The 56,829-nt window shown below is 66.8% G+C and carries 55 protein-coding genes and 1 tRNA gene (1 of these 56 only partly in view); 24 read left to right on the forward strand and 32 right to left on the reverse strand.

Annotated elements, in window-relative coordinates; genetic code table 11:
- Positions 1-233 (reverse strand): carboxypeptidase-like regulatory domain-containing protein (locus tag VF167_04835; protein HEX6924728.1); only part of this gene is annotated, 233 nt, incomplete at its 3' end.
- Positions 234-427: 194 nt separating this feature from the next.
- A complete protein-coding gene (tyrS, locus tag VF167_04840) occupies positions 428-1,663 on the reverse strand; it encodes a tyrosine--tRNA ligase (protein HEX6924729.1) in 1,236 nt (411 codons plus the stop codon).
- A gap of 81 nt (positions 1,664-1,744) precedes the next feature.
- Here tyrS and VF167_04845 point away from each other — a divergent pair, with 81 nt between their 5' ends.
- Complete coding sequence (locus VF167_04845; protein ID HEX6924730.1) at positions 1,745-1,960, forward strand: DUF3343 domain-containing protein; 216 nt, start codon at positions 1,745-1,747, stop codon at positions 1,958-1,960.
- A gap of 16 nt (positions 1,961-1,976) precedes the next feature.
- Here the strand turns inward: VF167_04845 and VF167_04850 are convergent, their stop codons facing one another.
- Positions 1,977-3,506: a trehalose-6-phosphate synthase gene (locus VF167_04850; protein HEX6924731.1), complete on the reverse strand. Its 1,530-nt coding sequence runs from the start codon at positions 3,504-3,506 to the stop codon at positions 1,977-1,979.
- A gap of 487 nt (positions 3,507-3,993) precedes the next feature.
- Between VF167_04850 and VF167_04855 the strand changes: the two genes are divergently transcribed.
- From VF167_04855 to thiE, 7 genes are all read left to right on the forward strand, one after another.
- Positions 3,994-4,392: a response regulator gene (locus tag VF167_04855; protein ID HEX6924732.1), complete on the forward strand. Its 399-nt coding sequence runs from the start codon at positions 3,994-3,996 to the stop codon at positions 4,390-4,392.
- Entirely contained in the window at positions 4,389-5,378 is a 990-nt protein-coding gene (locus VF167_04860) for a diguanylate cyclase (protein HEX6924733.1), read from the forward strand. Before VF167_04855 ends, VF167_04860 begins: the two co-directional genes overlap by 4 nt.
- The gene (gene ligA / locus VF167_04865; GenBank protein HEX6924734.1) at positions 5,375-7,447 is read left to right on the forward strand and encodes an NAD-dependent DNA ligase LigA; all 2,073 of its coding nucleotides are present in this window, start codon (positions 5,375-5,377) and stop codon (positions 7,445-7,447) included. Before VF167_04860 ends, ligA begins: the two co-directional genes overlap by 4 nt.
- A 19-nt stretch (positions 7,448-7,466) precedes the next feature.
- Positions 7,467-8,006, forward strand: coding sequence for a 4-vinyl reductase (locus VF167_04870; GenBank protein ID HEX6924735.1), 540 nt, complete (start codon positions 7,467-7,469; stop codon positions 8,004-8,006).
- A 206-nt stretch (positions 8,007-8,212) separates the two neighbouring features.
- Positions 8,213-8,656, forward strand: coding sequence for a Holliday junction resolvase RuvX (ruvX, locus tag VF167_04875; GenBank protein HEX6924736.1), 444 nt, complete (start codon positions 8,213-8,215; stop codon positions 8,654-8,656).
- A complete protein-coding gene (gene mltG / locus VF167_04880; protein HEX6924737.1) occupies positions 8,646-9,659 on the forward strand; it encodes an endolytic transglycosylase MltG in 1,014 nt (337 codons plus the stop codon). Before ruvX ends, mltG begins: the two co-directional genes overlap by 11 nt.
- Complete coding sequence (gene thiE, locus VF167_04885; protein ID HEX6924738.1) at positions 9,656-10,318, forward strand: thiamine phosphate synthase; 663 nt, start codon at positions 9,656-9,658, stop codon at positions 10,316-10,318. Before mltG ends, thiE begins: the two co-directional genes overlap by 4 nt.
- Here the strand turns inward: thiE and VF167_04890 are convergent.
- The 11 genes from VF167_04890 to VF167_04940 form a co-directional block, all read right to left on the reverse strand.
- Positions 10,315-11,139 carry a PHP domain-containing protein gene (locus tag VF167_04890; GenBank protein HEX6924739.1) on the reverse strand — a complete coding sequence of 275 codons (825 nt, stop codon included), beginning with the start codon at positions 11,137-11,139 and terminating at the stop codon, positions 10,315-10,317. The two genes, thiE and VF167_04890, sit on opposite strands and share 4 nt — an antisense overlap.
- Positions 11,140-11,239: 100 nt before the next feature.
- A complete protein-coding gene (gene atpC / locus VF167_04895; protein ID HEX6924740.1) occupies positions 11,240-11,527 on the reverse strand; it encodes an ATP synthase F1 subunit epsilon in 288 nt (95 codons plus the stop codon).
- Positions 11,527-13,011 (reverse strand): F0F1 ATP synthase subunit beta, encoded by a 1,485-nt coding sequence (gene atpD / locus VF167_04900; protein ID HEX6924741.1) that lies wholly within the window; start codon positions 13,009-13,011, stop codon positions 11,527-11,529. The genes atpC and atpD overlap by 1 nt, the downstream gene beginning before the upstream one ends.
- 141 nt (positions 13,012-13,152) lie before the next feature.
- On the reverse strand, positions 13,153-14,016 hold the full coding sequence (gene atpG / locus VF167_04905) for an ATP synthase F1 subunit gamma (protein ID HEX6924742.1): 864 nt from the start codon (positions 14,014-14,016) through the stop codon (positions 13,153-13,155).
- Positions 14,017-14,056: 40 nt separating this feature from the next.
- On the reverse strand, positions 14,057-15,754 hold the full coding sequence (gene atpA / locus VF167_04910) for a F0F1 ATP synthase subunit alpha (protein HEX6924743.1): 1,698 nt from the start codon (positions 15,752-15,754) through the stop codon (positions 14,057-14,059).
- A gap of 130 nt (positions 15,755-15,884) precedes the next feature.
- Positions 15,885-16,439, reverse strand: coding sequence for an ATP synthase F1 subunit delta (gene atpH / locus VF167_04915; protein ID HEX6924744.1), 555 nt, complete (start codon positions 16,437-16,439; stop codon positions 15,885-15,887).
- A 3-nt stretch (positions 16,440-16,442) separates the two neighbouring features.
- Positions 16,443-17,033 carry a F0F1 ATP synthase subunit B gene (gene atpF / locus VF167_04920; protein HEX6924745.1) on the reverse strand — a complete coding sequence of 197 codons (591 nt, stop codon included), beginning with the start codon at positions 17,031-17,033 and terminating at the stop codon, positions 16,443-16,445.
- 70 nt (positions 17,034-17,103) lie between these two features.
- Entirely contained in the window at positions 17,104-17,373 is a 270-nt protein-coding gene (locus tag VF167_04925; GenBank protein HEX6924746.1) for an ATP synthase F0 subunit C, read from the reverse strand.
- Between the two features lie 323 nt (positions 17,374-17,696).
- Positions 17,697-18,641, reverse strand: coding sequence for a F0F1 ATP synthase subunit A (atpB, locus tag VF167_04930; protein ID HEX6924747.1), 945 nt, complete (start codon positions 18,639-18,641; stop codon positions 17,697-17,699).
- On the reverse strand, positions 18,642-19,007 hold the full coding sequence (locus VF167_04935) for a hypothetical protein (protein HEX6924748.1): 366 nt from the start codon (positions 19,005-19,007) through the stop codon (positions 18,642-18,644). It abuts the gene before it with no gap.
- Positions 19,004-19,273, reverse strand: a complete 270-nt coding sequence (locus VF167_04940; GenBank protein ID HEX6924749.1) for an AtpZ/AtpI family protein — start codon at positions 19,271-19,273, stop codon at positions 19,004-19,006. The genes VF167_04935 and VF167_04940 overlap by 4 nt, the downstream gene beginning before the upstream one ends.
- Before the next feature lie 165 nt (positions 19,274-19,438).
- Between VF167_04940 and VF167_04945 the strand changes: the two genes are divergently transcribed.
- From VF167_04945 to thiO, 5 genes are all read left to right on the forward strand, one after another.
- On the forward strand, positions 19,439-19,870 hold the full coding sequence (locus VF167_04945; protein ID HEX6924750.1) for a BsuPI-related putative proteinase inhibitor: 432 nt from the start codon (positions 19,439-19,441) through the stop codon (positions 19,868-19,870).
- A 106-nt stretch (positions 19,871-19,976) separates the two neighbouring features.
- A complete protein-coding gene (locus VF167_04950; GenBank protein HEX6924751.1) occupies positions 19,977-21,260 on the forward strand; it encodes a hemolysin family protein in 1,284 nt (427 codons plus the stop codon).
- 141 nt (positions 21,261-21,401) lie between these two features.
- A complete protein-coding gene (locus tag VF167_04955) occupies positions 21,402-21,944 on the forward strand; it encodes a gamma carbonic anhydrase family protein (protein HEX6924752.1) in 543 nt (180 codons plus the stop codon).
- Positions 21,931-23,046 carry a M20/M25/M40 family metallo-hydrolase gene (locus VF167_04960; protein ID HEX6924753.1) on the forward strand — a complete coding sequence of 372 codons (1,116 nt, stop codon included), beginning with the start codon at positions 21,931-21,933 and terminating at the stop codon, positions 23,044-23,046. Before VF167_04955 ends, VF167_04960 begins: the two co-directional genes overlap by 14 nt.
- Positions 23,046-24,155: a glycine oxidase ThiO gene (thiO, locus tag VF167_04965; GenBank protein HEX6924754.1), complete on the forward strand. Its 1,110-nt coding sequence runs from the start codon at positions 23,046-23,048 to the stop codon at positions 24,153-24,155. Before VF167_04960 ends, thiO begins: the two co-directional genes overlap by 1 nt.
- A gap of 29 nt (positions 24,156-24,184) precedes the next feature.
- On the opposite strand, the gene VF167_04970 is transcribed toward thiO, so the two are convergent.
- A complete protein-coding gene (locus tag VF167_04970; GenBank protein ID HEX6924755.1) occupies positions 24,185-24,955 on the reverse strand; it encodes a prepilin peptidase in 771 nt (256 codons plus the stop codon).
- Positions 24,956-24,960: 5 nt separating this feature from the next.
- A complete protein-coding gene (locus VF167_04975; protein HEX6924756.1) occupies positions 24,961-25,743 on the reverse strand; it encodes an RNA methyltransferase in 783 nt (260 codons plus the stop codon).
- 57 nt (positions 25,744-25,800) lie between these two features.
- Here VF167_04975 and VF167_04980 point away from each other — a divergent pair, with 57 nt between their 5' ends.
- The 3 genes from VF167_04980 to thiD are packed head-to-tail and all read left to right on the forward strand — an operon-like array spanning position 25,801 to position 28,293.
- Positions 25,801-26,613 carry a M48 family metallopeptidase gene (locus VF167_04980; GenBank protein HEX6924757.1) on the forward strand — a complete coding sequence of 271 codons (813 nt, stop codon included), beginning with the start codon at positions 25,801-25,803 and terminating at the stop codon, positions 26,611-26,613.
- 26 nt (positions 26,614-26,639) lie between these two features.
- Positions 26,640-27,476: a M48 family metallopeptidase gene (locus VF167_04985; protein ID HEX6924758.1), complete on the forward strand. Its 837-nt coding sequence runs from the start codon at positions 26,640-26,642 to the stop codon at positions 27,474-27,476.
- Between the two features lie 4 nt (positions 27,477-27,480).
- Entirely contained in the window at positions 27,481-28,293 is an 813-nt protein-coding gene (thiD, locus tag VF167_04990) for a bifunctional hydroxymethylpyrimidine kinase/phosphomethylpyrimidine kinase (GenBank protein ID HEX6924759.1), read from the forward strand.
- Positions 28,294-28,315: 22 nt separating this feature from the next.
- On the opposite strand, the gene VF167_04995 is transcribed toward thiD, so the two are convergent.
- Positions 28,316-29,140: a purine-nucleoside phosphorylase gene (locus tag VF167_04995; GenBank protein ID HEX6924760.1), complete on the reverse strand. Its 825-nt coding sequence runs from the start codon at positions 29,138-29,140 to the stop codon at positions 28,316-28,318.
- Positions 29,141-29,307: 167 nt separating this feature from the next.
- On the opposite strand from VF167_04995, the gene dnaK reads away from it, so the two are divergent.
- The 7 genes from dnaK to yihA all read left to right on the forward strand — a co-directional run bounded on the left by dnaK (position 29,308) and on the right by yihA (position 37,309).
- Positions 29,308-31,263, forward strand: a complete 1,956-nt coding sequence (dnaK, locus tag VF167_05000) for a molecular chaperone DnaK (GenBank protein ID HEX6924761.1) — start codon at positions 29,308-29,310, stop codon at positions 31,261-31,263.
- A 172-nt stretch (positions 31,264-31,435) separates the two neighbouring features.
- Positions 31,436-32,983, forward strand: a complete 1,548-nt coding sequence (locus tag VF167_05005) for a trypsin-like peptidase domain-containing protein (GenBank protein ID HEX6924762.1) — start codon at positions 31,436-31,438, stop codon at positions 32,981-32,983.
- Positions 32,984-33,111: 128 nt separating this feature from the next.
- Positions 33,112-33,193 (forward strand) — tRNA-Leu (locus VF167_05010).
- Positions 33,194-33,235: 42 nt separating this feature from the next.
- Positions 33,236-34,522, forward strand: a complete 1,287-nt coding sequence (tig, locus tag VF167_05015) for a trigger factor (protein HEX6924763.1) — start codon at positions 33,236-33,238, stop codon at positions 34,520-34,522.
- A gap of 39 nt (positions 34,523-34,561) precedes the next feature.
- Entirely contained in the window at positions 34,562-35,194 is a 633-nt protein-coding gene (locus VF167_05020; GenBank protein HEX6924764.1) for an ATP-dependent Clp protease proteolytic subunit, read from the forward strand.
- Between the two features lie 59 nt (positions 35,195-35,253).
- Positions 35,254-36,498, forward strand: a complete 1,245-nt coding sequence (clpX, locus tag VF167_05025) for an ATP-dependent Clp protease ATP-binding subunit ClpX (GenBank protein HEX6924765.1) — start codon at positions 35,254-35,256, stop codon at positions 36,496-36,498.
- A 205-nt stretch (positions 36,499-36,703) separates the two neighbouring features.
- Positions 36,704-37,309, forward strand: coding sequence for a ribosome biogenesis GTP-binding protein YihA/YsxC (yihA, locus tag VF167_05030; GenBank protein HEX6924766.1), 606 nt, complete (start codon positions 36,704-36,706; stop codon positions 37,307-37,309).
- 46 nt (positions 37,310-37,355) lie between these two features.
- Here the strand turns inward: yihA and VF167_05035 are convergent, their stop codons facing one another.
- From VF167_05035 to argF, 3 genes are all read right to left on the reverse strand, one after another.
- Positions 37,356-38,909, reverse strand: a complete 1,554-nt coding sequence (locus VF167_05035) for a sigma-54 dependent transcriptional regulator (GenBank protein HEX6924767.1) — start codon at positions 38,907-38,909, stop codon at positions 37,356-37,358.
- Between the two features lie 31 nt (positions 38,910-38,940).
- Positions 38,941-40,041 (reverse strand): glycine cleavage system aminomethyltransferase GcvT, encoded by a 1,101-nt coding sequence (gene gcvT / locus VF167_05040; protein HEX6924768.1) that lies wholly within the window; start codon positions 40,039-40,041, stop codon positions 38,941-38,943.
- 213 nt (positions 40,042-40,254) lie between these two features.
- On the reverse strand, positions 40,255-41,190 hold the full coding sequence (gene argF, locus VF167_05045) for an ornithine carbamoyltransferase (GenBank protein ID HEX6924769.1): 936 nt from the start codon (positions 41,188-41,190) through the stop codon (positions 40,255-40,257).
- Between the two features lie 246 nt (positions 41,191-41,436).
- Between argF and VF167_05050 the strand changes: the two genes are divergently transcribed.
- Complete coding sequence (locus VF167_05050) at positions 41,437-43,386, forward strand: Ig-like domain-containing protein (GenBank protein HEX6924770.1); 1,950 nt, start codon at positions 41,437-41,439, stop codon at positions 43,384-43,386.
- Between the two features lie 87 nt (positions 43,387-43,473).
- Here the strand turns inward: VF167_05050 and VF167_05055 are convergent, their stop codons facing one another.
- From VF167_05055 to VF167_05110, 12 genes are all read right to left on the reverse strand, one after another.
- Positions 43,474-44,181, reverse strand: a complete 708-nt coding sequence (locus VF167_05055; GenBank protein ID HEX6924771.1) for a hypothetical protein — start codon at positions 44,179-44,181, stop codon at positions 43,474-43,476.
- Between the two features lie 64 nt (positions 44,182-44,245).
- On the reverse strand, positions 44,246-45,604 hold the full coding sequence (locus tag VF167_05060; GenBank protein ID HEX6924772.1) for an NAD(P)/FAD-dependent oxidoreductase: 1,359 nt from the start codon (positions 45,602-45,604) through the stop codon (positions 44,246-44,248).
- A gap of 117 nt (positions 45,605-45,721) precedes the next feature.
- Positions 45,722-45,907, reverse strand: a complete 186-nt coding sequence (locus VF167_05065; protein ID HEX6924773.1) for a hypothetical protein — start codon at positions 45,905-45,907, stop codon at positions 45,722-45,724.
- A 178-nt stretch (positions 45,908-46,085) separates the two neighbouring features.
- Positions 46,086-46,424, reverse strand: coding sequence for a hypothetical protein (locus VF167_05070; GenBank protein HEX6924774.1), 339 nt, complete (start codon positions 46,422-46,424; stop codon positions 46,086-46,088).
- Between the two features lie 261 nt (positions 46,425-46,685).
- Positions 46,686-48,053, reverse strand: a complete 1,368-nt coding sequence (locus tag VF167_05075) for a sigma-54 dependent transcriptional regulator (protein ID HEX6924775.1) — start codon at positions 48,051-48,053, stop codon at positions 46,686-46,688.
- Positions 48,050-49,795 (reverse strand): ATP-binding protein, encoded by a 1,746-nt coding sequence (locus tag VF167_05080; protein ID HEX6924776.1) that lies wholly within the window; start codon positions 49,793-49,795, stop codon positions 48,050-48,052. The genes VF167_05075 and VF167_05080 overlap by 4 nt, the downstream gene beginning before the upstream one ends.
- Positions 49,796-49,876: 81 nt before the next feature.
- The gene (locus tag VF167_05085; protein ID HEX6924777.1) at positions 49,877-51,553 is read right to left on the reverse strand and encodes an iron ABC transporter permease; all 1,677 of its coding nucleotides are present in this window, start codon (positions 51,551-51,553) and stop codon (positions 49,877-49,879) included.
- Positions 51,550-52,617: an ABC transporter ATP-binding protein gene (locus tag VF167_05090; GenBank protein HEX6924778.1), complete on the reverse strand. Its 1,068-nt coding sequence runs from the start codon at positions 52,615-52,617 to the stop codon at positions 51,550-51,552. The genes VF167_05085 and VF167_05090 overlap by 4 nt, the downstream gene beginning before the upstream one ends.
- Positions 52,617-53,741: an extracellular solute-binding protein gene (locus tag VF167_05095; GenBank protein HEX6924779.1), complete on the reverse strand. Its 1,125-nt coding sequence runs from the start codon at positions 53,739-53,741 to the stop codon at positions 52,617-52,619. The genes VF167_05090 and VF167_05095 overlap by 1 nt, the downstream gene beginning before the upstream one ends.
- A complete protein-coding gene (locus tag VF167_05100; GenBank protein HEX6924780.1) occupies positions 53,738-56,356 on the reverse strand; it encodes a PIG-L family deacetylase in 2,619 nt (872 codons plus the stop codon). Before VF167_05100 ends, VF167_05095 begins: the two co-directional genes overlap by 4 nt.
- 50 nt (positions 56,357-56,406) lie before the next feature.
- Positions 56,407-56,751: a 4a-hydroxytetrahydrobiopterin dehydratase gene (locus VF167_05105; protein HEX6924781.1), complete on the reverse strand. Its 345-nt coding sequence runs from the start codon at positions 56,749-56,751 to the stop codon at positions 56,407-56,409.
- Positions 56,752-56,779: 28 nt separating this feature from the next.
- Positions 56,780-56,829 carry the 3' end of an NADPH:quinone reductase gene (locus VF167_05110; GenBank protein ID HEX6924782.1) on the reverse strand. It continues 910 nt past the right edge of the window, so only the last 50 of its 960 coding nucleotides appear in the window; the start codon falls outside the window, past its right edge; the stop codon is at positions 56,780-56,782.

A 56,829-nucleotide genomic window follows, 5' to 3' on the forward strand; every position in this document is an offset into this window, starting at 1 on the left:
GCCCGGATCTGCTGCGTGCCGGCCGGCACTCCGGAAATGCTGAACCTGCCTTGCTGATCGCTCAGGCTGCCTCGCTGGGTGCCGACCACGAAGATCTGCACGCCCGCGAGCGGACGCAGGGAGCTGGCGTCTACCACTGTGCCGGCGACGGTGCCCCCCGACTGTGCGATTGCGTGGCTCGGAAGGCCGGCGAGCGTCGCCAGGCCGACCAACAACCACAGGTATCGTCTCATTGCTCGTTCTCCTCGGTTACCGGAACTGCCGGCACAGGTGCTCGCGAGCGCGCGCGAGCGTTAGTCAAACCGAACGGACCAAAAAGGAATGCGCACCTCCTTTCTGGCTAAAATGCAACCGCCCGGTCGGGGGGAAGCCCGCCGGGCATGCGTGCCGCCAACCTCACAGCCTCCGCCCAACCGGCGCGATCACATCAGCCGACGAATCTCACCCGCGCGAAATGACGCTTCCCTCGTTGCAGGAGGTGCTCCCCCCTCGCTTGAAGGTCGGCATCACGTCGCGAAACCTTTGCACCATCGATCGAGACCGCACCCTGCTCGATGAGTCGCACAGCCTGGCTGGTAGACGGGGCGAGCCCCGCGAATACCATCAATCGCGGTAGCCACACCCGCCCGTTTTCCACCGCAAGATCGGGGACATCCGCTCTCACCTCGACTACCGGGACGTCGTCCGGCACTCCCTTCTGCCGGTGCACCAGGTCGAATCGCGCCGCGGCCTCCTCGGCGGCCCGCTCACCGTGGTACTGTCTCACGATCAGCGCAGCGAGCTGTCGCTTCGCTCGGTACGGGTCGCTCTCCACCAGCTGCAACGCCTCCTCCAGCTCGCGTCCCCGCAACCCGGACGCCAATCGATACCATTCGTCCAGCAGCTCGTCCGGGATCGACATCGCCCGGCCGTACTGCTCCTCCGGCGGCTGGGTGATTCCGATGTAATTGTCGTACGACTTCGACATCTTCTGCACGCCATCGGTGCCGCGCAGAAGAGGCATCATCAAACAGACCTGCGGTTCCTGCTCGTAGCGCTCCTGGATCGCGCGCGCGACCAGCAGGTTGAAGGTCTGATCCACGCCTCCCAACTCCACGTCTGCCCGCAGCGCGACCGAGTCGTACGCCTGGAGCAGCGGGTACATGAACTCGACCAGCGAGATCGGCGTTCCGGAGGCATAACGCTTCGCGAAATCCTCGCGCTCCAGCATCCGCGCCACCGTGTACTGCGCCGTCAGCTTGAGAATGTCCTCCAGACGCAGGGGCGCGAGCCAGCGCGAGTTGTACTCCACCCGCGTGCGGCTCCGGTCGAGGATCCGGAAGACCTGATCGGCATAGGTTCGGGCGTTTTCGGCGACTTCTTCGGCGCTGAGGCGGGGGCGGAGCTCGTTGCGACCGCTCGGGTCGCCTACCATGGCCGTATAATCACCGACCACGAAGATCACTTCGTGGCCGAGCTCCTGGAATTCGCGTAGTTTTCGTATGGAAACGGCATGGCCGAGGTGGAGGTCCGGACGTGTGGGATCGAACCCCTGCTTGATTCGCAGCGGGACGCCCGTTCTGTAAGAGCGTTCGAGCTTACGAACCAACTCCTCTTCGGGCACGACCTCGACCGCATCACGCCGAATGACCTCTAACTGCTCGGCAACGGGAGGAAACGACACGTAGATAGTCGGGATAATCTCGTGGGATAATCAGGAACAATCCCAACGAAGACTACCTTGAAATGGCCCTATCCGCAAGGGATGACGCAACCTCGATTCACTTTCGAGACCACTCACCACGCCCTCTGGGCAGAGGAGATCGCCAATGAGCGGGCGATCCCCAACGAGGTCGTCCCTGCCCCGCCCGAGGCACACGCACGCTGCAACCTCGCCCTGGAGGTCCTTCCCGCCGACGTACCCCGATTGGAGGCTGCCCTTTTCGAGGAAGGCGTCCCGCACCGCATCTTTTTAGGCTAGCGTACTTGCGCGTCCGCTACCGCGGCTCGCCGGCCGACGCTGGCGCCTTCCCCCGCTGACGGACCGTCTCTCCCCAGGCCTCGAAGATGTCGCACATCCAGTCGAAGATCGTACGCAGGCCGCGCTGCAGCTCGCGCATCCGCCGCTCCTTTTCCTCGCGAGGGAGCTGCAGGGCGTCGCGGAGGACCAGCGCCACCCGCTCGGGATCGTAAGGGTTGATCATGATGGCGTTCATCTCCTCGGCCGCACCGGCGAAAGAGGAGAGCAGCAACACCCCCTGACGATCGACCTGGCTCGCCACGTACTCCTTGGCGACGAGGTTCATCCCGTCCTGGAGGGAGCTGACCACGCAGACGTCGGCGAGGCGATACAGCACGGCCAGGCGCTCGGCCGGCAGTGATTGCTTGATCAGGTGGATGGGGCGCCACTCCGGGCCTCCGAAGCGGTCGTTGATCTCCCACACCTGCCGCTCGACCTTCTGCGTCAACTCGTCGTATGCCTCAATGTCGGTGCGGCTGGGAACGGCCACCTGCACGAAGGTGAAGCGACCTCGATACTCGGGATAGCGGTCCCAGAGGAACTCGAGCGCCTTGAACTTCTCGGGAAGCCCCTTGGAGTAGTCCAGGCGATCCACACCGATCCCGATGAAGCCGCCCCCCGGAGCGTACCGCTCGCGCAATCGCCGCATCTGCTCGTCGGCGCCCGGAGCTGTGGCCGCCTGACGGAACGCATCCACGTCGATGGAGATGGGGAAGGCGTTGACGGTGCAGGTGTGCCCGTCCAGGGTCACCCTCCCCGAGTCCCAATCGACCGAGACCCCCGGGAGCCGCTGCGCGCAGCGCAGGAAGTTCTCCACGAAAGAGGGGAGGTGGAAGCCGAGCAGATCGTTGGCGAGCAGGCCGCGCAACAGCTGGTCACCGGGCTGGGCCAGACGGAAGATCTCCACCGGCGGCCAGGGAATGTGCCAGAAATGCGCGAGAGCAAGGTCCGGGCGGCGAGCGCGAACGTTTTCCGGCGCAAGTGCGAGATGGTAATCCTGGAACCAGACGGCGGCGTCGGCACCGCGCACCTCGTCCAGGACGGCTTCGGCAAAGCGCCGGTTCACCCGCCGGTAGCGCTCCCAGTAACGGCCGCGCATGCGCGTCAGGTCGGGGCGCAGGTGGCAGAGCGGCCAGAGAAACTGGTTGGAGAACCCCAGGTAGTAGCGGTGGATGTCGTGGTTGGTGAGCCAGATGCGGCGTAGTGTGTAGCTGGGGTTGTCCGGCGGAACGCGTACGTTGTCGTTCTCGTCGACCACCGCGGCGTCGGCTTCGCCGCTGCCCCAGGCCACCCAGGTCCCTCCGAGCTGCTGCATCAGCGGATCCAGCGCGGAGGTGAGCCCTCCTGCCGGCACCCGCACCTGCATCTCACCGACCTCCTCCGACCAGCGGTGCTCGTACGGCTCACGATTCGAAACTACCAGCAAGCGCCTTCCCCCCAGGGCCTCACGGAAGACCGACCCGAGGTCCGCTCCCGTGCGCTTCGGGGCCGTTTCGACCGTGCTCATCGACCCCGCCGGCCCTCCGCTCGCTCTTCACCCCGCCGCCCGGCGCCGGAGCGCATCCGGGGCGACTTGGTGCGGGAGCGCCTTGCTTTCAGGCCAAGTCTGTGACCGCCCCGGGCCAACTCCCGTCGCAGGACCCGTTTTTGCGGAAGGGCGAGCAGGGCAACAGCGATTCCGACCGCGGCTCCGATGCCCAGTCCAGCCAGAAAGTTGTATGGACGTGCCGTATCTTCGTAGTGCATGAGATGTGTAGCTGGAAGGCGGGTGAAGCATTCGCATCCGACGTACACAGCCAGTACTGCTGTTCGTCAGGGCAGTCGTCTGGATAAAGCAATGGCTGTGCCGGCAGACGCCCTCCCGCTTCGGGCGCGGATCTGCATCTACTGACCCACAAAGAGCTTGCGACGGGGGCGACGGCGCCGGTACATTGGGCCGCCCGAACGCCGCCCGGCACCTGCCGCGGCCGATTCGACACGGAGGCATCCCACGGATGACCGACACCGAGAAGAGGACCGTCCTGCTGGTCGAGGACAACGAGGACAATCGCACCGTCTACCGCACGATCCTCGAGCACTTCGGATACCAGGTGATCGAGGCTCGTAACGGCGAGGACGGAGTCCGCACCGCACGCGAGACGATTCCCGACCTGATTTTGATGGACATCTCGATTCCGGTGATCGACGGTTGGGAGGCGACCAAGATCCTCAAGAACGATCCCGCCACCTCGCATATCCCCATCATCGCGCTGACGGCGCACGCGCTGGCCACAGATCGAGCGAAAGCGGAGGAGGTGGGATGCGACGGCTACCTGGCGAAGCCCTGCGAACCGCGGCGCGTGGTAGCGGAGGTGGAGCGCTTCATCGGCGGCGGACGAGAGGTCGAGGCTTGAGCGAAACGGAACGGAAGGAAGGGCAGGCGCCGCAGCCGGTTCGGATCCTGGTGGTCGACGACCACCCGGACAACGTGGAGATCATCAACGTTCGGCTGTCCAGTCGCGGCTACCAGATCGACACGGCCACCAATGGCGAGGAGGCGCTCCAGAAGGTAAAGGATTACCCGCCGGACCTCATCCTGCTCGACGTCATGATGCCCCTCATGGACGGCTACGAGGTCTCGCGCCGGATCAAGAACGACCCTGGCCTTCCGTTCATCCCCATCATCCTCGTCACCGCGAGAGATTCCACCCAGGACAAGGTGGATGGCCTCGACGCCGGGGCGGACGACTACCTCACCAAGCCGGTGAACTTCCCGGAGCTCGAGGCGCGGGTTCGCTCGATGCTGCGCATCAAGCGGCTCCAGGACGAGCTCGATCAGAAGAACCGCGAGCTGGAGCTGGCGAACAAGCGCCTGCGCAAGCTGTCGATCACCGACGGGCTCACCGAGCTGTTCAACCACCGCCACATCCACGAGCTGCTGCACGAGGAGTTCGAGCGGACGAAGCGCTCCGGCGAGCCGATGGCGGTGGCGATGATGGACCTGGACCGCTTCAAGCAGGTCAACGATACCTACGGTCACCCCACCGGCGACGTGATCCTCTACGAGACCGCCGAAATCCTCCGCCAGACCGTCCGCGAGATCGACATGGTCGGGCGCTACGGCGGCGAGGAGTTCATCGCCATCCTACCCGGGACCGACGAGTCGGAGGCTCATCGCTTCGCTGAGCGAGTACGCGAGGCGGTAGCGAACCACGTCTATCATGACGAGGCCAATGAGGTGCGGATGACCCTCTCGGGCGGAGTCGCCTCGTTCCCCGGACCCGGCGTGGACCATCCCGACGTTCTGATCAAGAAAGCGGACGAGGCGCTGTACGCCGCCAAGCAGGCCGGGCGGAACCGCGTCGTACGCGCTTCGATGCTCGATACCGTGCTCTCATGACGCCACCTGCGGACGCGCGCGCGGCCGAGCGCGCGGCGGAGCTTCGCTCCATCCTGGAACGCGCCAACTACGAATACTACATCCTCGATCGGCCCACCCTCAGCGACCCTGAGTACGACCGCTACATGCGGGAGCTCCGGGAGTTGGAAGCTGCGCACCCGGAGCTGCGCACGCCCGACTCGCCGACCCAGCGCATCGGCGCGGAGCCGGTCAGCCGGCTGGAGAAGACGACGCACCTCGCGCCGATGCTCTCCCTGGACAACGCCTTCAACTTCCAGGAGCTGGAGGCGTGGGAAGCACGCAACGCACGCATCGCGTCGGAGGTGAAGGAGGCCGGCTACCTCGCCGAGCCGAAAATGGACGGGCTCGCGGTCGCGCTGACCTACGAGAACGGGATCTTCGTCAAAGGAGCCACCCGGGGGAACGGCACGGTCGGCGAGAACGTGACTGCCAACCTGCGCACCATCCGCGAGATCCCCCTCCGGTTGCGCGACGAGGAGCAGCCGGTGCCGCCGCTGATGGAGATCCGCGGCGAAGTCTACATGTCGCTCTCCGGCTTCGAGGCGCTCAACGCCCGGCGTGCGGCGGCGGGGGAATCTACCTTCGCCAACCCGCGCAACTCGGCAGCCGGCGCCGTCCGACAGCTCGATCCGCGAGTGACCGCCGACCGGCCACTCCGTTTCACCGCTTTCTCCATCCAGCTCGATCCCGCGAGCACCTTCCGTCTACCCGTCTCGACCCAGGAAGAGCTGCTCCAGTTGCTGACGACGTGGGGCCTCCCGGTCAACCCCCTGTATCGCCGCTGCGCCAACCTGGACGAGGTCGAGGCGTACGTTCGGGAGCTGGAAGACAAGCGGGGGGAGCTGGACTACGAGATCGATGGCGCTGTGGTGAAGGTGAACCCGTTGTGGCTCCACCCGGAGCTGGGGATCGTCGGCGGGCGAGAGCCGCGCTGGGCGATCGCCTACAAGTTCGCTCCGACACTGGCTACCACCCGGCTCCTCTCGATCGAGATCAACGTCGGGCGCACGGGGAGCCTGAACCCCTACGCGGTTCTGGAGCCGGTGGAGATCGGCGGGGCCACGGTGAAGCTGGCCACGCTGCACAACGAGGAGGACATTCGCCGCAAGGACCTGCGCGTGGGGGACCGGGTGGTGGTGAAGCGCGCTGGCGATGTCATCCCCCAGGTCGTGGCACCCCTGCTGGACGAAGGCGCCCCGAGGTCGGATCCATTCCGGATGCCGGACCACTGCCCGGTGTGCGGCACTCCGGTCGAGCGTCCGCCGAACGAGGTGATGACCTACTGCCCGAACGGCTCCTGCCCCGCCCGCATCTACTGGGGTCTGGTCCACTTCGCCAGCGTCGGCGCGATGGACATCCGCGGTCTGGGGGAGCAGACCTGCCGGCAGCTCCTGGAGACCGGGCTGGTCCACGATGTGGGAGACCTTTACTTTCTGAAGCTCGAGGACCTGCTGCAGCTCGACGGAATGCAGCAGAAGTCCGCGGAGAACCTGCTGCGGGGGATCGACGCGTCGCGCAGCCGCGGCCTGGCGCGCGTGCTGTACGGGCTCGGGGTCAGACACGTCGGGGCCACCGCCGCACAGTTGCTCGCTCGTGCCTTCGGCACGATGGACCGGCTGATGGCCGCTTCGCGGGAGCAGCTTGCCGCGGTGCACGGAATCGGCGATACGACGGCGGCAGCCCTGGAGGCGTATTTCGCCGATCCCACGAACCGCGCGGTGATCGAGAAGCTCCGTCAGGGCGGGGTCGATCTCACCGAAGCGGAGGCGGGTCCCGCCGAGGGACCGTTCGCGGGGATGACCTTCGTCGTGACCGGCACGCTGCCGACACTCTCGAGGAAAGAAGCCACGCGACTGATCGAGGAAGCCGGTGGGCGCGTGACCGGCAGCGTCACGCGCAACACGGACGTTCTGGTCGTGGGCGAGGACGCGGGATCGAAGTTGACGAAGGCGCGGGAGCTGGGAATTCGCGAGTGGACCGAAGCCGAGCTGCTCGAGGCGCTCGAATCCGCCGCAGAACCGCAATCGCTGCAGGGGTCCAATGAATGATTCCTTCGCCGGAACAGCCATGCTGACATTTCCCCCTTCCACCCTGGCGGCGGTGCACCGGGCCGCGCGCCAGGACCGTTCGGCGGCCGAGGCGGCCGCCCTGGTTCGGCAGGTCGGCTTCGAGACCGGTGAGGGTTTCCTGGTGGCCTTCAGCGAGTGGCTCGCGCACCACCGACAGGATCCGGGCGCGGACCCCTCCGCCCTGGCCGCGGACGACTTCTGGCATCACCTCAGTGCCTTCTTCAGCAGCCTGGGATGGGGCCGGCTGGAGTTCGAGCAGCTTCACGAGGGGGTGGGTGAGCTCAGCAGCACGGAATGGGCGGAGGCGGAGGTGGGCGCGGGGGCACGCCAGCCGATGTGCCACTTCACCACCGGCATGCTCGCCGACCTCCTCAGCCGCTTGATCGGCTCTGACCTCGCGGTGCTCGAGGTTGCCTGTCGCTCCCGCGGCGACGGTAAGTGCCGCTTCCTCCTGGGAAGCGCCGAAGCACTGCAGCGGGTCTACGAGGAGGTGCGCCAGGGACAGGAAGTGGATGCGGCGCTGCAGGCGCTGGCCTAGTGGCAGGAATTACGAATTACGAATTGCGAATTACGAATTTCCAGCGCCAGCCCTGGACGCGACCATGACGAATATGTCAGTCAGAAAGCCGGCCAGAGCAGAAATATTGCTGGCGAATCCGAGCTGCGGCGATCGTCGTTCAATTCGTAATTCGTAATTCGTAATTCCATGCCGGATCCCGCCCCACGCGCCGTCGTCTGCCTCCGGTGAGTCGCATCGCCGCGCTGGACTACGGACAGCGGCGCATCGGCGTGGCGCTGTCCGATCCTTCCGGTACCATCGCCTACCCCTTGAAGACCTTGCTCCGCCGGCCGGGGAAGAGACCCCCCTGGGCGGAGCTCACCGGCCTGCTCCGGGAATACGAGGTGGAGGAGGTCGTCGTGGGCCTACCGCTCGACCTTGCTGGGGAAGAGGGAGAGTGGGCGGAAGAGGTGCGCCGTTTCGGGGCGGAGCTGGCGCGGCGCACCTCGCTGCCGGTGCACTGGGTAGACGAGCGGCTCACCTCAGTCCGGGCGGAACGAACGGTGCGCGGGATGGGCCTCAAGAAAACTGAGCGGGAGGAGAAGGGTCGGGTGGACGCTACCGCCGCGGCATTGATCCTCGAGGCGTACCTCGCAACGGCTTCAAAGAAGCAGGCTCATGAAGGATAGATCCTCAGCACCTTTGCTGCCGACGCTCCTGCCCGCTCTGGTGATGGCGGCGCTGACGGGTTGCGGGGGCGACCCGGACGGCGAGCCCATCCGGTTCACCGTTCCGCAGGGAGCAGGCTTCTCGACGGTTACGGACACGCTCGCCAGGCGGCAGATCATCGACTGGCCGCTCGTCTTCCGCCTCTACGGGCAGATGCGCGGGGTGGCGGGCGACGTCAAGCCGGGGGTGTACGAGGTCCGGCCCGGCACCTCCTGGGACGAGATCCTCGAGAAGCTGGTCGAGGGGGACATCGTGCGCGCGGCGGTGGTGGTTCCCGAAGGATGGACGTCCGAGCAGATCGCCCGCCGTATCGCCGCCCTCACCAACCAGCCCCTCGATTCGGTCCTGCCGTTGATGGCCGATTCCGCGCTCGTGGATTCGTTCGGCCTCCCCGGGCCCACCCTGGAGGGGTACCTGTACCCCGCGACCTACCACCTTCCGGTGAACGTCTCGCCCCGCGAGGCCATCGGGGCCATGGTGAAGCGCTACCAGCAGGTCTGGACTCCCGAGCTGCGGGCGCTGGCCGATTCCGCCGGCCTCAGCGAGCGGGAGGTGGTGACCCTCGCCTCCATCGTCGAGAAAGAGGCGAAGCGATGGACCGAGCGGGACACGATCGCGGCGGTATACCGGAATCGGCTGCGCATCGGCATGCCGCTCCAGGCGGATCCCACCGTGCAGTACGCGCTCGGCTCGCATCAGCAGCGGCTGCTCTACTCGCACATCGAGAACGTCGCGGACCACCCGTACAACACCTACACTCACGCGGGATTACCGCCGGGCCCGATCGCCTCACCCAGCGAGGGCTCGATCCGGGCAGTCCTGCAGCCGGCCGAGGTGGACTTCCTCTATTTCGTCGCGCGTCCCGACGGCACCCACGAGTTCACGCGCTCCCTCGCGGAACACAATCGGGCCAAGAGCCGCATCCGGCGGGAGCTGCAGATGCAGGCCGCCGAGGGGTCATGACCCGCGAGGAGCTGCGCCGCAAGCTGGCGCTGATCGTCATCACGGATCCGAATTGCGGCCCGGGGCGCGAGCTCGCCGATGTGGTGGCGCAGGCGCTCGCGGGCGGAGCGCCTGCGATCCAGCTGCGGGCGAAGGAGGCCTCCGCGCGGGAGATGGCCGAGCTCGGGCGGCGGCTGCTCGAGCTCACGCGGGCCGCCGGCGCGCTCCTGTTCGTGAACGACCGGGTGGACGTGGCCCTGGCGATCGGTGCCGATGGGGCCCACGTCGGCAGCGACGACCTTCCGGTCCCTGCAGCCCGACAGATCGCACCCCCCGGGTTCCTCATCGGGCGCTCGGTGGACCGGGCGGAGGAGGTGCCCGCCGCGATAGCCGAAGGTGCGGACTACATTGGCGCCGGCCCGGTCTATCCGACCGGCAGCAAGCCCGATGCGGGTCCGGTGATGGGGATCGATGGGTTGCGGCAGGTCTGTGCCGCGGCGGGCGACATCCCCGTCGTGGGCATCGGTGGCATCAACGGCGAGAACGCCGAGGCCGTCGTAGCCGCGGGAGCGGTGGGCGTGTCGGTGATCAGCGCGGTAATGCAGGCGGAGGATCCCGCCGCCGCGACGGGTAGCCTGCTCGCGGCCGTGCAGCGCGGAGCGGCGCCCCGGGCGTCCTAGAGGACGAGGCCGCCTATCCCCAGCAGCGTCTCGATCCGCTCCGAGGGGACCTGGAAGGAGCCGAGCTCGAACGACCGCCGCGGTCCGTGCCAGTCGGACCCACCGCTGGGAAACATGCCGTACCGCTCGGTCACCCCCCGCAGCTTTGCCGCATCCTCCGCCGTGTTGTTGGGTCGGTAGCACTCCACCCCATCCAGCCCCCATTCCACGAAGAGCGGCATCAGATCCTCCACGATCTCGAGCGGAGGATGGGCCCATACCGCCACGCCTCCGCTGGCATGAATTGCGTCGATGGCAGCCTTCGGGGTGGGAAAGTCCTGCGACACGAAGGCGGGGCCTCCGTCGCCGATGTAGCGCGTGAAGGCTTCGCTGAAGGAGCGGATGAATCCGCCGGCGAGCAGCGCCCGGGCGAGGTGGGGCCGGCCGAGGGTGCGTGCCTCCGGACCCGCCGCGGTTCTCACCTCCTCCATCGTCACCGGCACGCCGAGGGCAACCAGCTTCTCCACCATGCGCTCCATCCGGCGGACCCGACGCACCGCGGCCGCGGTCTGATGGGCCAGGATCGAAGGGGCGCGCCAGTCGATCCAGTAGCCGAGCACGTGCAGCTCATGCGGTGGTGTACAGGTACTGATCTCGATTCCCGGCACCACCGCCACCGGCAACTCGCGCGCGGCGCTGACCGCCTCCTCCACCCCGGCCGCGGTGTCGTGATCGGTGATGGCGATCACGTCCAGCCCCGCCGAGGCAGCCGCGCGCACCAGCGCAGCCGGCGAGAGCTCACCGTCGGACACGTGCGAGTGGAGGTGCAGGTCGGTTTTCATGAAGTCGGATAGACAATTGGAGAACGGGCAGCCAGAACGAACGACCCCCTGCCGCTGGTGCGGAGGGGGTCGGCGTCAGGATCGCGGCAGACGGATAAACTCAGCCGGCGCTTTCGGCACGCTCGCTGAGAACCGTCACCACGTTGTTCACCACCTGGAGGAACCCACCCTCCACGTGGAAATGCTCGATGTCGTTCCCCTGCCGGACACGAAGATCGCCGGAGCCGAGAAGTGCCATCAGCGGGGCATGCCCCCGCAGCACTCCCAGCTCCCCGTCCCACGCGGGGGCGACCACGGAATCGGCCACGCCATCGAAGAGGGTGCGCTCCGGCGAGATCACGACGACGCGCAACGCGTCTCCGCTGCCGGCGGTGCCAGGCTGCGCCATCAGACCTTCGCCCCCAGCTGACGCGCCCGCTCGACCGCGTCTTCGATCCCACCCACCATGTAGAACGCCTGCTCGGGCAGGTGGTCGAACTCACCGTTCACCACGCGCTCGAAGGACTCGATCGTCTCCTCCAGCTTGACGTACTTGCCCGGCGTGCCGGTAAACTGCTCCGCCACGTGGAACGGCTGCGAGAGGAAGCGCTGAATTCGCCGCGCCCGCCCGACGATCACCTTGTCCTCCTCGCTCAGCTCGTCCATGCCGAGAATGGCGATGATGTCCTGAAGCTCCTTGTAACGCTGCAGGACCCGCTGCACCGCCGTCGCCACCTTGTAGTGCCGCTCGCCGATGTACTGCGGATCCAGGATCCGCGAGCTGGAATCGAGCGGGTCGACTGCCGGGTAGATGCCGAGCTCGGAGATCGCCCTCGAGAGCACCGTGGTCGCGTCCAGGTGGGCGAAGGCGGTCGCCGGAGCGGGGTCGGTCAGGTCGTCCGCCGGGACGTAGATCGCCTGCACCGAGGTGATCGATCCCTCACGGGTGGAGGTGATCCGCTCCTGCAGCTCACCCATCTCCGTGGCCAGCGTCGGCTGATACCCCACCGCCGAAGGCATGCGGCCCAGCAGCGCCGACACCTCCGATCCCGCCTGGGTGAAGCGGAAGATGTTGTCGATGAAGAAGAGCACGTCCTGCTTCTCGACGTCGCGGAAGTACTCGGCCACCGTCAAACCGGTCAGCGCGACGCGCAGGCGCGCCCCCGGCGGCTCGTTCATCTGCCCGTAGACGAGGGCAACTGACGATTCCGCCAGGTTGTCTTCCTTGATGAGGTTGCTCTCCTTGAACTCGAGCCAGAGGTCCGTCCCCTCGCGTGTGCGCTCGCCGACGCCCGCGAAGACCGAGCGGCCGCCGTGACCCATGGCGATGTTGTGGATGAGCTCCTGGATGATGACGGTCTTACCGACGCCGGCGCCGCCGAACAGCCCGATCTTTCCACCCTTCACGTAGGGGGCGATCAGGTCGAGCACCTTGATCCCGGTCTCGAGCACCTCGGTCTTCGGCTCCAGCGCCACGAAAGCCGGGGGATCCCGGTGAATCGGCCAGCGCTCCGCGTCGGCGGGGATCTCACCGCGCTCGTCCACCGGATCGCCGGTGACGTTGAGGATGCGGCCCAGGGCGGGTGCACCCACCGGGACCGAGATCGAAGCTCCGGTGTCGATGACCTTCATCCCCCGCACCACGCCGTCGGTCGAAGACATGGCCACTGCCCGGACCTGGTTGCGGCCGATGTGCTGCTGGACCTCGAGCACCAGGTCGATCGCCGCGCGCCCCTCGCTCGCCGGCTCACGGATGCGCAGAGCGTTATAGATCTCGGGCAGGTGTCCGCCCTCGAATTCGGCGTCGACGACCGGGCCGATGACCTGCACGACCGTCCCGACCGTCGTCGATCCGGTCGATACAGTTGCCTTCTCGGGCAGTGTGGCTGCCATGCGATATGCTCCTTAGCCTGTGATGCTAGAAAACGGGTTATCCGTTATCCGTTATCAGTGGTTATCCGCTTGAGCCTCGGCCACCGTTACCCACCGTCGATCTCGCCAACGGATAACGGATAGCGGATAACCGTTCCTTCCCTACTCCAGCGCCGCGGCGCCACCCACGATCTCCGCAATCTCCTGAGTGATCTGCGCCTGCCGCGCGCGGTTGTAGGTGCGCGTGAGGGCTTCGATCATCTCGCCTGCATTGTCCGTCGCGTTCTTCATGGCGGTTCGCTGCGCGCCGTAGAAGCCCGCGGTGGTCTCCGCAAGCGCGCGATAGACGCTGTTGCGGACGTAGAGCGGAAGGAGCTGCGTCAGGATTGCATCCGCGGACGGCTCCAGGATGTAATCCACCTCCCTCCCCTTCTCCTGCTCCGGCGCCGGGATGGGGAGGAGCTGTTGCGTGGTCGGCGGAGTCGACAACGCGGAGTTGAAGCGGGCATACACCAGGTAGACCGCATCGAGCTCGCCGGCGACGAACCGCTGCATGATCGGATCTATGATGCTGCTCGCTTCTTCCGCGGTCGGCTTGTCGCTGATGTCCCGGCGCGCCGTGGCCAGCTCCACACCCTGGAAGCGGAAGAACGCAATCCCCTTCCTGCCGATGGCGTGCAGCTCGGTCTGCACGCCCTCGCCCTGCAGGCGGTCCAACAGCCCGCGCGCCTCGCGGATCAGGTTGCTGTTGAATGCTCCCGCCAGCCCACGGTTGGCCGTGAGCAGGACCACCGCCGCGCGCTGCACCTTCTCCGGCTGGCGCAGGAGCGCATACCGGGCCGCCAGCTCCGGAGTGAGCAGCCGGCCGATCACCTCTTCGAGCCGCTCCGCGTACGGCCGCGCCGCGGCCACTCGGTCCTGCGCGCGCTTCAGCTTGGACGTGGCGACCATCTCCATCGTCCGGGTGATCTTGCGCGTATTCTGGACCGATCGGATGCGGCCCTTCAGTTCTCTGGCTTTGGCCATGGCTCGGCTCTGCCCTTTCTACGCTTCGGTTCGGCTCGGCTCAGCTGCTCTGCCGCGCGCTCGCTGCGCCGGCCTCCGGACGCGCCGCGAGACGGAGCTGGTCCTCTGACATCCGCCGGTCGGCCTCGGTCTCCTGCAGGATCGCGGACTTGGCGTAATCCTCGGTGCCTACCGGCGACTCCGGCGACGCGAACAGCTCCTTGTATAGCTTGATCGCCGCGACCAGCGCCTGCTCGTTCTCCTCCGTCAGGTCCCGCTTCTCGACGATGTCGCGCAGGATCTCGGGACGCTGGGTGCGCAGGAAGATGTGGAAGTCCCGCTCCCAGATCTTGATCTGCTCCACCGACACGTCGTCGAGATAGCCGTTCGTGAGCGCGTAGATGATGGCCACCTGGTTCTCGACCGGCATGGGCGCGTACTGCGCCTGCTTCAGCACCTCTACCGCGCGCTGTCCGCGGGCGAGCTGCCGCTGCGTCACCGCGTCGAGCTCCGAGCCGAAGGCCGCGAACGCCTCGAGCTCGCGGTACTGGGCGAGCTCGCCCTTCAGGCGCCCTGCCACCTTCTTCATCGCCTTGATCTGCGCCGCGCCACCGACGCGCGAGACCGAGATGCCGACGTTCACCGCCGGCCGCACACCCGAGTAGAAGAGGTTCGACTCGAGGAAGATCTGCCCGTCGGTGATCGAGATCACGTTCGTGGGAATGTAGGCCGACACGTCACCGGCCTGGGTCTCGATGATCGGCAGCGCAGTCAGCGAGCCGCCACCCATCTCGTCGGAGAGCTTCGCGGCACGCTCCAGCAGGCGCGAGTGCAGGTAGAACACGTCGCCGGGGTACGCCTCGCGGCCCGGCGGGCGGCGGAGCACCAGCGAGACCTGGCGGTACGCCGCGGCCTGCTTGGAGAGGTCGTCATAGACGCAGAGGGTCGCCTTACCCCTGCCGTTCTCGTCCTTCGTGTACATGAAGTGCTCGGCCAGCGCGGTGCCGGCGTAGGGCGCGATGTACTGCATGGGAGCCGGATCCGACGCGGTAGCCGCCACGACGATCGTATAGTCCAGGGCGCCTGCGTCTTCCAGCCGCTGGACCACGCTGGCGACGGTCGAGGCCTTCTGCCCGATCGCCACGTAGACGCAGACGACGTCCTGGCCCTTCTGGTTGATGATCGTATCGATGGCGATCGCGGTCTTACCGGTGCCGCGGTCGCCGATGATCAGCTCACGCTGGCCACGGCCGATGGGGATGAGCGCGTCGATCGCCTTGATCCCGGTCTGCATCGGCTCCTTCACCGGCTGACGCAGGACGATGCCGGGCGCAACGATGTCGATCTGCCGACGCTCGGTGGCGTGGATCGGCCCCTTACCGTCGATCGGCTCGCCCAGCGGGTTGACCACACGGCCCAGGTATCCCGGCCCGACGGGGATGTCGAGAACGCGCCCCGTGCGCCGCACCTGGTCGCCCTCGTGAAGGACCGTCCAGTCCCCCAGAATCACGGCGCCGATGTTGTCCTCCTCGAGGTTCAGCGCCAGGCCGGTTACCACCTCTCCGGTTTCGGCGGAGGTGATCTCTAGCATCTCGCTCGCCATGGTCTTCGCCAGACCGTAGATGCGGGCGATCCCGTCCTTGACCTCGAGAACCTCGCCGATCTCCTCGGCCTGTAGATCGTCCTCGTATCGCTCGATCTCCGCCAGCAGCACGTTCTTGATCTCGCTGGCGCGAAGTTGGGTCTCTGACGAAGCCATTTTGAATCCTCAGGTTGTTTCGCGGAGGCGGATCCTTCGCGAAGAAACCGGCACGCCCGGGCCTTCCCCGGCACCGCCCGCGATCGTTGCATCCGCCACGATACTTCTCGCCTACAGCCTCTCGCTGCTATCACCCGGCAGCCGCGGTCAACCGCCTCCGCAGCCCCGCAATACGCCTGCGCAGCGTTCCGTCGTAGAGCTGATCGCCGACCCGGATCAGCACCCCGCCGACCAGCGATGGATCGGTGACGAAGGTTGCCACCACCTCTTTCCCGAGTCTCTTCTCGAGCGCGGCAACGATCTCCTGCCGGAGCTGCGGATCCGGTTCCCGGGCCACCGTCACGTCGGCCCGGACGCGTCCACGCAACTCATCCACCAGCCGGGTATATTCCTCGGCGATCTCTGGCAGGAGCGTCTGGCGGCGCTTGTCTATCAGCACGAGCAGGAAGCGCAGGAACGGCCCCGGCACGCTGTCGCCGAAGGCGGCCTCTGCAACTCGCTTGCGCTCCTGCGCGGAAATCCGCGGAGTCGCCAGGAATTGGCGAATACGCGGTTCGCGCCGCAGTAGCCGCGCCACTTCCTCGAGCGCGTGGCCGAAGTCGTCCACCGCGGCGTCTCCACCGCTGCGACGGGCGAGCTCCAGCAGCGTCTCGGCGTAGTTGCGGGCGATGATGGTCGGCCCCATGCGTCAGACTCCCGCCGACACCGCGGCCGCGGGCTCCGCCTCCAGGCGATCCAGGAACTCGCGCACGAAGCGGCGGTTGCCCTCGTTGTCGAGATCCTTCTCCACCAGCTTGCTCGCCGCCGCAATCGCCAACTCCACCGCTTCGGCCTTCAGCTCGGAACGGGCACGCTCCGCTTCCTGCGCGATCTCGCGGCGTGCGCGCTCCAGGATGGCCTGCTGCTCGCGCCGGGCCTCGGCGATGATCTCGTCCCGCATCCGCTCTCCGGCCGTCCGCCCCTCTGCGACCATCTCCTGAACCTGCGAGCGCAGCTCCTCGTGCTTGGCCCGCTGCTCCTCGAGCAGGCGCTGCGCCTCCTCGCGGTCGCGCTGCGCCGCCGCCAGCAGCTCCTCGATCCGCGCCTCGCGCGCTTCCACCGCACCGAGGATCGACGGGTACGCGAACTTGTAGAGGGCAAGGAGGACGATCAGGAAGATGATGACCGTCCAGACCATCAAGCCTTCGTTGATGTCCAGCAATCCTCCCTCCTGCGCGACCGCGGGGGTCGCCAGGCTCAGGAGGAGCATCAGCGCGAGCGGCAAAGAGTTGCGCATCATCGATTCGTCAGGAGCACACCCTGCAAGTGAAAGAACTCGGGGGCGGGCGGACCCGCCCCCGGTCACGGACTCAGCCGCCCAGCGCGCCGAGTACGCCCGACTGGATCAGGAACATGATGACCAGCGCGAACAGCGCGGCACCCTCGATCAGCGCCGCCAGAATGATCGCGGCCGTCTGAATGTTGCCCGCCACTTCCGGCTGACGAGCCATCCCCTCCATCGCTCCCCGGCCGATCAAGCCGATGCCGAGGCCGGCACCGATCAGGATCAGACCCGCACCCAGGCCAGCGCCTAGGAGACCGTAGTTGAGGAACGAGTTGACCGCCTCCACTGCCTGCATCGAAGCCTCTCCGGTTTCGATTGAACGTTTCGGGCCGCTCTCCATTCGGCCTCGCGGCCGATAGCGCTACAAGACCACTTCGGTCACGCGCCTTCCCCGGGCGCCCATCTCCCGGGTACGCAACGACGCGGAGGAGCGCCGCGTCTGCTTGAAATTACGAATTACGAATTACGAATTACTGCTCCAATTTAGAATTGTGAATTCTGAATTATGAATCTTGAATTATGAATTACCGCTCATTCAGGCCGCCGCCCAGAGCCTGCAACCTTAGAATTCGTAATTCGTAATTCGTAATTCGTAATTCAAAATTCAAAATTGCCGTCTCAGTGCGCATGCCGGATGAGCCCGATGAACACGCTCGTCAGCAGCGCGAAGATGTACGCCTGGAGAAACGCCACGAAGATCTCCAGGAACGAGAGTGCCACGGCCATCAGGACCGGTCCGACGGCGACGGCGTAGCTGCCGAAAACGAAGATCAGACCGATGATCGCGAGCAGCAGGACGTGCCCCGCGGTCATGTTGGCGAAGAGCCGGATCGCTAGCGCGAACGGCTTCGTCAGCTTCCCCAGCAGCTCGACCGGGGTCATGATCAGAACCATCACCGGGACCATGAACTTGGGGAGCCCGTGGGGGATGTAGACGATGGTTCCGAGATAGCCCTTGAGTCCGAGCGCGCGCATCCCCGACACCTCGATCACCACGAACGAGACCAGCGCCAGCGCCGCGGTGACCGAAATGTTGCCGGTGGCCGTGGCCCCCCAGGGGACCAGCCCCAACAGGTTACAGACGAGGATGAAGAAGAAGAGAGTGATCACGAACGGAGCGAACCGCTCGCCGCCGTGACCGATGTTCGGCATTGCCACCTGGTCGCGGAGGAAGAGCACCAGCGTCTCCATGACGTTGTGCGCCTTCTTCGGCGCGCCGCTCCCTCCCCGCTTCCGCGCCGCGGCCGCCGTGGCCAGGAAGATGCTCGTCACGATCAAGCCCGCGAGGGCCAGGAAGACGACGTGCTTGGTCGGCGTCATGTCGATCGGCCCGACCATCCACGATCCCGGCTCGGGCAGGTGGATAGTGCCGAAGGGCGTCTCGATCTCACTCGCGTCCTGGATGTGGTGCAGGATGTCGAAGCCGTGCTCTTCACCGTGCACCTCATCCCCGTGCCCCTCAGCGGCCGCGGCCGCCCCCTCGACCTGCGCCGAGCCCCCGCCATGGACCGGGTCCTGCGGTGGTGCGAGCAGCGTGAGCAGAAGCGCGAGCGTAGCGATCATTCAGCGTTTCTCCGATTGCGTGACCCGCAGGACGACGGGTTCGCTCAGCGTAGTCAGGAACAGAACCGTCACCAGGGCCAGCAGCGTGGGTCCGACCGGCAACCCCGTCGCCGGAACTCCCCAGAGCGCCGCCACGGCCACCACCGCTAGCCGGAACAGCGCCCCCAACCCGTGGGCCAGGCCCACACGGCCTGGCAGCATCCACACAAAGAGGAGCCAGAATCCGATCACCTGCACGGCGAACGCGATCACCGCCCCCGACCAGGCCCCCGCCCGTCCAGGCCCCTCCAGGAGCATCGCGCTGCAAATAGCCACGAGCCCGGTGACCACTGCCGCCGCCGTCGTGTACCAGATTCCGCTCCTCACGGCGATCTCTCATCGCGCTGGCGCCGCTCGCGCTCGCGCGGGACGATCACCAGCTGTCTGTACAGCGAGATGAACCCTCCGACCGCACCCACCAGCACCCCCACCAACAGCAGCCAGGGAGCAGTCCCGAGCAACCCATCCAACCACCTCCCCAGAAAGAGGAAGAGGATGATCGCCGCGGCGAACTGCATCCCCGCCCCCAGCACCTCCCCCGCCTGGCTGGCCGCCGGCCTCGACGGCTTCTTTTCGTCCATCCCTTCGGCCATACGACCCCCTCCGCGGTCGCGGGAGCACGCCAATATAGACGCTTGTGAAATTTTTCGCAAGCGTCGGAACCCCCTCGCTTGACGGGCGTTTCGGCGTCGATCTATCTTGCGCCGCAGCCGTCTGCAGACCGCGCGCCGCCGGGTGCGCCGGCTCCAGCTACGTGTATGTTGAGCAAGACCATCCGGACTCCCGTCGCGATGGCGGCGCTGCTCCTGGCGGGGGCGTGCGCCTCGCGAGGATCCGCTGATACTTCCGCCGACCTGCTTGCCTCCCTGCAGGCGACCACCGTCGGCGACAGCGTGGACTTCCACCTCCAGGTCACCAACCCGGGCAGCGATCCGATCGCGCTCGAGTTCGACACGGAGCCGATCCAGTACTTCTCCGTCTCCCGCGACGGTCTTCCCATCTGGAACTCGGCGCCCGACCTGCACCGGGTGGACGCCGTTCGCGTCGATACCCTGCAAAGCGGGGAAACCCGGTCCTTCCACGCCTCCTGGGCGGTGCCAATGGGACTTCGCGGCACGCTCACGGTGATCGGAGTGCTCCGGGATCGCCGGCGGCCGGTCGTTCAGTCCACCCAGTTCGACATTCCGTGAGCGACCCCGACCCGAGACGCCCCGCGCTGAGGCGTGCGGCGTCCGACCAAGGCTCACTCCAGCGCGGGTGGCACTCGGCCGTCCCCTCGCTCGGCGAGGTGGAGCGATGATCGGGTCGTTTGTCGCGCTGGTCGGGCTGGTCTTCCTTTCCGCCTTCTTCTCCGCCTCCGAAGTCGCCCTCGCCTCGGTTCCTGAGGGCCGTGCGCGAGCCCTCCTCGAGGAGCAGCGCCCCGGCGCCTCCGCCATCCTCGCCCTTAAGCGCAACCCGGAGCGGCTGCTCGCGACCCTTCTCCTCGGCACCAGGCTCTCCAACATCAGCGCGGCCGCACTGGCCACCTCGCTCGCTATCCAGGCCTATGGCAGCGCCGGGCTGGCCTACGCCATCGGCGCCACGACGCTGGTGATCCTCATCGTCGCAGAGGCGATTCCGAAGGGGATCGCGTCTGCGCACGCCGCGACCACCGCGCGCCTGGTAGCGCCCGCGGTCCTCCTCCTCAGTCGAGTGCTCCTCCCACTCGTGGTGCCGGTGGAGACGCTCGCACGCATGTTCGCGCGCCGGGGGGAGGGCGGCGCGCAGACCACCTTCACGGAGGGCGACATTCGCGAGATGCACGCGATCGCCCACCTGGAAGGGACGATCGACGAACACGAGCGCCGCATCATCGACCGGGTCTTCCGTCTCGACGAGACCCGCGCATGGGACGTGATGACGCCGCGGGTGGACATCTTCGCCTGGCCGGCGTCGCGAACCCTCGCCGAGATTGCGGCGGAGCTGCACGCCGTGCGCTACTCGCGCGTGCCGGTCTACGGCGAGAGCATCGATGACATTGTCGGGGTGCTCTACACCCGCGACGCCTATCAGGCGCTCATCAGCGGCATGCGCGACGTACCCCTCGCGGAGCTCGCCCGCGAGCCCTTCTTCGTGCCCGGCTCCATCCCCCTCGCCCGACTGCTTGGAGATTTCCAGGCGCGCCGGATCCACATGGGCATCGTGATCGACGAGTATGGCGGGACGGACGGCTTGATCACGCTGGAGGACATCCTGGAGGAGCTCATCGGTGAGATCATCGACGAGACGGACCTGGAGAATCCCAGCATCGTCCGCGTTTCCCGCAATGAGATCCTGGTTCAGGGGAGCGCGGACCTGCGGGAGGTGAACCACTTCTTCAACACCACCTTTCCGCAGCTCGAGCACCGCTCCCTGAACGGGTACCTTCTCGACGAGCTGGGGCACGTTCCGCGTCCGGGCGAAGTGCTGGAGCGGGAGGGCGTGGTCATCCGCATCGAGAAGGCGACCGAACAGCAGGTGATTCAGGCGCGCCTCACTCGCCCACACCCCACCGACGAAGAGGCCAATCCCGCAGTAAACAGCGGAGCAGAGGCGCCCTGACGAGGATTCTCGGTGCTTTCGGGTGTGGTTGCCGCAGCGCCCTTCTCGCACGATGTTGTCTCTACGAAGCTGAACGATCGCTCGTTCGGCGAAGTGGCTTCTCCCCCCCGAGTACGACCCGACCACGCCACCGGCGACCTGATGTCCACCCTGTATCCGTTCGAAGGAATCGCCCCGAGGGTTGATCCCACGGCCTTCGTCGCTCCGACCGCCACGCTGATCGGCAACGTCACGGTCGAGGCAGAGGCCAGCATCTGGTTCGGAGCCGTGATCCGGGGTGACGACCCCGAGCGCGAGATCCGCATCGGAGCGCGCACCAGCATCCAGGACAACTGCGTCATCCACGTCAGCAGCGAGGGACCCACCCTGATCGGCCCCGACGTGACCGTGGGGCATGGGGCGGTGCTCGAGAGCTGCACCGTCGGCCGGGGCGCGCTGATCGGCATGAACGCCGTGGTCCTGCAGCGGGCCTCCATCGGAGACCGGGCGCTGGTAGCGGCAGGTTCGGTCGTGGCCTTCGGAGCGGAGATTCCGGCCATGCACCTGGCGGCGGGAGCACCTGCCCGGGTGAAGAAGCAGTTGACAGAAAAGGATTACGAATGGATCGCTCGCGGCGCAGCCCACTACGTGGAGCTCGCGCGCCACTACCGCACCCTCGACCTGGAAGGACATGACCCCGCCTGAAGCCGCGAACGCCTCCCCCCGCGGCAGGGATGCGCTCGACGAAGTGGACGAGCTGCTGAGCGTCCTCACCGCACTTCCCGGCCCCACGGGCGAGGAGGATGCAGTGATCGAATGGCTCGCCGGCGAGTGGGAGGCGCGTGGGGAGCTCTCGCGCACGCCGGTCGGTAACCTGATGTTGCGCCTGCGCGGGGACGGACCACGCGTCCTCCTCGCCGCTCACGCGGACGAGCTCTCGATGATCGTCCGCTGCATCACCCCGGAGGGTTTCCTGCGCGTGGTACCGGGAGAACGGGACCACTTCGCCAGCCCGTACTTCCTCGGCGCCACGGTCCGCATCCTCGCCCGCAACAGCGAGCCGATCCGGGGCGTTTTCGCCACGACCACCGGCCACGCCCTGACGCTGGAGCAGCGGGAGCAGCAGAAGCTGGGGTGGGACGACGTGTTCGTGGACACGGGAATGACGGCCGCGGAGCTCACCGCGCGCGGCGTGGGCGTGGGAACCCGCATGGTGTGGGACGCTCCGCTCCGGCGGATGGGGCGACTGCGGGTCGGCAAGGCGCTGGACGATCGTGCCGGGCTGGCGGTCCTGGTCGCGCTGGGTCGCCGGCTCGCCGGGCGCAAGCTCAGCTACGACGTGACGCTTGCGGCTACTGTACAGGAGGAGATCGGGCTGCTCGGGGCGGCCAGCCTCGCCCGGGCGGGGCGGGAGTACGACCTCGGCTTCATCATCGACAACGGGCTCGCCGGAGACATCCCTACCGTTTCAGAGGAGCACATGCCCGTGCGGCTCGGCAGCGGACCGGCGCTCGTGCACCGCGACTCCTCCGCCCACTACTCCCCGCACCTGATCCGGGAGCTTCACGCCACCGCGCGTGAGAGCGGGATTCCGGTCCAGGACGCCGTCCTCTACCACTACGCCTCCGATGGGGCGAACCTGGTTCGGCAGGGAATGCAGACCGTTCTCATTGCCCCGCCGATCCGCTACTCGCACTCCCCGTTCGAGGCGGTGGATCCTGCCGACATCGTGGCGACCATCGACCTTCTGACGGCCTTCCTCTCCAGGGAAACACGCCGCGGATCCTCCTCCCGGGCTGGGCTCTGATGCACGATGTGGTCGTCATCGGCGGCGGCCTGATCGGATCGGCCGTCGCCCGCGAGCTCGCGCTCAATGGCCTGCGCGTCCTGCTCTTCGAGCGGGGGCGGCCGGAGAGGACCGCGTCGTGGGCGGCCGCGGGGATGCTCTCCCCCCTCGCCGAATCCGAGGATGCGGGTGGCTTTCTCGACTTCCTGCGCGCGAGCCGGAAGCTGTATCCCTCCTTCACACGCTCGATCGAGGAGGCGACCGGGCTGCCTACGGGATACCGGAGCGAAGGCACATTCCTCGTCGCGCTCAACGAATCCGACGAAGCAGCGCTGAGACAGCGCTTCGCCTGGCAGCGCGCCGCCGATCTTCCCGTCGAATGGCTCACGGGAGACGAGACTCGCCAATTCGAACCGGCAATCAGCGGCGAAGCGCGCGCCGCACTGCGCTTCGACGAAGACCATCAGGTGGACAATCGGCTGCTGCTCGAGGCGCTACGGGTTGCGGCCGGGCACGCAGGAGTCGACCGTCGAATCGAGGAGGTGGCGGGTATCGTACGCCAGGGCGAGCGGGTGTCAGGGGTGCAGCTTCGGAGCGGAGAAAGGGTGGAGGCGGGCTGGGTGGTGGTCGCGGCAGGTGTGTGGTGCTCCCGGCTGGAAGGGCTTCCTCGCCCTTTGCCGCTACGGCCCGTGCACGGACAACTTCTGGCGCTTCATCCCGGACGGCCGCTGATCCGGCACGTCCTCGATTCACCCCGCATCTACCTCGTCCCGAGGGCGGACGGCAGGGTCATCGTGGGAGCTACGGTCGAGGAGATCGGGTTCGAGCAGCGGGTGACCGCGGCAGGCATCCACACTCTGCTGGGCGCCGCTCTCGAGCTGATACCTGAGCTCGAGCACGCGCGCTTCGGCGAGAGCTGGTCGGGGCTCCGCCCTGGCACGCCGGATCACCTGCCTATCCTCGGGGCGGACCCCGATCTGCCGAACCTCGTCTACGCCACCGGACACTACCGGAACGGCGTGCTGCTGACGCCAATCACCGCTGAAGTGGTCGCAGACCTCGTCATGGATCGCCCTTCTCGCCTGCCTCTCGCCGCCTACGCGCCGGACCGCTTCGGGCCCGCCGGGTAGCGGGAGCGGTCACGCACCGAGACGAGCGATCACCCGCCGAGGTAGGTCGTCGTATACCACCCCACGATCAGGTCACCCCACCCCTGCGCAACCGCGGCGCCCACGGCGAGGAAGATCCCGAAAGGAACCAGCTTGCGCGTCTTCAGGGTGATCGGCAGAAACACGATCGAGCCTGACAGTGCGCCAAAGAAGATCGCCAGGATGGCTCCGATCGGCCCGAGGAAGGCGCCCACCATCGCCATCATCTTGATATCCCCGCCGCCCATCGCCGGCTTCTTCAGCCACCACTCCCCCATCATGCCCGCAAGATAGAGCAGCCCGAAGCCGACGCCGGCGCCCAGCAGCGACTGCGCGAGCGTGACGCCACCGGGAGCGACTGACAGCGCCACGCCGGCCAGGGCGCCGCCCAGCGTGAACTCGTCAGGAATGATGTAGGTACGCGCGTCGGTCAGCGCGATCCCCAGCAGGAGGGTGAAGAAGACGGCGACGGCCAGGGCCTGCCAGGCGACGCCGTGCCGAACGACTGCCGCCAACCAGATCAGCGCGCTGGCAAGCTCGACCAGCGGGTACTGGGGAGAGATCCGCACCCCGCACCCCCTGCACCGGCCGCGCAGCAGCAGATAGCTGAGAACGGGGATATTGTCCCGCCAGCCGATCTGCAGACCGCACCGCGGGCAGCGGGAACGGGGTTGTACCACCGACTCCCCGGCGGGTAATCGATAGATACAGACATTGAGAAACGATCCGATCGCTGCACCGATCAGGGCCGCGACCACCCGGATGAACCAGTCGGACGTCATCGCCGTCAGCGCGTGAGTTCATACAACAGAATCGCCGCTGCGGCGGCGACGTTCAGGGATTCGGCACGGCCGCGCAGCGGGATTCCCACGGTTCCGTCCACTGTGGCCCGAACTTCGGGCGAAATGCCGGCCCCCTCGTTACCGAGGACCAGCCCGACCCGCCGGTCGTTGGGCCGCGGTGGCTCCGCCCCCGCCTCGGCTGCCAGCAGCCGGTACCGCGCCGCGCGCAGCCGGCGTGCCGCCTCCTCCCACTCACACGTCAGTATCGGCACCCGGAAGAGAGAACCTGCGGCCGCGCGCACGGACTTCGGGTTCCATGGGTCGACCGTGCCGGGCAGCGCGATCACGGCGGTCGCGCCGAGCGCCTCCGCCGTGCGTGTCAGGGTGCCGAAATTGCCCGGATCCTGGATGGCGTCGAGCAGCAGCACCACCGAATCACCCCGAGCGTTCTCGATCGCTTCGAAGGTGCCGCGCTCGATCCGCGCGACGGCCAGCACCCCCTGCGGGTGCTCTGTGGCGGCGAGACGGACGAATTCGTCTTCCGCAACGCGGCGTATGGGAATACCCTTGCGGTCGGCAGCGGCCAGTAGCTCCACTCCTCGTGGACTGTCCTCCAGAGAGGACGCCGCAAGGATCCAGTCCGTCTGAAGGCCGGAGGCCAGAAGGTCTTCCACGACGCGAATTCCCTCGGCCAGGAAGCGTTGCTCCTCCTGCCGTTTCTTGCGTCGCTGGAGGGCTCGTACCTGCCTGGCTTCGCGCTCGCTGAGGGTCGGGCGGCTCTGGTCCAAGTCTTGCTCCCCGCGGGAGGCGTCCCGCGACACTAACGTCTTGCCAGGATATCACTTATGCTGACATTACGAACCTTCGCGCAGCGAGCGGGGGTGATCGCCGTCGCCGGCACGGCCCTGTCCGCTGGAGGTTGCGCCACCGCCGCCTCGGTCACCCCGGAGCAGGAAGCCCAACTCGGGGCGCAATACTCCGCGGAGATCAACCAGCAGCTGCCGATCGTTCAGAACTCGGCGGTTCACAGCTACATCAACCAGCTCGGCCGCTCGATCGCGAGCCGGGTCGACCCGCGCCTGACCTACACGTTCTACGTGGTCAACTCGGACGAGGTGAACGCCTTCGCGGTGCCGGGCGGCTACATCTACGTGAACCGGGGGCTCATCGAACGCGCCGCGACGATGTCGGAGCTGGCGGGCGTGCTCGGCCACGAGATCGGTCACGTGGTGGAGCGGCACGGCCTCGAGCAGATGGCCAGGATGCAGAACACCGAGCTCGGGGTCAATCTGGCCTACATCCTCCTCGGCCGGCAGCCCGGCGCGCTCGAATCGCTGGCGTTGCAGGGCGGAGCGGCCGTGTTCTTCGCGAGCCACAGCCGCGCGGACGAGAACCAGGCGGACGAGGTCGCGGTACAATACATGGTACAGTCAGGGATCGATCCGAACGGGATCGTGGCCATGTTCCAGCGACTGATCGACGAGCAGCAGCGCAGTCCGAGTACTGTCGAGCAGTGGTTCTCCACCCACCCGCTCACCCAGGATCGCATTCAGCACGTGCAGTCGCTGATCGACCGTCTCGGGGCGACCTCGAACCTGAGGCGCGACTCCGAAGAATACCAGGCGTTCCGCAACCGGGTGAGGCAGCTTCCGCGCTAGACATGCCAGCGACGCAGGGCAGGCCGATGACATCCTGGGCGGCACGAGCGATCCGGCTCGTGCCGCTGTTTCTCGTGGTCATCGTCGCCGGCTGCGTCAGCGAACATCGGGAACAGGAAGTCGGTGACCTGATGGCCATCGACATCAACGCCCAGATCCCGCTGGTGCGCGATTCCGCCCTGAATGCTTACATCACCACCCTCGGCTCGACGCTGGCGCAGGTGAGCGAACGCCCCGGCCTGAGCTACCGATTCTACGTGATCAACTCGCCGAGCGTGAATGCCTTTGCCTTGCCGGGCGGTCACATCTACCTCTCTCGGGGGTTGATCGAGCAGACCCGCTCCGGGAGCGAGCTGGCCGCCGCCTTGGCGCACGAGATCGGCCACGTGGCCGAGCGGCACGGTGTTGCCAAGATGGAACGCCAGCTACGCACGGGCTCGCTGGTCTCGACGCTCTACGACCTGATCCTGGGCGGAGAGCCCGAAATCCTGCAGCGGGATGCGCTGCAGATCGGCAGCATCCTGTGGAACGCGCGACACTCCCGCAGGGCCGAGAAACAGGCGGACGCGAAAGCGGTTGAGTACCTGCAGCGGGCCGGCTTGGACCCCCATGCCATGGTGAGTCTTCTGCGCAAGCTGGTCGCCGTGGAGTCGCAGGACTCCAGCCTCGTAGCCGGTTGGTTCTCCACGCATCCGCTCACCAAGGAGCGAATCGCACAGGCCGAACGGGCGATCGACGATACCTTGGGGGAGATCGAGGTAGCGGCGGACGAGCCAGTGGCCCTCCTGCCTGAGTACCTCGAGCGCTATCCCCTCTTTCTGGAGCGGCTAGCCAGCGTGCCCGGACCCTCACTTCTGCGCTGATCTCGTGACACTTCCGGTCGTTCTCACCATTGCGGGTTCCGACTCGGGCGGCGGAGCCGGAATCCAGGCTGATCTGAAGACCTTTACCGCCTTTGAGACGTTCGGCACCAGCGCGGTGACGGCCGTCACGGTCCAGAACACGCGGGGGGTGTCGGGCTTCCACAGCATTCCGGTAGAGACCGTCATCGCCCAGATCGCCGTGGTAGCGGAGGACCTGCGTCCGCGAGCGGTCAAGAGCGGCATGCTGGCAACCGCCGAGCTGGTGGAGGGCGTGGCCGCGGCGATCCGGGAGAACGGGCTCGCCAACTACGTGCTCGACCCGGTCATGGTGGCCACCAGCGGCGATCGGCTCCTGGCGGTAGAGGCGGAGGCGCGCATCCGCGACCATCTCCTCCCCCTCGCCACTCTCGTCACCCCAAACCTGGACGAAGCGTCGCTGCTACTCGGTCGGCCTGTCTGCGACGTCCCCGCCATGCGGGAGGCGGCCAGCGAGCTGGTCGCCCTGGGCGCGCACGCGGCGCTGCTGAAGGGAGGGCACCTGCGGGGACCGGAGGTGGTGGATGTGCTCTTTGATGGCACCGAGTTCCACGAGTGGCGGAGACCGCGTCTCGACACGCGGAACACCCACGGTACCGGGTGCACCCTCTCTGCCGCGGTTGCCGCCGGGCTTGCGCACGGACGACCCCTCGTGACGGCGGTTGCCGACGCCCTCGACTATGTCCACCGGGCCATGGTCTCAGCGCCGGGCCTCGGCCATGGCCACGGGCCGCTCAACCACCTGGTACCGGGTAGGCTGGGAGAATCGGCGGAAAAATGAGGAGGCGGGGCCGCAACCCTCATCATGCCTCGGTGGCGAGGTTGGGCGCGGCGAGCCGCGGGATGGCGAGCCGCAGGAGGGTCGCCAATCGATCGCGCACCTGGGCGCCTACGCGTAGCACCTCGGCGTGCGACAGTGGGCCAGGCGCCAGTCCGGAAGCCACGTTCGTGATGCAGGAGATCGCGCCCACCCGCATCTCGAGCGCCCGCGCCGCGATCACCTCGGGAACGGTGGACATCCCTACGGCGTCTGCGCCGAGGCGCCGCAGCATGGCGATCTCCGCCGGCGTTTCATAGCTGGGCCCGGGCAGCGCCGCGTATACGCCCTCGTCCACCGAAATGCCCGCCCCGAGGGCGCAGGCCGCCAGCTGCCTCCGCACCTCCGGATCGTACGCCGCCGACATGTCCGGGAAACACGGCCGCACTCCCGCGCTCGGCCCCACCAGCGGGTTGCGACCCATCAGGTTGAGGTGGTCGGCGATGATCATCAGGTCGCCCGGCCTCATCCCCGGGCGGATCCCACCCGCGGCATTCGTCAACAGCAGCAGGTTCGCCCCGAGGCTGGAGAGTGCGCGAAGAGGCGCCACGACCTGAGACGGTGACCAGCCCTCGTAGAGGTGCCAGCGACCCGTGAGCACGGCCAGCTCCACACCCTCGAGAATACCGACGGTGAGCGCACCGGCATGTCCGTCGACGGTGGTTCGGGGGAAGCCGGGGATCTCCGCGTACGGCAGACGGACCGGGTCCGATAGCTCCTCGGCGACGGTGCCCAGTCCCGAGCCGAGCACCAGCACCGCGGCGGGCGCCCGCGTGATTCGCTCCCTCAGGTACGCGACAGTTTCTTCCATTCCGGAGGCAAGTGCCATTTTGGCGCGGTGTGGCAGGCCGGTTTCCGGGCAAAATGGCAGAAATCGGGCCGGTTATCTGGCATATGCGTTGCACCTTCCCCCGCCCGCACTCCCGTCCGTCCGGGCGGTGAGGTCGACGACTATTTCACTCTGAGAAGGGAGCACCCATGGCGAAAGTCATCGGGATCGACCTGGGGACGACAAACTCCGTTGTCGCTGTAATGGAGGGTGGAGATCCGGTCGTGATCCCCAACGCCGAAGGCGGTCGGACCACCCCCTCCGTGGTGGCGTTCACCAAGGACGGAGAGCGCCTGGTGGGTCAGGTTGCGCGCCGCCAGGCGATCACCAACCCGGCCAACACCGTCTTCTCCATCAAGCGCTTCATGGGCCGCAAGGAGACCGAGGTGCAGGAGGAGGAGAAGATGGTGCCGTACGAGGTGGTCAGCGGTCCCAACGGCCTCGCGACGGTGAAGATCCCCAACGCGGGGAAGACCTTCTCGCCGCCCGAGATCTCCGCGATGATCCTGCAGAAGATGAAGCAGACCGCGGAGGACTACCTCGGCCAGCAGGTGACGCAGGCCGTGATCACGGTCCCAGCCTACTTCAACGATGCGCAGCGCCAGGCGACCAAGGACGCGGGCAGGATCGCCGGCCTGGAGGTCCTGCGCATCATCAACGAGCCCACCGCGGCGGCGCTCGCCTACGGGCTCGATAAGAAGAAGGACGAGAAGATCGCCGTCTACGACCTCGGTGGCGGAACGTACGACATCTCCATCCTGGAGCTCGGTGATGGGGTCTTCGAGGTCAAGGCTACTAACGGCGACACCCACCTGGGCGGTGACAACTTCGACCAGCGCATCATCGACTGGCTGGTCGAGGAGTTCAAGAAGGATCAGGGAATCGACCTCTCCAAGGATCCGATGGCGCTGCAGCGCCTCAAGGAAGCGGCGGAGAAGGCGAAGATGGAGCTGTCGACCACCATGCAGACAGACATCAACCTGCCCTTCATCACCGCCACGCAGGAGGGTCCGAAGCACCTCAACATGACCCTGACCCGGGCGAAGTTCGAGCAGCTCGTCGATGACCTGGTCCAGCGCACCATCCCGCCCATGGAGAAAGCGCTCCAGGACGCCGGGCTGAAGGCTTCGGACATCGACGAGGTGATCCTGGTGGGCGGCTCGACCCGGATCCCCAAGATCCAGCAGGTGGTGAAGGACTTCTTCGGGAAGGACCCCCACAAGGGGGTCAACCCCGACGAGGTGGTGGCGATCGGTGCTGCAATCCAGGGCGGCGTCCTGGCCGGAGACGTCAAGGACGTGCTGCTCCTGGATGTCACCCCGCTCTCGCTGGGCATCGAGACGCTCGGTGGCGTAATGACGACGCTGATCCCGCGTAACACCACCATCCCGACGAAGAAGACCGAGGTCTTCTCGACCGCGGAGGACAACCAGACGACGGTGGAGATTCACGTCCTCCAGGGTGAGCGGGAGATGGCGATGTACAACAAGACCATCGGCAAATTCCAGCTCACCGGAATTCCGCCGGCACCGCGCGGGGTGCCGCAGATCGAGGTCACGTTCGACATCGACGCTAACGGCATCCTGCACGTCTCGGCCAAGGATCGGGCGACCGGCAAGGAGCAGAAGATCCGCATCGAAGCCTCCAGCGGGCTCTCCGACCAGGAGATCGAGCGGATGGTGAAAGACGCCGAGTCCCACGCTGAAGAGGACCGGAAGCGCCGCGAGGAGGTCGAAGCGCGCAATCGGCTCGACGCGATGGTCTACGAGGTCGAGAAGAACATGAAGGAGTGGGAGGACAAGCTCGACGAAAGCTCCAAGAGCAACCTCAACGATGCGCTCGAGCGCTCGCGCAAGGCGCTGAAGGAGGGCAGCACCGACGAGATCCGGAGCTCTCTCGAGGCGCTGCAACAGGCGTACTCGGCCGCCGGGGCCGCCATCTATCAGGCGCAGCAGGCCGCGGGCGCGGCCAGCGACGCCGGGTTCACCGGTGGAGCAACGGCCGGCGCCGGTTTCGCGGACGACGCCACCTCCCAGGCGACGTCCACCGGGGATGAGGAGGTGGTCGAGGCCGACTACGAGATCGTGGAAGAGGACAAGAAGTAGCCCTCTCCACGAATCGAGCTGCTCTAAGAACTGGTCTCATCCCTGCAGGGGTGAGACCAGTTCGCGTCAGGAGCCTAAACCGCTTTCCCAGCCCCGCGGAACCTGTGTAGGTTGAGCGTGTCGTACGGTGGGCACGCACCGTTCCCGCCGGTACCCTGCACGAGGCACCTCCATGCTAGACCCTGTACGCGCAAAGCTGAGGATCATCGGGTTCACCGCCGTTGCCTTCTTCGGCGGGGTGCTGATCGCATCCGGGATGGAGTGGACGGCCGGCTCGCAGGCCGCGACGCTCTTCCAGGATCCCCCTGCCCGCTCGGAGACGCGACCGGTCGCCGAGCTGAGCGAGGCCTTCGTCGCGATCGCGGAAGCGGTGACGCCCGCCGTCGTCAGCATCCACACGCAGACGTCGGTGCAGCTCTCCGAGCAGCGGGAGCGCATCCCCGAGGGGCTGCGGGAGTTCTTCCCCTTCCCGCCGGACGAAGAGATGTTCCAGGAGGGAGGAGGGACGGGCTTCATCATCTCCGAGGATGGCTACGTGATGACGAACAACCACGTGGTCGAAGGCGCCGAGAGGATCACCGTCACCCTCAACGATCGCTCGGTCCATGATGCCCACGTGGTGGGGCGGGACCCAACTACGGACGTGGCGGTGATCAAGCTGGACGGAAGCGGATATCCGGCTGTCCAGCTCGGAGACCCGAACAAGACGCGGGTCGGTGAATGGGTTCTGGCGGTCGGCAACCCGCTCGGACTCGACTTCACCGTCACGGCGGGGATCGTCAGCGCCAAGGGGAGGCCGCTCAACATCCTCCGCCGCAACATCGACGACGACCAGCTGAGCGGCTACGCGGTCGAGAGCTTCATTCAGACCGACGCCGCCATCAATCCCGGAAACTCGGGCGGGCCGCTGGTGAACATCGACGGGCAGGTGATCGGCATCAACTCGGCGATTGCCTCCCAGACCGGCCTGAACGTGGGGTACGGCTTCGCGGTCCCCATCGACCTCGCGCGCCGCGTGGCGGACGACCTGATCCGCTACGGCAGCGTTCGCCGGCCGATCCTGGGCGTGCGCATCGCCGACATCGACGCGCTGGACGCGGAGTACCTCGGTCTTCCTTCCGTGGGAGGCGTGATCGTGCAGGATTTCAGCCAGGAGGACAGCCCCGCGGAGGCCGCGGGAGTCCGCCCGAACGACGTCATCGTCAAGGTAGACGGGGAGCCGGTGTCGCAGGTGAACGAGCTACAGGCGAAGATCCTCAATCGCCGACCGGGAGAGGTGGTGCAGCTGGAGGTGCTCCGGAACGGCGAGCGCCAGCGCTTCGAGGTTCGGCTGGCGGAAGCCCCGACCAGCGCCGGAATGACCAGGGCGGAGCCAACGACGCCTCGCGGCACGGTCTCCGGGATGGGCAGGCTGGGGATTTCCGTCGCGCCGTCGTCGCCGCAGCTCGCACAGGAGCTGAACTGCGGCCGGATGGTGGATCCCGACCGCGGGCTGCTGGTAACGGACTTTGTCCCCGGAAGCCCTGCGGCGCGGCGGATCGGGCTGTGCGCGCGCATCCTGGAGGTCGACGGGAAAGCCGTGACCACGCCGCAGGAACTCGCCAGCGAGATCGAGTCGAAGCGCCCGGGTCAGATCATCGGGTTGACCTTGCTGACCCCCGACGGCAGCCGTGCGCTGGCCACCGTGCGTATACCGTCCGCCAACGGAAGCAGCCGGTGAGGTAGACCTTCCGTCCCGGAGAGCCCGACCCGAAAAGCGAGCTCCGGGACGGGTCGTTTTCCGTGGCCGCAGGCGGCCATTCCGTTGACCCTATTTCCGGTCGGATCTATATTTGCGGACGACCTCGGGCGAAAGTGGCGGAACTGGCAGACGCACCAGACTTAGGATCTGGCGACTTCGGTCGTGGGGGTTCGAGTCCCCCCTTTCGCACCTTCGAGCGATTGATCATCAACGGTTTTCTGACATAGACGGATGCCCGCCGAGACCAGCGACCTGACCATCGCGGTCCAGGAGCCGAGTGCCTGGAGCCGCCGCCTGACCATCACCGTCCCAGCGGAGCGGGTTCAGCATGTCCGCAAGGAGATCTCTCGTCAGGTCGCCCAGAACGCACGGCTTCCGGGCTTCCGCAAGGGGAAGCTTCCCCCCAGCCTGATCGAGCGCCAGTTCGGCCCCTCGATCGACCAGGAAACGATCGATCGCACCATCCAGAGTGCCTACCGCGAAGCGCTCGAAACGGAGGGGCTGAACCCGATCACCCAGGGCAAGGTCGATAAGATCGAGTACCAGAAGGGTGAGGCGCTCTCCTTCGAGGTGGAGCTGGAGGTTCGACCGGAGGTCCAGCTCCAGCGCACCGGCGGGTTCAGCCTGCAGCGCCCCGCGAGCGACGTGTCGGAGGAGGACGTGGACGCGGTGCTCGAGCGCCTGCAGAACGATCGCGCCAACTGGGAGCCTCTCCCCGAAGGGCAGAAGCCGGTGCTGGAGAACCGCGTGACGGTGGAGATCACCGCCGACGAAGGGGAGGAGGCCGCCGAGCCTCGCACGTACCGGTTCATACTGGGAGAAGGCCAGGCGATCCCGGCGGTCGAGGAGGCGATCATGAGCCTGGCGGCGAATGAGGAAGGCGACTTCACCGTCACCTTCCCCGAGGACTTCCCGGACGAAGAGCGCCGCGGCCAGCAGCAGAACCTCCATATCAGACTCCTGGAGGCGAGCTCCAAGGTCCTCCCGGAGCTGAACGACGATTTCGCGAAGACGATTGGCGAATTCGAGGACCTCGCCGCGTTGCGGGCCCGCGTCCTGGAGGATCTCCAGGCCGACGCGAAGGAGCGAGCGGACGCGGAGGTGCGACGCCAGCTCATCGATCAGATCATCCAGGCGAATCCGTTTGAGCTCCCGCGATCGATGGTGGAGCGCTACCTGGACGAGCTGACCGGCCACTCGCACGAGGACGGGCACGACCACAACCACACCCCCGAGGAGGAAGCGGAGATCGCCCGCTTCCGGGAGCAGCTACGGCCGCAGGCCGAGTGGAGCATCAAACGCCTGCTGATCATCGATTCCGTCGCCGAGGCGGAGGGATTGCGTGCGACGCAGGACGACATCGATCGGCGCGTCGAGGAGCTGGCTGAGCGGCACAACCTCACTCCCACCGAGGTCTGGCTCCAGCTCGAGAAAGCGGGGCAGCTCGAGGTGCTGGAGCGGGAGCTCACGGAGAACAAGGTGTTCGAGCACCTCCTCGGCCAGAGCACGGTGGCATAGCCGCGGCGCCGACGTCCAAGAACCGGAGAACAGGTCAGAATGCCCATTTATGCCCCGTACGTCATCGAGCGCTCCAGCCGCGGAGAGCGGTCGTATGACATCTTTTCGCGGCTGCTCATGGACCGGATCGTGTTCCTGGGCAGCGCGATCAACGATGACGTGGCCAACGTCATCATCGCCCAGCTCCTTTTCCTGCAGGCGGACAACCCGGAAAAGGACATCTACCTCTACATCAACTCGCCGGGTGGCTCGGTCTACGCGGGACTGGCCATCTACGACACGATGCAGTTCCTCAGCTGCCCGGTGAACACCTATTGCATGGGAATTGCCGCGAGCATGGGATCCTTCCTTCTCGCGGCCGGTACGAAGGGGAAGCGGTTCGCGCTGCCGAACTCGCGCATCATGCTCCATCAGCCCTCGATGAGCTTCGCTCAGGGCACCGCAGCCGACATCGAGATCCAGGCGAAGGAGATCCTGTATCTCCGCGAGCGCCTGAACCAGATCTATGCCGAGAAGACGGGGCAGCCGGTGGAGCGAATCAACGAGGACCTCGATCGGGATCGGTTCATGTCGCCTCAGGAGGCCCTCGAATACGGCCTCATCGACAGCGTCATTACCCGCAAGGGAGACGTGGTGGAGGTGCAGCATTCGGAGGCCGACACTGATATCTGAGATTTCGCCGCCGCGCGTGCGGCGGTGAATCCCGTTCTTTCCTTTCGCGGTTGAAGTCCATGGCGAGCGACAAGCACCTCCGCTGCTCCTTCTGCGGCAAATCGAAGGACGCGGTGAAGCGGTTCATCTCCGGACCCTCCGTTTACATCTGCAACGAGTGCATCTCGCTGTGTAACGAGATCCTCGCGGAGGAGGAGGAGAAGGAGGCGTCCAGCACGCCGACGCCGCTCCCGACTCCCCGCGAGATCAAGGAAGCGCTCGACCAGTACGTCATCGGTCAGGAGAACGCCAAGCGCTCCCTCGCCGTCGCCGTCTACAACCACTACAAGCGGGTCAACCAACAGGCGGCCGGCGGGGACGAGGTCGAGCTCGATAAGTCGAACATCCTGCTGATCGGCTCGACCGGTGTGGGCAAGACGCTGCTCGCGCAGACGCTCGCGCGAACCCTGCGCGTGCCCTTTACCATCGTCGACGCGACCACGCTGACCGAGGCGGGCTACGTGGGCGAGGATGTCGAGAACATCCTGGTGCGCCTGCTGCAAGCGGCGGACTTCAACGTGGCCGAGTGCGAGCGGGGGATCATCTACATCGACGAGATCGACAAGATCGCCCGCAAGAGCGAGAACCCCTCCATCACCCGGGACGTTTCGGGCGAGGGGGTGCAGCAGGCGCTGCTGAAGATCCTCGAAGGGACCACCGCGTCGGTCCCGCCCCAGGGCGGACGGAAGCACCCGCAGCAGGAATACATCCAGATCAACACGCGGGACATCCTGTTCATCTGTGGTGGTGCGTTCGATGGCCTGGAGAAGATCATCCAGGCGCGAACCGGGCGGCAGCAGATTGGCTTCTCGGGGGTTTCCTCCTCCGGGCTGAAGGACGAGCGTAACCCCTTCCGCGACGTGGAGCCGGAGGACCTGCTGCGCTTCGGACTGATCCCGGAGCTGGTGGGCCGCTTGCCGGTGGTGGTCACGCTCGACAACCTCGACGAGGAGGCGCTAGTTCGCATCCTGGCCGAGCCCAAGAACGCGATTCTGAAGCAGTACAAGAAGATCCTCGCGATGGAGGGGGTCGGCCTGACCTTCGACCCCGCGGCGGTGCGGGCGATCTCGAAGAAGGCGCTCGAGCGGGGGACCGGCGCCCGCGGCCTCCGCGCCGTCATCGAGGAGGTGATGTGCGACGTGATGTTCGACATCCCCTCACGGCCCGACGTGCGGGAAGTGGTGGTCACACCGGAGAGCATCACCGACGGCATCCCGCCGTTGCTGATCCTGGCCGCGGAGCCGAAGCAGAAGAAGGAGGCGTAGGGGACGATAGGTTGTGCGTTGTCGGTTATCCGTTGTCAGTCGGGCAGATTCAGACTGATTGCTTGCCCCGCGGTGACTCCGCGGGGCATTTTCGTCGCCCGCAACTACTCCGCTTCGGTCCGGACCAAGTAACGGCTTCGGATAACGGATGACGGATACCGGTAACCGATAACTGATGACCGATAACCTCGGCCGAAGGCCGAACATGCACATCAAATCCGTCTCCTTCGCCGGGGCCATCGGGCAGCCGGGGCAGGCGCCGCCGGAGTCCGTCGCCGGACTGGCGCAGATCGCCTTCTCCGGGCGGTCAAACGTGGGAAAATCCAGTCTGATCAACCGCCTCCTGGGAAGGACGCGGACCCCTATCGCGCGCGTATCACAGAATCCGGGGAAGACGCAGGAGATCAACTTCTACCACGTGCGCGCAGAGCCGGACGATTTCTGTCTCGTGGATCTGCCCGGCTACGGGTACGCGCGGGTGCCGAAGGCCGTGCGGGAGCGGTGGCGGCCGCTCATCAACGCATATCTCGCGGGGGATACGGCGCCGCGGGGCGTCGTGCAGCTCATCGACATGCGGCACGGGCCTTCACGGGAGGACATGGTGGCGATCGACTACCTGGCCGAGCTGAAAATCCCTGTGCTCTTCGTGCTCACCAAGGCCGACAAGCTCAACGCCACCCAGCGGGCGGCGGCGATGCAGAAGATTCCCGGGCGCCTGGGCGTCGACCCTGACCAGGTGCTACCGGTCTCGGCCCATTCCGGCCAGGGAATCGAGCACCTGCTCGAGACCATCGGCGCGCTGCTCGAATAAGCCAGCGCGCAGCGCTCGCTTGCCGGTCGGGGATCCTTACCCCTCCTTACCCTTCCAGGCCGTACTCCTTGATCTTGCGGTAGAGCGTCCGCTCGCCGATGCCGAGGTTCCGCGCCGCCTTGCGCCGGTTTCCCTTTACTTCCTTGAGGGCAATGGCGATGGCCTCGCGCTCGAGGTCCTGCATCGTCATACCGGGGCGATAGACGACCGCATCCTCCTCCACCGCTTCCCGTGGTGGCTCCGGCGCACCCAGCTCCGCGCTGCCCAGCAGCGCGCCGCCCGGGAGCGGAGAGTAGACGTGGTAGCCGGCGAGCTCCTCCTGACGCCTGCGCTGGCGGTAGGCCTCGAACTCCCTCCGCAGGTCGTCCACGTCCAGCTTGAGGTCGAACAGCGTGCGGAGGATGAACTCGATTTCCGGCGACGTGGCCTCGCCGGGCGGCCGGCTCGCGGGCCGCACGGGTACCGGCAGCAGGGCGCCCCGGTTGCCGCGCACCTCCGCCGGGATGTCCTGTGCGCGGATCGTCCGTCCAGGAGCGAGCACCACCATGGACTCAACCAGGTTGCGCAGCTCACGAACATTGCCCGGCCAGGAATAGTCGACGAGGATCTGCAGGGCCTCGGGCTCGATGCCGCGGAAGGGTCGGTCGTGCTGCTGACTGAACTCGCGAATGAACTTGTCGATCAGCAGCGGAATGTCCTCGCGACGCTCGCGGAGCGGCGGCAGCTCGATGAGGAGCACGTTGAGCCGGTGATACAGGTCTCGACGGAACTCCCCCAGCTGCACCTCGTCGCGAAGGCTCTGGTTCGTCGCCGCGATGACCCGGACGTCCACCCGGATCGGGTCTTCCCCACCCACGCGCCGGAACTCGCGCTCCTCCAGCACACGCAGCAGCTTCGTCTGCGTGGCGAGCGGCATCTCCCCGATCTCGTCGAGAAAGATCGTGCCGGTGTGCGCCAGCTCGAAGAATCCCTTGCGCAGTGAGGCGGCGCCGGTGAATGCCCCCTTCTCGTGCCCGAACAGCTCGGACTCCAGCAGCGTTTCGGGCAGCGCGGCCACGTTGACGGCGATGAAGGGACGATGGCGCCGCGCTGAGAGCGCGTGGATGCCGCGCGCCACCAGCTCCTTGCCGGTGCCGCTCTCCCCCTGGATCAGCACGGTCGAGTCCACCGAGGCGATCTGGACCACCCGCTCCAGGACCTCTTCCATCACCTCGGATTGCCCGATGATCCCGGTCACCTCGCGCAGCCGCTCGCGTTCGATCAGACGGCGTCCGACCAGGACCACCTCTTCGACGTCGATCGGCTTGGAGAGGCACTCGGAGATCCCCAGCTCCCGACACCGCTCGCGAGTGGTGTGCTCGGTCTGCTCCGTCAGGCCGATGACGGGAATTCCGGTGCCCCGGGCGGCGAGAATCAGGCTCTGCGCGTGCTTCTCCCGCAGGTGCCCGGTGAGGATCAGGAGCACGGGCTCTCCCCGAGCATCGGCCAGGGATTCACCTCCGGTCAACAGCTCCACGGCAAATCCGGCCGCTTCGAAGCCGCCTCGGAGTCGGACCGCCGGCTCGAGGTCTGCCGTTGTGATGACGATCGTCCCGCTCACCCGTTAGCACCCACGTGTTTCCGGGCACCGTTCATGTACGAACGCTCCCCTGCGTGTAGAACGGCGGTTTCACCACTTCGGCCGGTATGCCCTGCCCCCGTATGACGATTTCGATCTCGGCGCCTGGTTGCGCGCTCTCCGCCGGGAGATACGCCAGGCCAATGCCCACTCCCAGCGAAGGGCTCACTGTTCCGCTGGTGACCACCCCTCCTCCACTCGGAGTACGCACCTCGTAGCCCGGGCGCGGGAAGCCGCGCTCACGTAGGCGGAAGCCCGCGAGCTTGCGTTCGATGCCCGCTTCCTTCTGTCGGATCAACGCCTGTCGCCCGATAAAGTCCTCCTTTCCGAGCTTCACGACCCAGCCGAGGCCCGCCTCGAGCGCGGTGTGCTCCTCATCGAGATCGTTTCCATACAGGGCATACCCCATCTCCAGGCGCAGCGTGTCACGCGCTCCCAGGCCCGCGGGGATCAATCCTTCGGCTTTCCCTGCCTCGAGCAGCGCACGCCACAGGGGCACTGCATCCCGGTTCTCCAGGTAGATCTCGAACCCGTCCTCACCCGTGTAGCCGGTGCGGCTGAGCAGCGCCTTCCGGTCGAGCAATCGGCCCTCGCGAAAGTGGTAGTAGCCGATGTCGTCCAGCCGGTCGCCCGTCAGGCGCTCCAGGATCGCCTGGGCCCTCGGCCCCTGCAGCGCGAGCAAGGCGATGTCGTCCGACCGGTCGATGATCTCCACGTCGAAGCGCCCCGCATGTTCACGCAGGTGGGCTAGATCCTTCTCCCGATTCGAGGCATTGACGACCAGGAGGAAGTGCTCCGGAAAGCGATAGACGAGCAGGTCGTCCACCACCCCGCCGTCCTGCTTCAGCAGCGTCGAGTACTGCGCCTGACCCACGGAGGCGCGATCGACGTCGTTGCTGGTGACGTACTGCACGAACTCGCGCGCCTCCCGACCGCGCACCTCCACCTCCCCCATGTGTGAGACATCGAAGAGGCCAGCGGCCGTGCGCACCGCCTGGTGCTCCGCCGTGATCCCGGTCGGGTACTGGACCGGCATCTCGTAGCCGGCAAAGGGCACCAGCCGCGCACCCAGAGCCACGTGCTCGGCGCGCAGGGGAGTGGGCTTCAGGGGCATGCTGTGAGGATGTTGATTCAATTACGAATTACGAATTACGAATGCGTAATTTAAAATTTTGAATTCTTAATTTTGGATTGGCCGCCACTGCCACGCGACGGTACAGCACGGATACTGTGTCGGACTCTGACGGGCTGCACCGAGCAATTCCCGCTCGGGTTCGAGCTCGGCCAGTAATTCGTAATTCGTAATTCAAAATCCAAAATTCAAAACTCAAAATTCAAAATTCCCAGCCGGCGCCATCAACGTAGCCATTATGGCTTTCTGCACGTGCAGGCGGTTCTCGGCCTGGTCGAACACGCGCGACTGCGGACCTTCGAGCACCTCTTCGGTGACCTCTTCGCCGCGGTGAGCGGGGAGGCAGTGCAGGAAGATGGCGCGGGGGGCGGCGCGGGCCATGAGGCCGGCGTCGATGCAGTAGCCGGCGAAATCCAGTGCCCGCTGCGCGGCCTCTTCCTCCTGACCCATGGAAGCCCAGACGTCGGTGTTGACCACGTCGGCACCCTCCACCGCCTCGGCGGGGTCGCGGGTGAGCACCAGCGGAGTCGCGCCGCGCGCCCGCTCGAGGATCACCGGGTCCGGGTCGTACCCTTCCGGACAGGCGAGACGGAGCTCGAAGCCGAAGCGGTAGGCCGCATTCAGCCAGGAGTTCGCCATGTTGTTACCGTCGCCCACCCAGGCGATCTTGAGGCGCGGCAGCTCGTTGCCGAAGTTCTCGCGGATCGTGAGCAGGTCCGCCATGACCTGGCAGGGGTGCACCAGGTCCGTGAGGCCGTTGATGACGGGAACCGAGGCGAAGCGCGCCAGCTCCTCGACCTCATCGTGCCCGAAGGTGCGGATCATGATGCCGTCGACGTAGCGCGATAGGACACGGGCTGTGTCGCGAATCGGCTCACCGCGCCCGAGTTGCACATCGCGGCTCGATAGGAAGAGCGCGTGTCCGCCCAGCTGCAGCGTCCCGACCTCGAAGGAGACTCGGGTGCGCGTGGAGCTCTTGGCAAAGATCATCGCCAGCGTCTTCCCCTCGAGTGGGCGCTGGCGATACTGGCCCGATTTCATGGCAGCCGCGAGATCGAGCACCGCTTCGAGCTCTTCGCGGGTCAGGTCGGGTATGGTGAGAAGATCACGTTTGTTCGGTCGGTCTGCCATGAAGCTCGGAACCGTGGCTCGGTGGGGAAGGTACACGTTCCTACGACCGGGCCAAAGATATCACGGCTCCGGTGGCGAAACCACCCGCTTCGGTACGGATTTCGCCTGTCGCGCCGATATTTGGAAGACCGGCCGCTCGCGCGCTGCGGGCCGCGCCGGACCGTGGAGAGCGGCGCACGACGCCCTCGCAGGCCAATTCGCGCCCACCGAGCCCCTGGGCCCGGTGGGCGCCGTTCAGAAGCGTTGATGTCTAGAAAAAAACCACTGTGCGCCGCCGGCATGCTTGCGGTGCTGGCCCTCTTCGCCGGCTGCCGTGACAATCCCACGGATCCGGCAACCTCCGAGATGCGGCTCGAGCTCCGGCGAGGCGACGTCCCCTTTCAGGAGGAGACTATCGCCCCCGGCGGCACGCTGCAGCTCAATGCCAAACTGATCACCGCTACAGGGTCGGAGCAGGATGCTTCCGGGGCCACCTGGTCCACGAGTGACATCGCCGTCGCCACGGTGGACACGAAGGGCAAGGTCACCGCGGTCGGCGTCGGTTCCACCCGGGTGATCGTCAGGCTCGGCGAGCGCGCCGACACCGGGGTGATCAACGTGGCGCAGCCGGTGACCGGCGCGCTTGAATGCGGAGATGGCGTCGTGGATGTCTCGCTCGCTCCGGGCGAGACCCAGGTCTTCGTGGGGGAGGAGGCCGTCAACCTCTGCCTGCCGGGGTCGGGACCGCAGGGCACGGAATACCTCCTGGTGGCCTTCAACGCGTCCACCAGTGCGGGGGCGCGGCTGAACACGCGTGTTGCCGGATCGCTCTCCACCTTACCCTCGACAGACCTCGCGCCCGCGCGCGTCATCGTGCCGGCTCCGAAGCTCCGGGAGGGTCCGGTCCAGGACGAGCGCTTCCACGAATGGCACCTGGAGAGAAGCCGCGCCGAATTCGCGAGCGCCTTGCGGTTCAGCGTCTCCCCGCCGCCCGTAACCGCGCGTGCGCTTCCCGCGGTGGGATCTCTGATGCGCCTCAATGCGGCGACCTTCTCGGGCGGAGCCTGCTCCAACCCCGACTATCGGACGGGGCGGGTAGTGGCGGTCTCCGATCGGGCCATCATCGTGGCCGACACCACCAACCCCGCGAACGGCTTCACGACCTCGGACTATGAGACAATCGCCGCAACCTTCGATGACCTCATCTGGCGGGTGAACACCTCGAACTTCGGCGAGCCGACGGACATCGACAACAACGATCGCGTCATCATCTTCTACACACGGGCCGTTAACGAGCTCACCCCCGCGGGCGCGGACAGCTACGTGGGTGGCTTCTTCTACAATCGCGATCTCTTCCCCAAGAGCGGATCGAACGCCTGCGCGGGGAGCAACGAAGCCGAGATGTTCTACATGCTGGTCCCGGATCCCAACGGCGAGGTCAACGGGAATGTCCGCGGCAAGAACTTCGTGCTGGAGCGCACCTTCTCGGTCCTGGCGCACGAGTTCCAGCACCTGATCAACGACTCCCGGCGCCTGTACGTGAACAAGGCGCTGGTCTGGGAGGAAGGCTGGTTGAACGAGGGGCTGAGCCACATTGCCGAAGAGCTGGCTTTCTACGCTGCCTCGGGGTACGAGCCGCGCAACAACCTGGGCAGCGGTCCGGTCAGCTCGCCTCACTTCAGCCGGTACAACGTCGACAACGTCGCACGCTACATCAACTACCTGCGTGAGCCGGAGAAACACTCGCTGATGGGCGAGGTGGACGAGCTCGCGACCCGCGGCGCCGTCTGGGCGTTCCTCCGCTACGTGGCGGACCGGGAGCCTGGCGACGACCAGGCAATGTGGATGCGCCTGGTGAACTCGAAGACGGTAGGGCTGGAGAACCTCGAGGAGGTCCTGGGAGTCGATCCGCTCCAGTGGATGGAGGACTGGCAAGTTTCCGTGTTCACAGACGACGCCGACATCGACGTCGACGAGCGCTACACGCAGCCCAGCTGGAACTTCCGTCTCCTCACGCAGTTCCTCGACACCTCCGGGCGCTTCCCGCTGCGCACCCTCACGGTGCGCCCGGATGCCGAGCCCATCCCGCTGGACGGCGGCGCAGCCGCCTTCCTGCGAGCGCGGGTGGAGTCGGGCTCCGAGCGGGCGGTGCGGACGACGGTGGAGGGGCTGCCACCGCCGTCACGCCTGCGGCTGGCGGTCGTGCGGATCGACTGAGCGGTTGAGCAGGTCGCAATACCCAGGAAAGACAACGGGCGGCGCTCGGTGCGCCGCCCTCCTTTTTGCTTCGAGAGCTTGCCGCGATCAGCGATCGAGCCGCCGCGGCGGACGCACGGCGAGCACCACGTCGGTGGCAGCGCCGCATTCGGGACAGGAGGCGCGCGACCCTTCGAACCAGCGGCCGCACCCCGGGCAGAGCGACACACGAGGGCCCTCCACGTCGGCCGCGGCGGGAAGCAGGAACGGCTCTCCCTGGTCGCTGACCAGCCGCAGCGAGGGCCCCGTGTAAAAGTGGGCGAGGAGGTCCCGCAGGTCGAGGTCCGAGGCGGCGTTCGCCACGCGGTCCTCGCGGATCACCACGGTCCGGTTGCGGAACGCGGATCGCTCGGCCACCCAGACACGCTCCACCCCGTCTTCGGGGCTCATCGTCACGGTAAGTCCGCGAGATTCGAGCGAGTATCGCACGTTGAGGCGCCGGCGCAGACGGTCGGCCGCTTCGGCGACCGCCCGCGAGGGAGCCAGCTGTTTGCGGTTGGCGGGATGGATGGAAGGATCACAGAAGATCATCGCGCGGGCGTGCGACCATAGCGCGGTGCGTAGCCGCCCAACGTCCGACTCGACCATCGCGGTGAAATCGTACTCCCTTCCAGGTGTGCCCGCCTCGATCACCACCTCGCGAACTCCATCGACCTCCGCCAACGCCGAGCGAAGCGCCTCCGCCAGGACCTCGCGCCGTTGAGCAAAACTGAGGGGACACCACTGCTCCGGATCGTCGAGGTCTATCTTCGTCATTGTCATCTTGTGCCGGTAATTCAAGTTCCGTCCGGCGACAAGATGCCCCCTGTGGAGCGCGGGGTCAAACGCGCTGGTCCGCGGTTGCTCCCCCGAGTCGGGCCAGCAGCCTCTCCGAGGCTTGCAGGCCAGCGGTGACCGCACCTTCGACCGAGCTGGCGTACTGGTAGTCGCCGGCAACCGCCACCGGCGCGTCTTCCTCCACCCCCTGCCTCCGAAAGACCGCCAGCCGTGACAGATACCCGGGGTAGAAGACAGGATTTCCCACTGGCCAACGGTATACCTTTGCGCGGGTGATCCGCGCTTCTATTCCGGGAAAGGGCCCCTCCAGGTCGGGCAGCACGGCGTCAAGAATCCGACGCGGCTCCGCCTGCACCAGATCCGGCGCCACGTCTGGCCGCGCGAACGCGACCACCAAGCCCTTTCCCTCCGGAACCAGCGCCGGATGCTTGTTCTCCTCGACACAGGCCGCGACCACGGTGCGCGCGCTGGAACGAGCGAATGAGATCCCGAAGTAGCGGACGGGGAAGGATTGGTCGAGCAGCAGCGCGACGGTCAGCGCCGGGCGGTAGCGGACTCCCTGTAGCCACTGCTGTAGCCCCGCCGGCGCACCCCGAAGCAACTCGCACGCGACCGGAGCGGGCGTAGCGACGACCGCCCCCGCGAAGTCCCGCACCTCGCCCCCAAGTGCTACCCTGACTGCCTGCCTCGCGACCTCGAGGGCTTCTACACGCGTGCCTCGCTTCACCTCCCGTCCAGCGGCCTCCAGGCGGTCCGCGATCGCTTCGTAGAGGCTGGCCGCGCCGGAGCGCAGCGCGTACACGCTGACGTCGATTCCGTAGCGGGCGAGTGTGTGGTAGAGGCCCGCCGCAGTTTCCTCGGGAAGAGCGCCGTAATAGGCGGAGAGCTGAGGATATACGAGGTGCTCCACGAAATCCCGATCGAGGGCACGCTGTCCCCACTCCGCGATCGACTCCTGGTCGAGGCCGGCCTCGGCGGCGAGCTCCGGCGCATGCAGGTCGAGTACGTCGCTATGACGCTGCAGGAAAGGCACGTACGTCGTTCCCAGACGCATCTTGGTGCGCCAGGAGAGCCCGCCCGAAGCGAGCATGCTGGTGACCGACCCGTAAACGACCTCGTGCGCGCGCCCTTCGCGCCACAACGCATCCCGGCCGCTCGCGCGGATCAGCTCCCCCTCCAGCCCGAGCTGCCGCGCCAGCTCCCGGAAACGGGTGAACATCGACCCGAAGAGCTGCGCCCCGGCGTCGATCGTGAAGCCTTCCAGGCGATCGGTGCGGGTGCGTCCCCCCAGCCATTCCTCGGCCTCGAATACGGTCACGGGAACGCCGGCCCGGTGCAGCCGCCACGCCGCAGCCATCCCGGCAGGTCCTCCGCCGACCACCGCTACTCCACGCTCGTGCATCGCTACTCCGCTGAATCGAATCCGGTGAGATTCGCCTTCGGATCACCGCACAAAAAAACTCCCTCGCCGCCCGCAGGCGACGAGGGAGGAAAGATCGCACCCTGTTCCGGCCCGACGCTACGCCGCAGGCCGGACCCCGTTCTTCCAGCGTCCATAAGGGAGAGAGGGCGCCGGGCGCACCTTGCCACCCCACACGAACGCCACCGCACGCGGCCGCCGCTGCTCCTCCACCCCCCGGCTCACCACGATGCCTACCACCTCCCGACTTTCGTCGCGAGGATCATTACCACGATCTCGTTCCATACTCACCCGCCCGTCGTATGAGTTCAAGCGCGACGATAACGCCGTCGCGCGCACCACTCCGGTGCACACACCGTACCCGTCCGCCCACATGGAGTAAATGGCTATACCACAACAACTTAAATAAAAGCGCCCGCGGGATCGCGACCGCGGGCGTGTCAAATCCAGGTCACCCAGCGTGTCAAAATGACGCGGCCTCTGGAAATGGAGGCGAGGCGTTTGTCTGCTCGTCGTCTGCGGCGCGGCGCTCGGGCGTCGAGCGGGCCGGATGCGAAGCTGCCCAGCTTCGGTAGCTGGGCAGCTTCAGCATCTTGAAGATCTTCCGGTCGACCGCCTCCGCCAGCAGCAACTCGGTCCACTGGTATTGCCCGCTCTCGCTTACGCGAAGATCGCGCACCACCTCGTCGGCGATCGCGAGCAGCTCGGTGCGGGAAACGCTCTCCTTGAAGGTCTCGATCTGCTCCTCGACCCATTCCAGGTAAGCGCGCCGACGAGACGACGGCGTCGTTTCCCGTTTCACGGACCAGGATCTGGTTGCCTTCAAAGGCGGAGCTGTGTGGGTTTGCTAGTCGGCCGACGCAGAAACGAAGCTAACTACCGGTGGATACACGATCAAGTTCCACTTGGGCCGACTTCGGCCCGGCCGTCCGGGCCGAGGTGCACTGTTCGCGGTGAAGCCGGGTGCAGCGCGTTTCGGCTCCGGTAGAGCCCCATGAGTCCGGTGTGGCGGCGTAAAGCCGACCTCCCCGGGCGAGGCGGTGCGTGCGCCGGGCCGGGGAGGTCATTCGGAGATGCCGTAGCGTAGGAGCTTCCGGTACAGGGTGGACGGGTCGATGCCGAGGACCTCCGCGGTCCGCGTCTTGTTGCCTCCCTCGGCCTGCAGCACCCAGTGGATGTAGGCGCGCTCGATGATCTCCAGCGGTGGGTTGGGCGGCAGACGGTCGGAGACCAGGGGCGTTGCCTTCTGCGAGGTCAGCCGCTCCGGGAGCGTGTTCGGCTTGATCTCCCCTCCACGCGACAGCACGGCCGCCCGCTCGAGGGCGTTCTCCAGCTCGCGAACGTTACCGGGCCAGTCGTAAGACTGGAGGATCTCCCTGGCCTCGTCGGAGAGCCGAGGCGGTTCCTCACCGCGAGAGCTCGCGAAGCGCTTGAGGAAGTGATCGGCCAGAAGCGGGATGTCATCCACCCGCTCCCGCAAGGGAGGAAGGTGCAGGGTGATGACGTTCAGCCGGTAGTAGAGGTCGCCACGGAAGGTGCCGCGCCGGATCTCCTCCTCTAGGTCCCGGTTGGTAGCCGCAATGATGCGCACATCCACCGGGACCGCCTCGGTGGCCCCGACCGGAATCACCTCCCGCTCCTGCAGGGCGCGCAGCAGCTTGACCTGAGTCGCGGGCGACATCTCCCCGACCTCGTCGAGGAAGAAGGTGCCGCCCTTCGCCGCCACGAAGAGGCCCGCCTTGTCACGCACCGCCCCGGTGAACGAACCCTTCACGTGACCGAACAGCTCTGACTCGAGGAGGTTCTCGGGCAACGCCCCGCAGTTGATCGAGAGGAAGGGACCGTCCGAGCGATCGGAAAGCGCGTGGATGAAGCGGGCCACGACCTCCTTCCCCGTCCCCGATTCGCCGGAGATCAGCACGGTCGAGTCGGTCGGCGCGACCGTCTCGGCCAGGCGAATCACGTCGTTGAAAGCGCGACTCTTCCCGATCGGACGGACTGCCTGAGAGGCGTCACGGCGGCGGATCTCCGACTTCAGGGCGCGGTTCTCTTGCCGAAGCTGGCGCGACTCCGCCGCGCGTCGGCAGATCACCAGCATCTCGTCGTTGGAGAAGGGCTTCTGGACGTAGTGAAAGGCGCCCTGGTTTACCGCCTGGATCGCCGACTGGAGGGAGGCCTGCGCCGTCATCAGGATGACGGGCAGCGTGGAATCCATCTCCCGGGCGGCGTTCAGGACGTCAATCCCCGAAACCCCGGGCATGCGTATGTCCGTCAGCACGATGTCCGGCTCGACCTCGGCGAGCGCCTCGAGCCCCTGCTGCCCTCCGACTGCGGTGTGGACCTCGAAGCCATCGCGTTTGAGCAGGATGCGAAGCGTGTCGAGGATGGAGGTTTCGTCGTCGATGATCAGGATCCTGGGTGCGCCGCTCACGAAGCCAAGCTTTCCTGGGTAGTGTTCGACTCCGCCCCGGTCACCAGGTCCGGTGGCAGAGATGGGAGATACAGGGTGAACATCGCCCCCGTTCCTTCGGTGGCCGGGACGTTGTCGACGAAGATCGCGCCACCGTGCGCCTCCACCGCCCGCTGCACCAGCGCCAGGCCCAGACCGGTTCCCCCGGGGCGGTGCGTGACGAACGGATCGAAGATGCTGTCGACCAGCTCGGGCGGGACGCCCGGCCCGGTGTCCGAGACTGTCAGACGGATGAGGCTCAGCTCCCCCACTTCCGGAGTGAGCAGGTCAGACCTTACTTCATCGACGACCAGTCTGACCCGCCCGTCACGACCGGCCCACTGGGCGGCGTTCAGCACCAGGTTCAGCACCACCCGGTGGAGTACGTCCTCGGCTCCTAGCACCCACAGTTCCTCGGGCGGATCACGGTCCTCGACCGTCAGCTCGCGATCGACCGCATCGGGGTGCGCGCGCACGACCTCCACGGCGTGTTGCACCAGCGAATAGAACTCGACCGGCGCCGGCGCCGTGACCTTCACCCGGGCGAAATCGATGAACTCCTCGAGCAGCCGGCTGAGCCGGTCCGATTCGCGGAGGACGAGGTTGCGTAGCAGGCGCGAGTCCTCCGGATCGACGCGGTCGCCGGCGATCTGCTCCACCGCGCTGCGGATCGAGGCCAGCGGGTTCTTGATCTCGTGCGCGAGTGAGGCGCTGAGCTCCGCGATGGCTTCCATGCGCTCTGCGCGTCGCCGCAGCGCCTCCATCCGGATCTTCTCGGTGATGTCCTGGAAGATGGCGGTCACCGCCGGCGCGGTCCGACCCACGCCCTCCACCAGGGTGGTGCTCACACCGAGGACGAAGTCGTCCGCATCGCGCCGTGTCTCCCATCGCCGGATCGCGGTACGCTCCTGGCGAGACCGGTCGATCACCGCGCCCAGCCCCGGAGCGACCTCGTCTAGGTGGGCGAGCACCGGTTTTCCCAGCCATTCGCTCGCCTTCATCCCCAGCAGCTCCTCCGCCGCGGGGTTCATGAAGGCGAGCTGCCCGTCGTGCTCGACCGTCAGGATGCCCGTACCGATGCTGGAGAGAATATCGTCCGTATTGAGGCGAAGCTGTTGGAGCTCCGACTGCACCTCCCCCAGCGCCGCGCCCGCCGCGTGTAGCCGGCGACCAAGGTAGCTGGTGACCAACGCCACCATGATGAAGAGCGCGAGCTGCAGCAGAACCGCGGTGTCCAGCAGGCTCGCGCCGCTCCAGGAGATGCTGGCGAGGTAGAGCACGATCGCCAGCATCGCCACGAAGGTACCCCCCCGCGCGGGCAGCAGGAGCGCCGCCGAGCAGATGAGCAGGATGTAGAAAGGCGCGTAGATGCTGTGCTGGATGCCGGTCAGGTAGACGATCAGCGTCAGCAGGGCCGCGTCCGCCACCACCTGGGCCACCAGGAACCACTCCGGTGGCTGCCGTCCTGGCACCCGGGAATACGCATAGGACGTCGCCGTGAACACGACGACGATCGGGAGAATGATGAAAACCACCCAATCCACCCAGGGGGACGCGCCGAGGGAGGTCCAGGTGGCGCGGGCGATGAAGGTGGCGACCAGCAGGAGGCGGCCGACGTAGATCCACTCGAGCACCCGCGCCTGAGCCGGGAGCTGGGGTGGCCTCCGGGACGAGGAGCCCTTCTGCGGGGTCTGGTCCGGGCCGGGGGAGCGAGCTCGTGTCATGGCCTCTCGATCACCCGTCTGCGGCGGATTCCTCCTGAGGGGGCGCAGGTTCCAGGCCGGGAGGACCTTGCCCGCGCATGGCTAGAGCCCTCGCGCATCCGCGTTGACGGAGCGGAAGCCGAGCACGAACACGAGGGCCATCAACAGGATCAGCAAAACTCCGTACGCCGCGGCGGCACCGAAGTCGAAAGCCCGAAGCTCCGAGAGTATGGCCATCGATATGGGCCGCGTGCGATGTGTATAGAGAAGTATCGACGCGACGAACTCACCGAGCGCGGTCACGAAGGCAAGCATCGCTCCAGCGACAAGGCCCGGAAGGACGAGCGGCAGCATCACCCGTCTCAACGTGTACGCCGGGGATGCGCCCAGGGATCCCGCCGCCTCCTCCAGGGCCGGATCGAGTTGGCGGAAGCTGGCCATCGCCGCCCGCGTGACCAGCGGGATGTTGCGGATGAAGTAGGCCAGAGGGAGGATGATGAACGTGCCCACCAGCACAAACCTTCCAGCGAGCGGGCGATCGACGCTGAAGGTGGTCGCAAGTGCGATCGCCAGCACAGTTCCCGGGAGGGCCCACGGCAGGATAACCAGCGCGTTGATCAGCCACTTGCCGCGGAAGCGGCGGCGTACCAGCAGATAAGCCGCCGCGACCGCCAGCACCACGTTGGCGACGGTGGCCAGCGACGCCATCTGCAGCGAATTCAGCAGCGGCCTGGCCATCTGCGGGTCCGTGAAGAGGTCCCGGTAGTTGTCCAGGGAATAGGTGGGCGGAACGAACTGCGTCGTCCATGTTCCCTCCGGGACGAAGGAGACGAGCAGAACCGTTGCGTGCGGGAGCAGAAGGAACCCCACGCCCAACCACGCCACCGCGGGCACGAGGCTGCGGGCGGCCCGACCGCGCAACGGCCGCGCCGCGGGGGCAATTCCCTTGCCCGCGCCGGTGTATTCCCGTCCCGCCTCGTACCGCTGCAGCAGCACGAGGAAGAGAACGCAGACCACCGCGAGCATCACCGTCTCCACGGCGGCCATGGTCAGGTCTCCGTTCAGCTTGCTCGCGAAGACCTGGGTCGTGAGCACGCGGAATCCCCCGCCGAAGACGTACGGGGCGCTGAACGATCCCATTGCGGTCATGAAGACCAGGAGCGCCGCTCCCAGCACCGAGGGCGCCAACATCGGCAGCGTGACCCGCCGCAGAATCTCCCAGCGCCCAGCCCCCAGCGCCGCGGCCGCCTCGGCGTACGTCGGATCGAGCCTCGCCAGACCGGCGCTGGTGAAGAGGAAAAAGTACACATACATCGTGTACGCGTGCACCAGCAGGATGGCGGGCGCGCCGGTCAGCCGCCACGGCGGGCGCTCGAGGCCCAGGAGGAGCTGAACGCCGCGCGCGAGGAAGCCGCTCTCTCCGAAGAGGAAGACGAAGGCGATGACGCCCACCAGCGGGGGGAGCAGTACGGGCAGCGATGCCAGCCCCCCGAGGATCCGGCGCCCGGGGAAGTCGTACCGCGAGAAGAGAAAGGCCAGCGGGATGCCCACCGCACCCGCGAGCGCGACGCTGGCGGCACTCAGCCAGACGCTGTTCCACAGCGCCTCTCGCTCGGAGGGGCTTCTGAAGAAGCGGACGTACGCATCGAAGGTGATCCGGCCCCCTTCACGCAGTGAATCACCCAGCACGAAGAGGTTCGGATAGAGGACGAGCCAGAGGAGGAGCGCCGCGACTGGCAGCGCGAGCAGCAGCGTACGGCGGCGCTGCGTGCTGGTCACGTCGACTCCGCCGGAAATAGGCGCACGGTGCCTCCCGGGCGCAGCTTCAAAGCCACGGGGCCGCTGAGGCCCCCTTCCGGGTCACCGGTCACCGACACCAGCACCTCTCCCGCCTCCGCCACCTCGACCCGGTAATAGGTCGCCCCGCCCGCGAACCGTCGGTCGAGTACGCGACCGCGCAGCTCGTCCGGACCGTTGTTCGAGCCTGGCGCCAGGAGCAGCGACTCCGGGCGGGTCATCACCCGCACGCTGCCGGGTGCAACGCCATCCTGGTGCGGAATCTTCCAGCGCACACCGTCCATCACCTCGACCTCGGCCACGCCCTGATCGGTACCGATCACCCGGCCCGGAAAGAAGTTGGCCTGCCCCACGAACGAAGCGACGAAGGGATTGACGGGGCGATGGTAGAGCTCCTCCGCGGGGCCCACCTGCTGCAGCCGACCTCGGTCGAGCACGGCGATGCGGTCCGAGAGGTGGAAGGCCTCTTCCTGGTCGTGGGTCACGAAAACCGCGGTGATCCCCACCTCTTTCAGCAACGCTCGCAGCTCGGAACGCGTGCGCTCGCGTAGCGCCGCGTCGAGGTTGGAGAGCGGCTCGTCGAGGAGAAGGAGCGGCGGCTCAGGAGCGAGGGCGCGAGCGAGCGCGACGCGCTGCTGCTGCCCGCCGGAGAGGGCCTGCACCGATCGCCGCTCCAACCCGGCCAGGTCCACCCGCTCCAGCGCGCGGCGGACCCGTTCCGCGATGACGGAGCTCTTTTCACCCCGCGCGCGCAACCCGAAGGCAACGTTCTCGAAGACGTCCAGGTGGGGAAAGAGCGCGTAGTTCTGGAAGACCATCCCGGTGCCGCGCCGCTGGGGCGGCAGGTGCGTGACGTCGCGCCCTTCCAGCAGGATCCTTCCGCTGGTGGGGGTCTCGAATCCCGCCACCATGCGCAGCGTGGTCGTCTTCCCGCACCCGCTCGGCCCCAGGAGGCTGAGGAATTCACCCTTCGAGACTTCGAGCGACAGATCCTGCACCGCGACGGTCTCGTCGAACCGCTTGCTGAGCGACTCCAGCCGCAGCATCACCCCCGGCCCCGCACCCGCTCGTCCCAGTAGCGCATCCAGTCCGATCCGCGTTCCTGCAGCAGCCGCCAGTCCATGGGCTCCTCCACGATCTCCTCGCGCGCCCGGCGCAGGGCGGGGGGAAGCGAATCGACGGGGATGTCCTCGCGCACCGGGAGGCGCATATGCTCGCGTGCTGCGAAGAGAACTTCCTCGCTGCTGCCAATGAACTCCACGAAGGCGCGGGCGGCCTCAGAGTTGGGAGAGTTGGCCACCACGGCGACCGCATCCACCACCATGGGGGTGCCGCTCCGCGCGTAGTTGTAGTCGATGGGGTAACCGGTGGTCGCCTTGAGCATCTCGATGTCCGGCATGTCCCAGAGGGTGATCAGCCCCTCCTGCCGGGCGAGCTTCTGGTACAGCAGGGTCGGGTTCAGCACGTACTCGCGCGTCTGAGCGTCCAGACGGCGGAGCCAGTCGAAGCCCTGCGCCGTATCGCCCGTCGCGCGCAGCGAGCGCTCCACGATCATGCCGAAGATGCTCCGCATCGTGCCGCTCGCCAGTGGGTCGCGGATGAGCACCTGACCCCTCCAGCGCGGATCGAGCGCGTCGTCCCAGTCACGCGGAGCCAGAGCGGAATCCACCGCCTCGCTGTTGTAGGCGATGACTAAGGGCGTGTAGTAGAGGGCGAGGTAGCGCGCCTCCGCATCGCTGTGTTCGGCCACCAGCTCGGCCCATTCCGGCCGGTGCGCGGCGAGCAGGCCGTCGTCTGCGGCGGCCGCGAAGAGCTGGCTGGGACCCCCGTACCAGACGTCGGCCTGGGGGTTCGCACGCTCCGAACGGATGCGATCGAGCACCTCCTGCGACCCCATGTCCAGCCACTGCAGGTCGATCGTAGGGTGGGCGGCCTCGAAGCGCTGCTCGACGTCGTTCAGGAGATCGGGTCCGTGCGGCGAGTAAACGATCAACGCCTCGCGGCCGTCGCCGCCGCAGGCGTCCAGTACCGCGCCGCCGAGCGCAAGGAGCAGGCAGACCCGCAGGGTGCGAGTGCATGAGAGCGCCCATGCCGAGCCGCGCGGCCGTCGATCACACGAATGCGTTTCGCACGCGGAGCGTCGGCGAGTCGGGCTGGAGTGTCGCTTCACGGGTGCTTTCCGAGCGAGAGCAGGTTGACCAGCAGCCGGTACGCGCCCGGAACGCCTTCCGGAAGCTGGCGAAAGAAGGATAGCCCGGTGTAGACGTAAGTTCCCTCTCCCAGCGGGGCGACGAGCAGGCCGCCCCGAAGAGGCGCCTCACCGGGATCCGCCATCTCCAGTAGCGGGGTGAACCGATCGTCCCACTCGCTCAGATAGTACAGCCCGCGCTCCTGGTGCCAGCCCGTGAAATCCGCGGCGGTGATGCGGTTCGGCCAGCTCAAAGCTGGATGTGACGGATCCAGCAGGCGTACTTCGGCTGCCTCGTCCGTTACCCGGTCGTGCGGCCGCGACATGGCCACCGGATACGGCGCGATGCCAGGCTCGGTGTACTCGTACTTGTTGTACTGGATCACGAGCGTGCCGCCGGCCCTGGCATAGTCAAAAAGCCGACGGTTGTAGGCGACGAGATAGGGATTGACCTCGTACGCGCGGATCCCGGTGAGGATCGCGTCGAAGCGGCGAAGATCGGCCGTGGCCAGCTGCTCGCCGTCGAGGATGGTCACCGAAACCCCGAGCTGACGTAGCGCCTCGGGGGCATCGTCCCCGGCGCCAGGAACGTATCCGACTGTCAGCTCGCCCGGTAGTCGGATGGGGAAGGCATGCACGGCCGCGGTGGCCTGCCGATACAGCGGGCGCGGCTGCACGTGCGGATAGTCGATGAGCTGGTATCCCTGACGGTACTCCCTTCCATCCGCGGCGATGAAGCTGGCCGATAGCCGCACGTCACCCTCCGCCAACCTGTCAGGCGGGCGCACGGTAAGGCGGATGGTGCGGGTCTCGCCCTCGCCGGCGAACCGCAGGGAGACCTCGGCCGGCTCGACCGACCAGCCGTTCGGAGCGGCGAGGACGAAGCGGCCCGCAAGCTCACCCACCGCTTCCGATCGCACCGTGGCCACCAGCCGAAGATCCTTGCTCCCTGACCCATTCTCAGAGAGAGGCACGACCACGGACCCCGGAGCAAGCAACACCGACACGGCGGGGACGACGCGGAGCGGCCGGCGGATCTCACCCTGTCGCTGATCCACCTTCAGGAAGCTCGCATCCCGCGTGGAGCGCACGCTCACGTCGCCGATCCGCACTGTCGCGCGCCCCGCGAGGGTGGCGGAGTCGAACGGGATTCCGACCGTGCGCTCGGTAGGCCAGGTGTAGAGGTCCCCTTTCCGGACCTCCGAAAGGAAATAGGGGTGCGTCAGCGGCGCGTCGTCCGGAACGTGTACGGTATAGGTCAGCTCGAGGAGCTCTCCCGCAGCCAGACTGCGTGCGGCCGACCCGCGCGCAGTGACCGTCCACCCGGACGGGACGACCGGCTCCAGCTCATCAACCTGTACCGACTCCAGTCCGCCATTCCACAGGAGCAGGGTCAACTCCAGGGTCTGCCCTGGCACGATGGTCTCGTCGCTCGAGACCACGTCCAGTTCGAGACCGGATGCACGCCAGAGTGCGGCTTCGACGTCTGCCGCTTCCGCCCACATGGCCTCGCGCACCGCGCCGTCGGGGAATGGCTCCATCGCCGAGCGCAGCGTGCTCAGCGCGGCCGCCAGCTCCTCAACGATGCTCCCCGGCTGCAGCGGGTTGAAGTGGGCCTTGGCGCGGCTCACGCGCTGCTCGTAGTCGCGCACCAGCGGGAGCGCGGCAGCCACTGTGCTACTTTCAGAGCCTTCCCCCAATGATTCCAGGAGACCGGAAAGCGTGGTGTCGACTCCGGCAAAGAGGCCGCGATCGCTGATGCCCGTGCTTCCCGGCAACACCAGCTCGAAGCCGCTCTCCTGGGGCCCGGGCGTGAGCGGACGCCCCATGTCCTGCGAGCGGTGGCGGCTGCGGCTGGCCATCGCGACCTGGTAATACGACTGGCCGAGCAGAGGATCACGCGAGCCGGTCTGCAGGGCGAAGTCCACCCCCTCGTTGTCGGCCCAGAGGGTCTGATAGAGCTTGCGAGGCGCGAACGGGCGTAGACCGGCGCGGATCTGCTCAGGGAAGCGGGTGGAATCGCCGGCGGCCTGGAACGCCTCGCGAGCGAGGATGCCGGCGGCCTGGTGCTGCCCGTGCCCGTCGCGCGGAGTGCCGCTGAACACCGACAGGACGACATCGGGACGGAAGTGCCGGATCACGGCCACCACGTCACCGAGGACCTCCTCCCGGGGCCAGTGGCGGAAGGCCTCTTCCGCACTCTTGGAGAAGCCGAAATCGTATGCGCGCGTGAAATACTGCCGCGCTCCATCGAGCCGGCGGGCCGCGAGCAGCTCTTCCGTCCGGAGCAGGCCAAGACCCTCACCAAGCTCCGGGCCAATCCCGTTCTGCCCGCCCTCTCCCCGGGTCAGCGAGAGATACGCCACGTCCGCCCCCTGCCCGAGGGCGAGGGTGCTCAGAATCTGGGTATTTTCGTCGTCCGGGTGCGCGCCGATCATCAGGACGCGCTTGGTCGTCCCGAGCCGGCGCAGCTCGAGGCCCAGCGCGGACGCCCCTTCGTACTCGGTCCCGGGGAGCTGTGCGTGAGCCGCCGAGACGGGTACGAGCAGAAATAACGCGAGCAGCGTGGCCGCCCGCCGAATCGAGCCTGTTCTCATGCGGGGAAAGTTGTTGAGCCGCAAAGGGCACGCAACCCCCGCCAGGGGCCTCAGCGGCCCGAGAGCAGCTCGTCCGTGCGGGCGGCCATGATGAAGTCGTTGCGGTGCAATCCGCCGATCTTGTGGGTCCACCAGCTCACGGTCACCTTTCCCCATTCGGTCAGGATGGCAGGATGGTGCCCCGCGGCCTCCGCGATCTCGCCGACGCGTTGGGTGAACTCGAGCGCGCGTGCGAAATCCGGAAACTGGAAGACGCGCTCCAGCCGGTCGACCCCATCTTTCGTCACCACCTTCCACTCGGGTATCTGCGGCAGTAGCACCTCGCGCTCCTCAGCGGTGACGGTGGGCTCTCCGCGCCGGCACGCTTCACAGGTCATCCCCGCCAGCTCGCTCATCACACACCTCCGACTGGACGTGTACAGATCACGGGATCAGTACGATCTTCCCGCGGTGCCCGTCGCGCATCACCAGTT

The sequence above is a fragment of the Longimicrobiaceae bacterium genome, from assembly GCA_036375715.1.
GTDB lineage: Bacteria > Gemmatimonadota > Gemmatimonadetes > Longimicrobiales > Longimicrobiaceae > DASVBS01.

What these genes read in the sequence shown, in the direction of transcription:
- VF167_04845 (HEX6924730.1), top strand. Translation starts at nt 1,745, where the DNA reads ATGACGCAACCTCGATTCACTTTCGAGACCACTCACCACGCCCTCTGG.
- VF167_04850 (HEX6924731.1), bottom strand. Translation starts at nt 3,506, where the DNA reads ATGAGCACGGTCGAAACGGCCCCGAAGCGCACGGGAGCGGACCTCGGG.
- VF167_04855 (HEX6924732.1), top strand. Translation starts at nt 3,994, where the DNA reads ATGACCGACACCGAGAAGAGGACCGTCCTGCTGGTCGAGGACAACGAG.
- ligA (HEX6924734.1), top strand. Translation starts at nt 5,375, where the DNA reads ATGACGCCACCTGCGGACGCGCGCGCGGCCGAGCGCGCGGCGGAGCTT.
- VF167_04870 (HEX6924735.1), top strand. Translation starts at nt 7,467, where the DNA reads ATGCTGACATTTCCCCCTTCCACCCTGGCGGCGGTGCACCGGGCCGCG.
- mltG (HEX6924737.1), top strand. Translation starts at nt 8,646, where the DNA reads ATGAAGGATAGATCCTCAGCACCTTTGCTGCCGACGCTCCTGCCCGCT.
- thiE (HEX6924738.1), top strand. Translation starts at nt 9,656, where the DNA reads ATGACCCGCGAGGAGCTGCGCCGCAAGCTGGCGCTGATCGTCATCACG.
- VF167_04890 (HEX6924739.1), bottom strand. Translation starts at nt 11,139, where the DNA reads ATGAAAACCGACCTGCACCTCCACTCGCACGTGTCCGACGGTGAGCTC.
- atpC (HEX6924740.1), bottom strand. Translation starts at nt 11,527, where the DNA reads ATGGCGCAGCCTGGCACCGCCGGCAGCGGAGACGCGTTGCGCGTCGTC.
- atpD (HEX6924741.1), bottom strand. Translation starts at nt 13,011, where the DNA reads ATGGCAGCCACACTGCCCGAGAAGGCAACTGTATCGACCGGATCGACG.
- atpG (HEX6924742.1), bottom strand. Translation starts at nt 14,016, where the DNA reads ATGGCCAAAGCCAGAGAACTGAAGGGCCGCATCCGATCGGTCCAGAAT.
- atpA (HEX6924743.1), bottom strand. Translation starts at nt 15,754, where the DNA reads ATGGCTTCGTCAGAGACCCAACTTCGCGCCAGCGAGATCAAGAACGTG.
- atpH (HEX6924744.1), bottom strand. Translation starts at nt 16,439, where the DNA reads ATGGGGCCGACCATCATCGCCCGCAACTACGCCGAGACGCTGCTGGAG.
- atpF (HEX6924745.1), bottom strand. Translation starts at nt 17,033, where the DNA reads ATGATGCGCAACTCTTTGCCGCTCGCGCTGATGCTCCTCCTGAGCCTG.
- VF167_04925 (HEX6924746.1), bottom strand. Translation starts at nt 17,373, where the DNA reads ATGCAGGCAGTGGAGGCGGTCAACTCGTTCCTCAACTACGGTCTCCTA.
- atpB (HEX6924747.1), bottom strand. Translation starts at nt 18,641, where the DNA reads ATGATCGCTACGCTCGCGCTTCTGCTCACGCTGCTCGCACCACCGCAG.
- VF167_04940 (HEX6924749.1), bottom strand. Translation starts at nt 19,273, where the DNA reads ATGGCCGAAGGGATGGACGAAAAGAAGCCGTCGAGGCCGGCGGCCAGC.
- VF167_04945 (HEX6924750.1), top strand. Translation starts at nt 19,439, where the DNA reads ATGTTGAGCAAGACCATCCGGACTCCCGTCGCGATGGCGGCGCTGCTC.
- VF167_04950 (HEX6924751.1), top strand. Translation starts at nt 19,977, where the DNA reads ATGATCGGGTCGTTTGTCGCGCTGGTCGGGCTGGTCTTCCTTTCCGCC.
- VF167_04955 (HEX6924752.1), top strand. Translation starts at nt 21,402, where the DNA reads ATGTCCACCCTGTATCCGTTCGAAGGAATCGCCCCGAGGGTTGATCCC.
- VF167_04960 (HEX6924753.1), top strand. Translation starts at nt 21,931, where the DNA reads ATGACCCCGCCTGAAGCCGCGAACGCCTCCCCCCGCGGCAGGGATGCG.
- thiO (HEX6924754.1), top strand. Translation starts at nt 23,046, where the DNA reads ATGCACGATGTGGTCGTCATCGGCGGCGGCCTGATCGGATCGGCCGTC.
- VF167_04970 (HEX6924755.1), bottom strand. Translation starts at nt 24,955, where the DNA reads ATGACGTCCGACTGGTTCATCCGGGTGGTCGCGGCCCTGATCGGTGCA.
- VF167_04980 (HEX6924757.1), top strand. Translation starts at nt 25,801, where the DNA reads ATGCTGACATTACGAACCTTCGCGCAGCGAGCGGGGGTGATCGCCGTC.
- VF167_04985 (HEX6924758.1), top strand. Translation starts at nt 26,640, where the DNA reads ATGACATCCTGGGCGGCACGAGCGATCCGGCTCGTGCCGCTGTTTCTC.
- VF167_04995 (HEX6924760.1), bottom strand. Translation starts at nt 29,140, where the DNA reads ATGGAAGAAACTGTCGCGTACCTGAGGGAGCGAATCACGCGGGCGCCC.
- dnaK (HEX6924761.1), top strand. Translation starts at nt 29,308, where the DNA reads ATGGCGAAAGTCATCGGGATCGACCTGGGGACGACAAACTCCGTTGTC.
- VF167_05005 (HEX6924762.1), top strand. Translation starts at nt 31,436, where the DNA reads ATGCTAGACCCTGTACGCGCAAAGCTGAGGATCATCGGGTTCACCGCC.
- tig (HEX6924763.1), top strand. Translation starts at nt 33,236, where the DNA reads ATGCCCGCCGAGACCAGCGACCTGACCATCGCGGTCCAGGAGCCGAGT.
- VF167_05020 (HEX6924764.1), top strand. Translation starts at nt 34,562, where the DNA reads ATGCCCATTTATGCCCCGTACGTCATCGAGCGCTCCAGCCGCGGAGAG.
- clpX (HEX6924765.1), top strand. Translation starts at nt 35,254, where the DNA reads ATGGCGAGCGACAAGCACCTCCGCTGCTCCTTCTGCGGCAAATCGAAG.
- yihA (HEX6924766.1), top strand. Translation starts at nt 36,704, where the DNA reads ATGCACATCAAATCCGTCTCCTTCGCCGGGGCCATCGGGCAGCCGGGG.
- gcvT (HEX6924768.1), bottom strand. Translation starts at nt 40,041, where the DNA reads ATGCCCCTGAAGCCCACTCCCCTGCGCGCCGAGCACGTGGCTCTGGGT.
- argF (HEX6924769.1), bottom strand. Translation starts at nt 41,190, where the DNA reads ATGGCAGACCGACCGAACAAACGTGATCTTCTCACCATACCCGACCTG.
- VF167_05050 (HEX6924770.1), top strand. Translation starts at nt 41,437, where the DNA reads ATGTCTAGAAAAAAACCACTGTGCGCCGCCGGCATGCTTGCGGTGCTG.
- VF167_05055 (HEX6924771.1), bottom strand. Translation starts at nt 44,181, where the DNA reads ATGACGAAGATAGACCTCGACGATCCGGAGCAGTGGTGTCCCCTCAGT.
- VF167_05060 (HEX6924772.1), bottom strand. Translation starts at nt 45,604, where the DNA reads ATGCACGAGCGTGGAGTAGCGGTGGTCGGCGGAGGACCTGCCGGGATG.
- VF167_05065 (HEX6924773.1), bottom strand. Translation starts at nt 45,907, where the DNA reads ATGGAACGAGATCGTGGTAATGATCCTCGCGACGAAAGTCGGGAGGTG.
- VF167_05080 (HEX6924776.1), bottom strand. Translation starts at nt 49,795, where the DNA reads ATGACACGAGCTCGCTCCCCCGGCCCGGACCAGACCCCGCAGAAGGGC.
- VF167_05090 (HEX6924778.1), bottom strand. Translation starts at nt 52,617, where the DNA reads ATGCTGCGGCTGGAGTCGCTCAGCAAGCGGTTCGACGAGACCGTCGCG.
- VF167_05100 (HEX6924780.1), bottom strand. Translation starts at nt 56,356, where the DNA reads ATGAGAACAGGCTCGATTCGGCGGGCGGCCACGCTGCTCGCGTTATTT.
- VF167_05105 (HEX6924781.1), bottom strand. Translation starts at nt 56,751, where the DNA reads ATGAGCGAGCTGGCGGGGATGACCTGTGAAGCGTGCCGGCGCGGAGAG.